The following is a 57,309-nucleotide window of genomic DNA, read 5'->3' on the forward strand; positions in this document are numbered from 1 at the left end:
GGTCGCCGGCGATCCCGGCGGCCACGTTGGTCACGGCGCCCGGGAACAGGATGTAGAGCACGGCGCCCACCAGCAGCATGCCAACGCCGAAGCTGATCATGCCGATGCCGCCGAACCAGGGCATCCAGATGTGCCAGCCGCTGTGGTGGTGGCCCCGGTTGTCGGTGTCGCCGTCCTCGTCGGCCTCCTCATGGTGGCGGCGATGGCGTTCCATGCCGTCGCCCTTGTATTGCACCTTGCCCTCGATATGGGCGCCCGCCGGCACCTCCAGGGCATGGCCGCCGCTGAAGGTGACGTCGCCCATGATGTGGGCGCCCGGCTGCAGGATCAGCTTGCCCGACGTGGCGTCGATGTCGCCCATGACGGTGCCGGCCACGGTCAGCTCACCGCCCTTGACCGCCACGTCGCCCGCCACCGTGCCGTTCAGCGTTACCTCGCCGCCCAGCAGGGTGGCGTCGCCGGACACGACGGACCCCTTCTGCATGTCGATGGAGCCCGCCACCAGCACCACGTCGCCGCCCACCTGGCCCGACAGGGTGGTGCTGCCCGACACCACCACCAGGCTGTCGGCCACCGTGCCGCTGATCGTGGCGGTGGAGCTGATCAGGATGGCGCTGCCGGCCACCGTGCTGTTGAGCTGGACGTTGCGCCCCAAGGCGATGACGGTATCATCGGCCGTCTGATCGACGGTGATGTTGCGCCCCGTGTACCAAGCGGCGTCGGCCGGAGCCGGCGTTACCGCCGTCAACCCGGCCAGCAAGACGGCGGCCAGCGCCGCCCGAATTCCCCGCACCATGATATCCCCGCGTTGACTCAAATCCCTTCGCTCGCGCGACGGGCCTTCTCCCGCGGCCACTTTCCCTGGAACCGCGCCCAGGGGCAAGGGCCGCCCGCGCGGGCGGGCAAGGGGCCATTATGACGGGGTGATGACGGAAGCCGGCGCCGGGGGGACACAAAAATCACCGCGCCGTCAGCAGCCCGCTGCCTTCCTCCGCCAAGGGGCGGTCGCCGGCGATGCTGGTGATGATGGCGCCGGCGGCGGTGTAGCGCTGTTCCGCCCGGGCCCAGACGATGCCGGGGGTGCGGGCGCGGGCGGGGTGGCGGGTGCCGGTGACGGGATCCACCACTTCGGCCACCGTCTGGCCCACGGTGACGGTGTCGCCCAGGGCCACGGTGTAGAGTACCGCGCCGGCCGCGGGTGCCCGCACCCGGTCCACCCCGGCCAGGGGCGTCGCCTGGCAGGCGGGGGCGGGCAGGACGCCCGCGTCGCCGGCCAGAAGGCCGCGCCGGGTCAGGACGCGCACCAGCGCGTCGGCGTCGGCGGCGGCCAGGGCATCGTCCACGTCGCGGCGGCCGCGCAGCTCGATGGTGGTGGCCAGGCAGGCGGCGGGCAGGGGCGGCACCGTGCCCGACAGGCCGGCGGTCAGGCGGTTGCGCAGGCGCCACCACAGGCCGGAACAGGCCTCGTCGAACGGGTTGCCGCCCGACTCCAGCGCCAGGAACACGGCGCGGCAGCCCAGTTCCGCCATCACGTCGCCGGCGTCGGGCCAGGATTCGGTGCCGGTATAGGCGTGGACCAGGGCTTCGCTGTCGCAATGCAGGTCCAGCACCAGGTCGGCGTCGATGGCCAGGCCCATCAGGATCTTGCGCAGGCTGTCGGCCTCGGTCGCCGTCTCCCACGCCGCGATGGCGGCCAGGGCGGCGCGGCGCACCAGCGCGACGTTGGCGGCGGCGTCAGGGCCCAGGCGGCCCAGCACCGCGTCGGCCACGGGGGCGGCCAGGTCGGGGAAATCGCGGTTGAAGTTGACGCCGCTGCTGAGGGCGAAGCGGCCGATGGCCGTGCCCAGCACCGCTTGCGACAGGCCGATGGGGTTGGCGTAGGGCACCAGGACGATGTCGCCCCGCACGCGGCCTTCCGCGTCCGCCGCCTTGAGGCGGGCCAGCAGGTGCTGGGCCACCAGCAGCCCGGGGATCTCGTCGGCGTGCAGGGCCGCCTGGATGTAGGCTTTGGGGCGCGGGGCGCCCGCGTCGACGGTTGCCGGGCCGAAGCGATGGACCATCACGACGCGGTGGGTGCCGGGAAAACCATGGTCCAGGGTGATCTCTTCGGTGGTCAGCGGCATTCCGGCATCCGCAGGGGTGGGGGCCCAAAAGGCGACCGCCGGATGGGGGCCATCCGGCGGTCGGCACTATACCTGAAAGAACGTGACGCTTTCAGGCTTTAGGCGTCCTCGGCTTCCCGAACGTCGCCGCCCAGGGCTTTCAGCAGATCGAAGGCGCGGCGGCGGATGGCGCCGTCCGGCACCCGATAGTAGGCGCGCACCAGCTCCAGCGTTTCACGCCGGGCCATGGTCTCGCCTTCCTCGCTGCCCAGCGCGATGCGCGTGGCCTGTTCGGTGGCCGGCAGGTCTTCGAAGAAGTACCCGACGGGCACGCCCAGCACCTGGGAAAGGTTGAACAGCCGGCTGGCGCTGATGCGGTTCATGCCCCGCTCGTACTTTTGCAGCTGCTGGAACGTGATGCCCACGGCCTCACCCAGGATTTCCTGGCTCAGACCCAGCAAAGTACGGCGCAAGCGCAAGCGATTGCCGACATGGATATCGATAGGATTGGGACCCTCGCCACGCTTGGAAAGTGAGTACGCGGACGCAAGGGCACCGGTCACAGAGCTCTTTTGAGCACCCATTTGTATTGACCTCGATTTAACAACTGCCGCCCCTCATTTATCGCAGAATCGTCCCCGGCAAAAGGATTTATCTGAGGATGCGGCAGTTGAGGCCAATGCATGACAAATTTGTAATCGTTATTGTTGGTTAACGCGCCATTTGCCCACTGAATTGGCAATGATTTGCGGTCAACCCCCGCGTGTGCGTCCATCCAGGGTCAACAGGGGCGCATAAAGCTCCGGCCGCCGATCGCGGAACACCCCCCAGGAGGAGCGGATCCGCGCGATTTCGTCCAAGTCGAAGGTGGCGGTCAGCACCGTCTCCTCCTCGCGATTCGCCTCCGCCACCTTCTCGCCCTTGGGCCCGGCGATGAAGGAGGAACCGTAGAAGGTGATGGCGCGGTCGTCGTCCGGTTCGGTGCCCACGCGGTTGCTGGCCACCAGCGGCACCAGGTTGGCGCCGGCGTGGCCCTGCATCACCCGCTGCCAGTGGTCGCGGCTGTCCAGGGTGGGGTCCTGCGGCTCCGACCCGATGGCGGTGGGGTAGAACAGGATCTCCGCGCCCTGCAGGGCCATGACGCGCGCGGCTTCCGGGAACCACTGGTCCCAGCAGATGGCCGTGCCGATGGTGGCGTAGCGGGTCTTGTAGACCTGGAAGCCGGTGTCGCCGGGGCTGAAGTAGAATTTCTCCTGATAGCCGGGGCCATCGGGGATGTGGCTCTTGCGGTAGATGCCCAGGATGCCGCCGTCGGCGTCGATCATGGCCAGGGAATTGAAGTACGCGTTGCCCGCCCGCTCGAAAAAGCTGGTGGGCAGGACGACCCGCAGCTCCCGCGCCAGGGCCGTGAAGCGTGTCAGCACGGGATGGCCCTCCGCCGGGGCGGCGTGGGCGAAGTGCGCGGCCTTCTGGTTGATGCAGAAGTAGGGCGTCTCAAACAGTTCCTGCGGCAGGATGATCTGGGCGCCTTCGGCCGCGGCGCGGCGCACCAGCGCCTCCACCCGGTCGATGTTGCCCTCCTTGTTCCAGTCGCACCACGTCTGGGTGGCCGCCACCGTCACCTGTCGCATCCCACTTCCTCCCTCAGCAGCCGATCCTGAACCGGGCCCATCATAACCGTCTTCGTGACAGGCACTAGCGCGCCGTCGCGCCATAGATGGTGCGGGATTGACCTGGTTCCAGCGTATGGCCAATTCGCAGACGGGGCGCATGGTCGGCGGGGCGGGGGCCGGGCGCCGCGACGATCGGCCCCGCCCTTCCCGGACTACCGGGATAGGGTGGGCTTATTCGTCGTCGTCGTCGATCTGGGCGGGCATGGCGGCGCCGTCCAGGATGGCGCCTTCCAGCAGGGCGCCGCGCAGATTGGCGTCGATCAGGTTGGCGCCCGACAGATCGGCGCCACGCAGATCGGCGCCCGACAGGTTGGCACTGCGCAGGTTGGCGCGCTGCAGGCTGGCCTTCAGCAGCAGGGCGTCGGCCAGGTTGGCGGGCCACAGCCGGCCGATGGGGCGGCCATCCGGCCCCTTGATGTCGACGGATCCGATCTCCGCCCCGTCCAGTTTGGCGCCCGTCAGGTCGGCGCCGCGCAGGCTGACGCCGTCCAGGGTGGCGCTGGTCAGGTCGGCGCCGCGCAGGTCGGCCCCGGCCAGGTCGGACATGATGAACATGGAATCGCGCAGCTTGGCGCCCACCATCTTGGCGCTCTTCAGGTCGGCGCCGCTGAGGTTCACGCCCTTCAGGTCGATGTGGCTCAGGTCCTCGGCCGCCAGTTCCGCCCGGATGCCCTTGGCGCCGTTGCTGAGGATCCAGGTGCGGTGGTGGCCCAGCGCCTTCTGGATCTTCTCCGAGAAGTTTTCCGAACCGCGGGCCAGGTTGGCGCCGGTGGTGTCCACGCCCGTCAGGTCCACGCCGTCCAGGTTGGCGCCCGTGAGGTCGGCGTTCATGAGGATGGCGCCGGCCAGGGTGGCGCCGGTCAGCCGGCAGTCCCGCAGCACGGCGCCGGTCAGGTTGCTGCCCGACAGGTTGACGCCGCGCATGTCGCAATTGGTGAAGTTGGCGGACTTCAGCACCGACTTGGCCAGGTTGCAGCCCGACAGCTGCGCGCCTGAGCAGTCGGCCCCCACCATGCTGGTCTCGCTGAGGTCCGCGCCGGCGAGGTTGGCGCTGGACAGCAGGGCGTCGTCCATGTCGGCGCCGCGCAGGTCGGACTGCTGCATGCTGACCTGGCCGGGACCCCGGCGGTCCAGCAGCGCGCCGCCGCGTAAATCGGCCTCGCGCAGGATGGCTCCCTTCAGGCGGGCGCCGCGCATGTGGGCGCCGCGCAGGTCGGCGCGGTACAGGTTCGCGTTGATCAGCACGGCGCGGGTCAGCTTGGCGGCGAACAGGTCGGCCATGCTGAGGTTGGCGGTGGTGAAGTCGCAGCCCGTGAGGTTGGCGCCCGACAGCTTGGCCGATTGCAGGTTCATGCCGACGAAGCTGGCGCCCTGCAGGTCGACCAGGGGCAGCATGGCGCGCGCGCCGCCGGTCTTCCGTTTCAGCCAGCGGTCGTGCTTTTCCAGTACGGCGATCAGTTCGTGCGGTGTCATGCCCCGAACGGGCCCCTCAGCAGCGATCACAAATTTGCGGGCAGTCTGTATTTCTTTTGGACTGGTTACAACTAAACATCCTATCCCTTTGCTAAGAAAACATTGACGCTGCCGGCACATTCGACAAGCTAGGACGTGAATCTGCGCCCGGGATGCGGGTAAAGGGGTGGCGGGCCCCGGGCAGAATCGGGGGCCGTGATCCTTTAAGATCATGCGCGGCCCCCTTCCGGAGATGCCGCCGTTTACCGGTTTAAGGAACAAGAGCCAATGTCGACCGGCCATATCGTGGCGTCCTATGATGAGGAACTGGCCCAGCTGCACCGTGCCATCACGGACATGGGACGGTTGGCCTCCAGCCAGCTGGGCCGGGCGCTGAAGGCGACGCTGGAACGTGACGGCGACCTTGCCACCGCCGTCATGGCCGATGACGCCCAGGTTGACGCCCTGGAACAGCGGATCGAGAATCAGACGCTGAAGCTGCTGGCGCTGCGGGCTCCGGTGGGCCGCGACCTGCGCGAGGTGGTGGCGGCGCTGAAAATCGCCAACAACTTGGAACGCATCGGCGACTTCGCCGCCAATGTGGCCAAGCGCTCCCTCGCCCTGAACCAGATGCCGGAGGTGGAGCTGACGCGCTCCCTGCGCCGCATCGGCGACGCCGCCAACGACATGCTCACCCGGGTGGTGACGGCCTATGCGGACGGCGACGCGGCGGCGGCGCTGGCCGTGCGCGAGGCGGACAACGAGGTGGACCTCGCCTACACCGCCCTGTTCCGCGAGTTGCTGACCTATATGATGGAAGCGCCGCAGCGCATCACCGCCTGCACCCACCTGATGTTCGCGGCCAAGAACCTGGAGCGCATCGGCGACCACGCCACCAACATCGCCGAGACGCTTTGCTTCCAGGTGCTGGGGCAGGCCCCCGGCGAGGAACGCGTGAAGGGCGACGACAGCGCGCTGACCATCGTCACGCCTGGGACATGATTCTCGTGGGGCCGCGAAAACCCGGCACGGGGTTTGCTTAGGTTGTGGTGACCGCCGGATGGCGGCCCACGGTCTGAATCGAGCCGCCAGAGATGAACCGCCCCATGTCCCGCGCCGCCCTCCGGTCCCGCCTCTCTTCCCATCTCCGCGCCCTGCCCGTGGCGGCGCTTGGCGGCCTGGCGCTGGCGGGCGGCCTGGTGTCCGGCTGTTCGGAACGCCCGGTGGCGGCGGCCTTCCTGACATCGCCGCAATACAAGATGGAGACGGTGGCCCATTGGGTCATCGTGGCCAACGACGTGGCCTCGGCAGTTTCCGCCTATCTGCAGCAGCAGACGGGGCAAAAACCGCCGGTGCAGATCTATCTGATCCGGCATAGCGACACGACCTTCGCCGACGCTTTCCAGCAGGCGCTGACCACGGCTTTCGTCCAGAACGGCCATGCCGTGGCCATGGAGCCCAAGCCCGACGTGGTGGCGGTGGCCATCGACGCCAACGCCATCGCCCATCCCAAGTTCACCAACGCCAACCATACCGTGCCCGGCCCACTGACGGCGATCGGCGCGGGCGTGGCCGTGGGTAAGGTCATGCTGGACGCCATGCCCTGGGGCATCACGGCCGCCGCGGCCGGCCTGGCCCTGGATGCCGGCCGCGCCACGGTGGACGAGACCTCCACCGAGCTGATGCTGACCGTCTCCATCAGCCGGGACGGCTACTACATCTATCGCTCGCAGGCGGTCTATTACGTGAATGACGACGCGCTGGCCGAATACGTCGGCGGCCCCGGCACCCACTACCGCAGCTTCAACGACGTGCCCGAGGGCAATGTCGGGCTGGACCTGGGCCACAAGCCATACGTGATTCGCTGACGCTGGCCGCCCGGCGCTTGAGGGCGCAAAAACTGGTGCCGGCTGCGAGACTTGAACTCGCGACCTACCGCTTACAAGGCGGTTGCTCTACCAACTGAGCTAAGCCGGCATCCCCAGAGGGCGTCCCGGAAAGGCCGGGGCGCCGAACGCGGGCAGACCTTAGCGTCGCCGCGCGACCTCGTAAAGCGCCACGGCGGCGGCGTTGGACACATTCAGGCTGCCGATGGGCGGCTGGGTCGGCAGATGGGCCAGCGCGTCGCAGCGTTCCATGGTCAGGCGGCGCAGGCCGTCGCCCTCCGAGCCCATGACCATGGCCACGCGGCCGGGGAAGTCCAGCGCGTGCAGGGGCTTGGGGCCCGATTCGGCCAGGCCGACGCAGAAGAAGCCGTCGTCCCGCAGCTCGGTCAGGGCACGGGACAGGTTGGTCACCCGCACCAGCGGCACCACCTCCAGCGCGCCTGAGGCGGTCTTGGCCAGCACGCCCGTCACTTCCGGCGCGTGCCGGTCCTGAACGATGACGGCCTTGGCGCCGAAGGCGGCGGCGGAGCGGAGAATCGCGCCCACGTTGTGCGGGTCGGTCACCTGGTCCAGCACCACCACCATGTCCGCCTCGCCGCAGGCGCGGGCGACGTCGGCGATGTCCAGCTCGGGCAGGGGGGCGGCGTCCAGCACCAGGCCCTGGTGCACGGCGCCGGCCGGCAGCAGGCGGTCCAGCGCCTCCCGCTCCACCACCGTGGGCTCGGGCCGGGTCAGGCCGGCGGCGGCGGCCTGGGCGAAGGCCCCGGTCATCAGCTCCAGGCCCGCCGGCGTGGCCAGCAGGGCCTTGCAGCGCCGCTCGGGATTGGTCCAGGCGGCCACGACCGGATGCTGGCCATAGAGCATCCCGGGCTTGGGCGACGTTTTGGGGGCGGCGGGCTTCCTGCCGCCGCGCGGCTCGCCACGCCCCTCGCCCCGCGCCTCATGCGCGCGGGCGCGCTCGCCATCGGAAGGGGCGGCGCCCCCCCTGGGCGTGCCGGAGGGCGCGCCAGGGCGGCCGCCCTGGCGGGGCGGGCGGGGGGAATTGGGGGAGGAGGGACCGTTGCCGCCGGTGCGGGAAGGGCCCTGGTTTGAAAATCCAGATCGCTTCATGATGCCATCCTTAGCGCCAAGCGGTGCAGGGTTGCCACTGCTTTCCGTGGGGCATGGCACGGTTGCCGCCAAGTCTTTTCGTTCGACCAACATTTCCCCGTTGACAGGAGGGGGTCGAAACGCCTACCCACCTGTCCACCGTTTTCGACCCCGGTCGGACACGCGGCGCACGGAAGGGTGGCCGAGTGGTTAAAGGCAGCAGACTGTAAATCTGCCCGCGTTAGCGTACGTAGGTTCGAATCCTACCCCTTCCACCATCTTGCCGGTAAAACCGCCCCCCAGCAGATGAGGGGTGGGTTTACTGGCTCCCCGCGTGCGCGAAGCAGTTCCGGGGTGTGGGGCGGCAGAGACTTAGGCGGGTGTAGCTCAATGGTAGAGCAGAAGCCTTCCAAGCTTACGACGGGGGTTCGATTCCCCTCACCCGCTCCAGTACGCAGCTCCACGCGAAATCCTAAAGCTTAACTTCAGACTGTCAGGCAAAGGCGGATAAGACCATGGCCAAGGCGAAATTCGAGCGCACCAAGCCGCACTGCAACATCGGCACGATCGGTCACGTTGACCATGGCAAGACGTCGCTGACGGCTGCGATCACGAAGGTGCTGGCTGAGACCGGTGGCGCGACGTTCACCGCGTACGACCAGATTGACAAGGCGCCGGAAGAGAAGGCGCGCGGCATCACGATCTCGACCGCGCACGTCGAGTACGAGACGTCGAACCGTCACTACGCCCACGTCGACTGCCCGGGCCACGCCGACTATGTGAAGAACATGATCACGGGCGCGGCGCAGATGGACGGCGCGATCCTGGTGGTGTCCGCCGCCGACGGCCCGATGCCGCAGACCCGCGAGCACATCCTGCTGGCGCGCCAGGTCGGCGTGCCGGCGCTGGTGGTGTTCATGAACAAGGTCGACATGGTCGACGACCCCGAGCTGCTGGAGCTGGTGGAGCTGGAAGTGCGCGAGCTGCTGAGCAGCTACGACTTCCCTGGCGACGACATTCCGATCGTGAAGGGCTCGGCCCTGTGCGCCCTGGAAGACCGCAGCCCCGAGATCGGCAAGGAAGCCATCCTGGAGCTGATGAAGCAGGTTGACGCCTACATTCCGCAGCCGGAGCGTCCGGTTGACAAGCCCTTCCTGATGCCGATCGAAGACGTGTTCTCGATCTCGGGCCGCGGCACCGTGGTGACCGGCCGTGTCGAGCGCGGCATCGTGAAGGTGGGCGAGGAAATCGAGATCGTCGGCCTGAAGGCGACGGTCAAGACGACCGTGACCGGCGTTGAGATGTTCCGCAAGCTGCTGGACCAGGGCCAGGCTGGCGACAACATCGGCGCGCTGCTGCGCGGCACGAAGCGTGAGGACGTCGAGCGCGGCCAGGTCCTGGCCAAGCCCGGCTCGATCACGCCGCACACCAAGTTCGTGGCCGAGGCCTACATCCTGACGAAGGAAGAAGGCGGCCGTCACACCCCGTTCTTCACCAACTACCGTCCCCAGTTCTACTTCCGCACCACGGACGTGACGGGCATGGTCTCGCTGCCGGAAGGCACCGAGATGGTGATGCCGGGCGACAACGTGCAGGTCACCGTGGAGCTGATCGCCCCGATCGCCATGGACGAAGGCCTGCGCTTCGCCATCCGCGAGGGCGGCCGCACCGTCGGCGCCGGCGTGGTCGCGAAGATCATCGCCTAAGGAACGCTTGGGGCTCGCGGGCTGCCTTTCCGGAAGGCTCCCGTACCCATGTGATTGTGTAAGGGGTGCCGCCGGTTCGCCGGCGGCGCCCCTTCGCCATTAAGTAGGAGGGGGCCGTCGGAGGCCCGATGGCGACGTGCCGGGTTTCCCGGGCGGTGTCCCAACCCCCTGAAAACACCACTCTTTCCGGCCCCCCGGGGCCCATTCGGGAGGGTGTTGCCGGTCCACCGGCCGCTTACAGGAACGCAGGTCTGCTCCGCATACGAGGGGCATGCTGTTTTATCTGGACAAGCGGTTCCGAATGGTGAATAAACCGGCGCTCCGAGACGCGGGAAACTGCGGCCGGTGACGTAGGAGTGTAGCTCAATTGGTAGAGCACCGGTCTCCAAAACCGGGGGTTGGGGGTTCGATCCCCTCCACTCCTGCCACGTCGCCCCGCTGAACATCACGTCCGGACGGCCCCGCGGGCCGGGTGACGGCAGCGATGCCGAAGCAGTATGACGAGTAGCTCTGAACGTGGTGGCGTAGCCCTTATGGCGAAGACCAGTCCTGCCCAGTTTGCGCGCGAAGTGCGCCGTGAGATCGCCAAGGTGACGTGGCCGACCCGCAAGGAAACGGTCATCTCCACCTGGATGGTGTTCCTCATGGTCATCGTCGCGTCTCTGTTCTTCCTGGCGGTCGATCAGATCATCGCGTTCGCTGTCCGCCTCGTTTTCGGTATCGGAGGCTAAGTCATGGCCGCGCGTTGGTACGTTGTTCACGTTTATTCCGGATTCGAAAAGAAGGTCTCTCAGTCGATTCGTGAGAAGGCCGCCCAGAAGGGTCTGGAAGACCAGTTCGAGGAAATCCTGGTCCCGACCGAAGAGGTCGTGGAGGTGCGCCGCGGCGCCAAGGTGAACTCCGAACGGAAGTTCTTTCCCGGCTACGTGCTGGTGAAGATGGAACTGACGGACGAGAGCTGGCACCTGGTTAAGAACGCGCCGAAGGTGACGGGCTTCCTGGGCGGCGGCGGCAAGCCGCAGCCCATCAGCGAGGCGGAAGCCTTGCGCATCATGAACCAGGTGCAGGAAGGGATCGAGCGGCCCAAGCCCTCCATCCACTTCGAGGTGGGCGAGCAGGTGCGTGTCACCGACGGCCCCTTCACCTCGTTCACCGGCCTCATCGAAGAGGTCGACGAGGACAAGGCGCGGGTCAAGGTGGCGGTGTCCATCTTCGGCCGTGCGACCCCCGTCGAACTCGAGTACACGCAGGTCGAAAAGATTTAAGCGGGACGGCGCCCATGCTCTTCGGAGCCTGGGGGTCTTCCCATTCCCCGCGTGGGAGGCGAGCCCGAGGGCCCCTTTGGGGGCTGAAGTCCATGGGGCGGACCGAACCACGCATCCCGCAGATCCGGGTGGCGCCCCTTGACCGGGGTTCCGTCCGGATTGTTGTTGAGGACGTATCATGGCGAAGAAGATCGTCGGTTATATCAAGTTGCAGGTGCCGGCCGGCAAGGCCAACCCGTCGCCGCCCATCGGTCCGGCCCTGGGTCAGCGCGGCCTGAACATCATGGAATTCGTGAAGGCCTTCAACGCGAAGACGGCCGACCTGGAGCAGGGCATGCCCATCCCGGTCGTGATCACCGCCTACGGTGACCGTACCTTCACGTTCGTCACCAAGACCCCGCCGAACACCTACTTCCTGAAGAAGGCCGCCGGCATCACCAAAGGCGCCGTCCAGGTGGGCAAGGGCGCCCCCGTGGGCAAGGTGAAGATGTCGCAGATCCGCGAAATCGCCAAGACGAAGATGCCGGACCTGAACGCGAACGACATCGAGGCGGCCGCCAGCATGCTGGTCGGCTCGGCCCGTTCCATGGGCCTGGAAGTGGTGGAGGATTGATCATGGCCGGCAAGCGTCTCAAGAAGGCTAACGCCACCGTCGACCGGAACAAGTTCTACGCCCTGGACGAGGCCGTCCAGTCGGTGAAGGGCAACGCCACCGCCAAGTTCGACGAGACCGTCGAAATCGCCATGAACCTGGGCATCGACCCGCGTCATGCCGACCAGATGGTCCGCGGCATGGTCCAGCTGCCCAACGGCACCGGCAAGACCGTTCGCGTCGCCGTGTTCGCCCGCGGCGCCAAGGCTGACGAAGCCCTGGCCGCCGGCGCGGAGCTGGTCGGTGCGGAAGACCTGGCCGAGAAGATCCAGGCGGGCGAGATGAACTTCGACCGCTGCATCGCCACCCCGGACTTGATGGCCCTGGTCGGCCGTCTGGGCAAGGTGCTGGGCCCGCGCGGCCTGATGCCGAACCCGAAGCTGGGCACCGTGACGATGAACGTCGGCGAGGCCGTGAAGTCCGCCAAGGGCGGCTCGGTCGAGTTCCGCGCCGAGAAGACCGGTATTGTCCACGCCGGCGTGGGCAAGGCCAGCTTCAGCGAGGAAGCCCTGGCCGAGAACATCAAGGCCTTCGTCGGCGCCATCAACCGCGCCAAGCCGACGGGTGCCAAGGGCACCTACATCGAGAAGGTCAGCCTGAGCTCCTCCATGGGCCCGGGCCTGAAGCTCGACGTGTCGGCGCTGGTCGCTTCGATCACCGCCTAAGGCATCAAGAGTTTCCGCCGCAGCCGCCCATGCCTTCGGGGATGGGCGGCGACCGGCGGCCGGAGGGCCGGAGCGATCCGTCCTTCCAACCCTGTCCAAGACTGCGGGCGCCAAGCCGGGGCCGATCATCCCTTCGGGGAGGTGACGACCGGGGCGGCTTAATGAACGCCGGCATAGACGGGAGTAACAAGCGTTTTGCAGGTGGACGGGTCTCCGGCCGCTTGGAATGGATGGCTTGTCGCTTCTGGGGCAGGTTCACCGGTCTCGGGCGAACCCCCTTCGCGGGGTGGGCACGAGGCTACATTTGGACCGGGAAGATGGGCGTGACCCGCCCACCTGTCCCAGTTGTTAGGAGGCGAACCGTGGATCGCACAGAAAAGCAAGCGACCATCGCTGCTCTGCATCAGGCGCTCTCCGCCACTTCCCTGGTCGTCGTGACCCGCCAGTCGGGCATGACGGTCGCCGAGGTGACGGACCTGCGCCGCAAGATGCGGGCCGCTGGCGCGAGCTTCAAGGTGACCAAGAACCGGCTCGCCCGTATCGCCCTGAAGGGCACCCAGTTCGAAAAGCTGGACGACCTGTTCGTCGGTGTGACCGCCATCGCTTACTCGAGCGATCCGGTCGCGGCGGCCAAGGTTGCGATCGCTTACGCCAAGGCCAATGACAAGTTCAAGATCATTGGCGGCGGCATGGGCGCTACCGTCCTGGACGACAAGGGCATCGAGGCTCTCTCGAAGCTCCCGTCCATCGAAGAACTGCGTGGTCGCCTGCTTGGCATGCTCCAGACGCCCGCCACCCGCATCGCCGGTGTGCTGCAGGCCCCGGGCGGCCAGGTGGCGCGCGTGCTGTCGGCTTATGCCAAGAAGGGCGAGGCGGCCTGAGCCTCGCGTACTTTTCGTAATCTCAAGACAAGACCTGATTTAGGAGAACATCCATGTCCAAGCTGGAAAAGCTGGTTGAAGAGCTGTCCGCTCTGACCGTCATCGAGGCCGCCGAGCTGTCGAAGCTGCTGGAAGAGAAGTGGGGCGTTTCCGCCGCCGCTCCCGTCGCCGTCGCCGCCGCCCCGGCCGCCGGTGGTGGTGAGGCTGCCGCCCCCGCCGAAGAGCAGACCGAATTCACCGTGATCCTCGCCGACGCCGGCGACAAGAAGATCAACGTGATTAAGGAAATCCGCGCCATCACCAACCTGGGCCTGAAGGAAGCCAAGGACCTGGTCGAGGGTGCGCCGAAGACCGTGAAGGAAGGCGCCACGAAGGACGAAGCTGCTAAGATTAAGAAGCAGCTGGAAGACGCCGGCGCGAAGGTCGAGGTGAAGTAAGAAACGATCCCTTGTGGGCGTTTCTGAAAAAAAGATGGCGCTGGACGGTGGCACTCCCCATATGGGGGACCGCCGCCCGGCGCTGTCGCCTTTTTTTGGGGGATGTCGTATGGTGATCCTCCAGTTTCTTCCCGAAGAAGGTTCCGCGATGGAATTTGGGGCGGGAAGGGCAGTGTGAGTGTTTGGCGCCGGACGGCGGCCGCTCCCGGAGGGGGCGGGGCCGGACGCGCCTATTTGTGTTTGTTTCGCTTGCCGTCACATCCAAATCGGCCGGCGCAGTTGACCCGGGCCTAGTTCACGAGAGGCGCATTTCATGGCCAAGTCGTTCACGGGACGTAAGCGTATTCGTAAGAGCTTCGGGCGCATTCCCGAAGTGACCCGCATGCCGAACCTCATCGAGGTTCAACGGAGTTCCTACGACCACTTCCTTCAGATGGACACGGCGCCCGAGAAGCGCGCCAATCTGGGCCTTCAGGAAGTGTTCAAGTCGGTTTTCCCGATCAAGGACTTTTCCGACCGTGCCGTGCTCGACTTCGTTAAGTACGAGCTTGAACAGCCCAAGTACGATGTCGAGGAATGCCAGCAGCGCGGCATGACCTTCGCCGCGCCCCTGAAGGTGACCCTGCGCCTGACCGTCTTCGACATCGATGAAGACACCGGCCTGAAGTCCATCCGCGACATCAAGGAACAGGACGTCTACATGGGCGACATGCCCCTGATGACGGCCAACGGCACCTTCGTCATCAACGGCACCGAGCGCGTCATCGTCAGCCAGATGCACCGGTCGCCGGGCGTGTTCTTCGACCACGACAAGGGCAAGACCCATTCGTCGGGCAAGTACCTGTTCGCCGCCCGCGTGATCCCCTACCGCGGCTCCTGGCTGGACTTCGAGTTCGACGCCAAGGACCTCGTCTACGTCCGCATCGACCGCCGCCGCAAGCTGCCCGCCACCACCCTGCTGTTCGCGCTGGACGGCGCTGAGACGCAGCAGCTACGGGCCCAGCGCGCGAAGGCCGGCCAGGGCCTGGCCCCGTACGAGGCCCAGGGCATGTCGAAGGAGGAGATGCTCTCCGCCTTCTACGACACCATCACCTATTCCCGCGCCGGCGACGGCTGGAAAACCCCCTTCGTCGCCGAGCGCATGAAGGGCGTGAAGCTGGCCTCCGACCTCATCGACGCCCGCACGGGCGAGGTGCTGCTGCAGCGCGAGACCAAGATGACCCCCCGCGTGCTGAAGAAGCTGCAGGAGGGTGGCCTGGAAGAGGTGAAGGTGCCGACCGAGGAGCTGGCTGGCCGCTACCTCGCCATCGACATCATCAACGAGCTGACCGGCGAAGTGATCTTCGAGGCGGGAGACGAGATCACCACCGCCGCCCTGGAGAAGCTGGAGAAGTTCGGCGTGGACCAGGTGCCGGTGCTGGCCATCGACCACCTGAACGTCGGCGCCTACATCCGCAACACCATGGCGGCGAGCCGTAACGCCAGCCGTGAGGACGCGCTGATCGACATCTACCGCGTCATGCGTCCGGGCGAGCCGCCCACGCTGGAAAGCGCCGAAGCCCTGTTCAGCGGCCTGTTCTTCGACAGCGAGCGCTATGACCTGTCGGCCGTTGGCCGCGTGAAGATGAACGCGCGCCTGGGCTTCCAGACCGACGACCAGATGCGCGTCCTGCGCAAGGACGACATCCTGGCCATCCTGAAGCTCCTGGTCGAGCTGAAGGACGGCCGCGGCGAGATCGACGACATCGACCACCTGGGCAATCGCCGCGTCCGCTCCGTCGGCGAGCTGATGGAGAACCAGTACCGCGTCGGCCTGCTGCGCATGGAGCGCGCGATCCGCGAGCGCATGAGCTCGGTCGAGATCGACACGGTCATGCCGCATGACCTGATCAACGCCAAGCCGGCCGCGGCCGCGGTGCGTGAGTTCTTCGGCTCCTCGCAGCTGTCGCAGTTCATGGACCAGACCAACCCGCTGTCGGAAATCACCCACAAGCGCCGTCTCTCGGCCCTGGGGCCGGGCGGTCTGACCCGTGAGCGCGCGGGCTTCGAAGTCCGCGACGTGCACCCGACCCACTACGGCCGCATCTGCCCGATTGAGACCCCTGAAGGTCCGAATATCGGTCTGATCAACTCGCTGGCGACCTACGCCCGCGTGAACCAGTACGGCTTCATCGAGAGCCCCTACCGCAAGGTGGTGGACAAGCGCGTCACCAACGAGGTGGTCTATCTCTCCGCCATGGAGGAAGGCCGCTACATGGTGGCGCAGGCCAACGCCACGCTGGACGCCGACAACCGCTTCGTGGACGAGCTCATCAGCTGCCGCAAGGGCGGCGAGTACATGATGACCCGCTCGGACATGATCGACCTGATCGACGTGTCGCCGAAGCAGCTGGTGTCCGTCGCCGCGGCGCTGATCCCGTTCCTGGAGAACGACGACGCCAACCGCGCGCTGATGGGCTCGAACATGCAGCGCCAGGCCGTGCCGCTGATCAAGGCGGACTCGCCCCTGGTCGGCACGGGCATGGAAGCGACGGTCGCCCGTGACTCGGGCGTGGCCATCGCCGCCCGCCGCGCCGGCGTGATCGACCAGATCGACGCCACCCGCATCGTCGTGCGCGCCACCGGCGACACGGACGCGGCGGCCCCGGGCGTCGACATCTACAACCTGCTGAAGTTCCAGCGCTCCAACCAGAACACCTGCATCAACCAGCGTCCGCTGGTGAAGGTGGGGGACCGGGTGGAGAAGGGCGACATCATCGCCGACGGTCCCTCGACCGACCTGGGCGAGCTGGCCCTGGGCCGCAACGTGCTGGTCGCGTTCATGCCCTGGAACGGCTACAACTTCGAAGACTCGATCCTGATCTCCGAGCGCATCGTGCGCGATGACGTCTTCACCTCGATCCACATCGAGGAGTTCGAGGTCATGGCCCGCGACACCAAGCTGGGCCAGGAGGAAATCACCCGTGACATCCCCAACGTCGGCGAAGAGGCTCTGAAGAACCTCGACGAGGCGGGCATCGTCTACATCGGTGCCGAGGTGAAGCCGGGCGACATCCTGGTCGGCAAGGTGACGCCGAAGGGCGAAAGCCCGATGACCCCGGAAGAGAAGCTGCTGCGCGCCATCTTCGGTGAAAAGGCCTCCGACGTGCGCGACACGTCCATGCGCCTGCCGCCGGGCGTCACCGGCACGGTGGTCGAGGTCCGCGTCTTCTCCCGCCGCGGCGTCGACAAGGACGAGCGCGCGCTGGCGATCGAGCGGGCCGAGATCGAGAAGCTGGCCAAGGACCGCGATGACGAGAAGGCGATCCTGGAGCGCAGCTTCTACACCCGCCTGAAGGAGACGCTGGTCGGCCAGTCCGTCCTGTCCGCCCCGCGCGGCATCAAGTCGGGCGAGGTCATCACGGAAGAGCTGCTGTCCGGCCTGTCGCGCGGCCAGTGGCGCCAGATCGCGGTCGCCAACGACCAGATCATGGAAAACGTGGAGGCCTACGGCCGGGTGTTCGACGAGAGCATCCAGAAGCTGCAGGAGCGGTTCGAGAACAAGGTCGAGAAGCTGCAGCGCGGCGACGAGCTGCCGCCCGGCGTCATGAAGATGGTCAAGGTCTTCGTGGCGGTGAAGCGCAAGCTGCAGCCCGGCGACAAGATGGCCGGCCGTCACGGCAACAAGGGTGTGATCAGCCGCATCCTGCCCATCGAGGACATGCCCTATCTGGCCGACGGCCAGGCGGTCGACATCGTTCTGAACCCGTTGGGCGTGCCCTCGCGCATGAACGTCGGTCAGATCCTGGAGACCCACCTGGGCTGGGCCTCGGCCAACCTCGGCAAGCAGATCGGCCAGATGCTGGACCAGATGCGCCACGCCGAGCCGGAGGCCAAGGCCCCCGTCCTTGAGAACATCAAGGGCCGCATGAAGCACATCTACGGCGAGGCCGCCTACACCGAGGAGGTGAGCGACCTGACCGATGGCGAGGTGCTGGAGCTGGCCGGCAACCTGCGGCGCGGCATTCCGTTCGCCACGCCCGTCTTCGACGGCGCGCGGGAGGACGACATCGTCCGCATGCTGACGGAAGCCGGCATCGACAGCTCGGGCCAGATGGTGTTGACCGACGGCCGCACGGGCGAGGCGTTCGATCGCCGCGTCACCGTGGGCTACATCTACATGCTGAAGCTGCACCACCTGGTGGACGACAAGATCCACGCCCGCTCCATCGGCCCGTACAGCCTGGTCACCCAGCAGCCGCTGGGCGGCAAGGCCCAGTTCGGTGGCCAGCGCTTCGGCGAAATGGAGGTCTGGGCGCTGGAAGCTTACGGCGCCGCCTACACGCTGCAGGAAATGCTGACGGTGAAGTCGGACGACGTGTCCGGCCGCACCAAGGTCTACGAGGCCATCGTCCGTGGCGACGACAACTTCGAGGCCGGCATTCCGGAAAGCTTCAACGTGCTGGTCAAGGAACTGCGGTCCCTGGGCCTGAACGTCGAGCTGAACGAGCGGTCCTACTGATCACCGGTTGAGCTTGGGCGGCGCCCTCGGGGGGAATCCCCCGGGGGCGCTCGTCCGTCCCGGTTCGCAGCCAATTGAATTCCCAGCCCTTCCCAGGGGAGACGGCTTATGAATGAGTTGATGAACATTATCGGCCAGGTGCAGGGGCCGCAGAGCTTCGATCAGATCCGCATCTCGATCGCCAGCCCGGAACGCATCCGGTCGTGGTCGTTTGGCGAGATCAAGAAGCCCGAGACCATCAACTACCGTACCTTCAAGCCGGAGCGCGACGGCCTGTTCTGCGCCCGCATCTTCGGCCCGATCAAGGACTACGAGTGCTTGTGCGGCAAGTACAAGCGCATGAAGTACCGTGGCATCATCTGCGAGAAGTGCGGCGTCGAAGTGACGCTGGCCAAGGTCCGGCGCGAGCGCATGGGCCATATCGAGCTGGCCTCGCCCGTCGCCCACATCTGGTTCCTGAAAAGTCTGCCGAGCCGCATCGGCCTGCTCATGGACATGACGCTGAAGGATCTGGAACGGGTCCTGTACTTCGAGAACTACGTCGTCACCGAGCCCGGCCTGACCCCGCTGAAGCTGCACCAGCTTCTGTCGGAGGAGGAGTACATCCAGGCCCAGGACGAGTACGGCGAGGACGCCTTCACCGCGTCCATCGGCGCCGAGGCCATCAAGGTCCTTCTCTCCGCCATCGACATGGAAGAGGAGATGAAGACCGTCCGCGAGGAGCTGAAGGAGACTTCCAGCGAGGCCAAGCGCAAGAAGCTGGTCAAGCGCCTGAAGCTGATCGAGGCCTTCCTGGAGTCCGGCTCGCGTCCGGAGTGGATGATCCTGGACGTCGTCCCGGTCATCCCGCCGGAGCTGCGCCCGCTGGTCCCGCTGGACGGCGGCCGTTTCGCCACGTCCGACCTGAACGACCTGTACCGCCGCGTCATCAACCGTAACAACCGCCTGAAGCGACTGATCGAGCTGCGCGCGCCGGACATCATCGTGCGCAACGAGAAGCGCATGCTGCAGGAGGCCGTCGACGCCCTGTTCGACAACGGCCGCCGCGGCCGCGTCATCACCGGCGCCAACAAGCGCCCGCTGAAGTCCATCAGCGACATGCTGAAGGGCAAGCAGGGCCGCTTCCGTCAGAACCTGCTGGGCAAGCGCGTCGACTACTCCGGCCGTTCGGTCATCGTGGTGGGCCCGGAGCTGAAACTGCACCAGTGCGGCCTGCCCAAGAAGATGGCGCTGGAGCTGTTCAAGCCCTTCATCTACGCCAAGCTGGAACTGTACGGCATGGCCTCCACCATCAAGGCGGCCAAGCGCATGGTGGAGAAGGAGCGTCCCGAGGTCTGGGACATCCTGGAAGAGGTCATCCGCGAGCATCCGGTCATGCTGAACCGGGCGCCGACGCTGCACCGTCTGGGCATCCAGGCCTTCGAGCCGACCCTGATCGAAGGCAAGGCCATCCAGCTGCACCCGCTGGTCTGCACCGCCTTCAACGCCGACTTCGACGGCGACCAGATGGCCGTGCACGTCCCGCTGAGCCTCGAGGCCCAGCTCGAAGCGCGCGTCCTGATGATGTCGACCAACAACATCCTGTCGCCCGCCAACGGCAAGCCCATCATCGTCCCCAGCCAGGACATCGTCCTGGGCCTGTACTACATCACGATGGAACTGCCGGGCTCCGTGGGCGAGGGCATGGCCTTCACCGACATCGGCGAGATCGAGCAGGCGCTCGCGGCCAAGGTCGTCACCCTGCACTCCAAGGTGAAGGCCCGCTATCACACCGTGGACCAGGATGGTAACCCCATCGTGACCCGCGTGGAGAGCACCCCCGGCCGCATGCTGCTGTCGGAGATCCTGCCGCGCCACCCGGCGATCAGCTTCCAGATGATCAACCGGCTGCTGACCAAGAAGGACGTGGGCAACATCATCGACGCCGTCTACCGCCATTGCGGTCAGAAGGAGACGGTGATTTTCGCCGACCGCCTGATGAAGCTGGGCTTCAGCCACGCCTGCCGCGCCGGCATTTCCTTCGGCAAGGACGACATGGTCATCCCGGCCGAGAAGGAGACGCTGATCCATGAGGCGCAGGAGCGCGTCAAGGAGTATGAGCAGCAGTACCTGGACGGCCTGATCACCCAGGGCGAAAAGTACAACAAGGTGGTCGACGTCTGGTCGGAAACGACCGAAAAGGTCGCCGGCGCCATGATGAAGGTCATCGAGCAGCCGCGCCCCGGCGTCGGCGTCAACTCGGTGTACATGATGGCGCACTCTGGTGCCCGTGGCTCCGCCGCTCAGATCAAGCAGCTGGCCGGCATGCGCGGCCTGATGGCCAAGCCCTCGGGCGAGATCATCGAGACGCCCATCATCTCCAACTTCAAGGAAGGCCTGACCGTGCTGGAGTACTTCAACTCCACCCACGGCGCCCGTAAGGGCCTGGCCGACACCGCCTTGAAGACGGCGAACTCCGGTTACCTGACGCGCCGTCTGGTCGACGTCGCCCAGGACGCCATCGTCGTGGAAAACGACTGCGGCACCACCAAGGGCCTGAGCATGCGCGCCGTCATCGACGGCGGCGAGGTGATCTCGCCCCTGTCGGAGCGCATCCTGGGCCGTTGCGCCTCGGTCGACGTGGTCGATCCGCTGAGCGGCAAGGTTCTCGTTCCGGCCGCCGGCCTGATCGACGAGCAGGCCGTGGAGCTGATCGAGCGCGCCGGCATCGACACCGTGCTGATCCGCTCGGTACTGACCTGCGAGACCCGCGAGGGTGTCTGCGGTTGCTGCTATGGCCGCGACCTGGCCCGCGGCACCACCGTGAACATCGGTGAGGCCGTCGGCGTCATCGCCGCCCAGTCGATCGGTGAGCCCGGCACGCAGCTGACGATGCGTACCTTCCACATCGGCGGCGCGGCCCAGCGTGGCGCCGAGCAGTCGTCCGTGGACAGCAGCATCGACGCCAAGGTCGTCGTGAAGAACCGCAACATGGTTCTGAACGGCGAGGGCGTGCCCGTCATCATGGGCCGCAACGTGGAACTGGCGCTGTTCGACAGCCAGGGCCGCGAGCGCGCCCGTCACCGCGTCCCCTACGGCGCCAAGCTGAACAAGCTGCTGGTCGAGGACGGCGTTCTGGTGAAGAAGGGCGATCGCCTGGCGGAGTGGGACCCCTACACCCTGCCGATCATCACCGAGCGGGAGGGTGTCGCCAACTACGTCGACCTGGTCGAGGGTGTGTCCATGCGCGAGGTGGTCGACGAGGCCACCGGCATCTCGTCCAAGGTCGTGGTCGACTGGCGCCAGCAGCCGCGCGGTGCGGATCTCCGCCCCCGCGTGACCCTGCGCGACGCCAACGGCGATGTCATAAAGCTGCCGAACGGCGTGGAAGCCCGCTACTACATGAGCGTGGACGCCATCCTGTCGGTGGAGAACGGCGCGCATGTGAAGGCCGGTGACGTGCTGGCCCGTATCCCGCGCGAAAGCTCCAAGACGCGTGACATCACCGGCGGTCTGCCGCGTGTGGCCGAGCTGTTCGAGGCCCGTCGTCCCAAGGACTTCGCCATCATCTCGGACATCGATGGCCGGGTTGAGTTCGGCAAGGACTACAAGACGAAGCGCCGCATCGTCGTCGTCCCCAACGACGAGAACGAGACGCCGCGTGAGTACCTGATCCCGAAGGGCAAGCACATCTCCGTGCAGGAGGGCGACTATGTCCAGAAGGGCGACCTGCTGATGGACGGCAACCCCGTCCCGCACGACATCCTGGCCGTCATGGGCGTGGAGGCTCTTGCCTCCTACCTCACCAACGAAATCCAGGACGTCTATCGTCTGCAGGGCGTGAAGATCAACGACAAGCACATTGAGGTGATCGTTCGCCAGATGCTGCAGAAGGTCGAGATCGACGAGCCGGGTGACACCACGCTGCTGATCGCCGAACAGGTCGACCGCGCCGAGTTCGAGGCTGAGAACCGCAAGGTCCAGGCCCGCATGGACGAAGGCGAGGGTGGCCTGCGGTTCGCCCGTGGCCGTCCGGTGCTGCAGGGCATCACCAAGGCCAGCCTGCAGACGCGTTCCTTCATCTCGGCCGCCTCGTTCCAGGAAACGACCCGCGTCCTGACGGAAGCCGCCGTCCAGGGCAAGTCGGACAACCTGGAAGGCCTGAAGGAAAACGTCATTGTCGGCCGTCTGATCCCGGCCGGTACCGGCAGTGTCGTGAACCGCCTGAAGCAGATCGCCGCCGAGCGCGACCGCGAACTCTCCGCCTTGCAGGCGGGCGAGGATCCGGCCTTGCCGGCGGACGTCTCGACGGAACAGCCGGCCGCCTGAGGCGACCGACTGTCTGAATAAAGCGAAGGGCCGCATCCCTGCCGGGGTGCGGCCCTTTTCTCATTCCGGCGCCGTGTGTCGCGACGTCACAGGGGATGTACGGCACCTCTGGTCTGATCCGCCGTGGGCAAAGGCTGGCCCAGATGCCAGGCGGCAGCCAGCTCATGGGCGCGTTGCTGGACGTTGGCCGGCAGTTGCTGTTCCAGCGCGGTCCGCATCTTGGCAATGTCGGCGTCATCGCTTGGGCCCAACAGCGTCAGGATGTAGGCCCGGGTCGGATCGCGCGGTCCGTCCTCGCCGGCCAAGGCTTGGGCGGCCAGGAAGCGCAGGGCTTCGGGATCGCCTTGAGTGGCGGCGCGCTCGCACCACATCAGCGCCGCCTGGGTGTTCTTCGCCACGCCCACGCCGTTGTAGTAGATCATGGCCAGGTTGTCCTGGGCCTGCAGGTCACCCCGGGCCGCCGCCTGCTGGAACAAGGTGATACCCCTTGCCTGGTCTTCCGGCACGCCGCGCCCCAGGAAATAGAGCGAACCCAGGTTGTTCAGGGCATGGGCCTGGCCTTGTGCCGCAGCCTTTTCGTACCACATCCGCGCCTTGGCATTATCAGGGACGAAGGCCGGCGTTTCGCCGATGGCTGTGATGGTCACCAGCGGCTCTTCATAGATCCAGCCCAGATAGGTTTGCGCATCGGCGTTCCCTTGCTCCGCCAGGGGCGTCAGCTGGGCCAAGGCCCCCGCATAGCGCTTGGCCTTGAAGGCGGCCATGCCCTGCTCAAGGCGGGTGCCGATGTCCGGCTGGAGCCGGGCCGCACCGGTGACGGGTGGGCTGTCGGTCTGTACGGCGACGGCCGGCCCGGCAAGGGCAATGAGCCCCAAGGCAGCCAACACCGCCACGGCAAGCCGCCGCGATTTAAGCAAAGGTCCCGCAGGCCTGTTCCCCATCTTGCGCTCCCATTCGTCTGCCCGCCTTTCGGCGTGTAGTGGGACGATGACGAGCAACTAGGGCGGGACGATGGCGCTGACACCCCACATCCTGGACGTCCGCAAACCCAGGCAGCGATATATCAACCTTTACAGTGGGTTGTCCGCTCAGCTCTCGCCGGGCACATACCATTTTTTCGGAATGTTGGGGAAGAAGCCCCATTGGGCCCAGCGCACGTCATTGCGGTTCGAGGGGCGGGATGCCAAGCCCCATTCCGGGGGATCGGGGAACCCGTGCCAGGTATTCTGAACCAGAATCAAGCTTTCGCCATCCATCGTGGAAAAGAAGGCGATGTCGTTGGTGATGAACCAGTCCCGTTCATGGCCAAAAAGGCCTTCCTGGGGGAATGCGTTGAAGGGCACCGCCTGCCAGGTGATGGCTTTGGCGGCCCGTATGTCGTAGCCCTTCCGTTGTTCGGCGGCTGCGTCCGCAGGCAAGTCCCAAGGCCAAGACTCCCAACCCAGTCCCAAAGCGCCCAGGATGCTCAAGTCTCATCCCCACAACGATGCCTTTCAAAGGGACTTTATCACTCGGCGAGGCGCTGGAGCCGGTTAAATTTCCTACGTCCGCGTCGCCGTCGGCAGCGGCTGGCCGGGGCGCCATGTCTTGGCCAGGGTTTGCGCCTCCGCCTTCTGGGCGGTCGTCAGTTCGCCGTCCAGGCGGGTGCGCAGGGCCTGGGCGTCGGGGTTGTTGCCGGACAGCATGGTCAGGGTGTAGGCCAGCACCGGGTTGCGCGGCAGGCCGGCGCCGGTGTCGTACAGGCGGGCCAGTAGGATCTGGGCGTGCGGGTTGCCCTGGCGGGCGGCGGCGCGGGCCCAGTGGGCGGCCTCCGCGTCATCCTTGGGCGCGTCATGACCAAGATAATAGATCATCGCCAGGTTCATCTGGGCCTGGGCGTCGCCCTTCTTGGCAGCCTTGCGGAACAGGCTGATGCCCTTGGGCGCGTCCTTGGGCACGCCGTTGCCCAGATAGTAGAGCGAGCCCAAATTGTTCAGGGCGTGGGCATGGCCCTTGTTGGCGGCCTTGGTGTACCAAGCCTGGGCGCGGGCGTAGTCCACCGGCACGCCCAGCCCCTTCTCGTACATCCAGCCCAGGTAGGTCTGCGCCTCGGCGTCGCCCTTGTCGGCCGCGGGCGTGAGGTCGGCCAGGGCGGCGGGGTAATCCTTGCGCTCGAACGCGCCCACGCCCTTCTGCGTGTTGGCCAGGGCCATGCCGCCGGCCGCGACGGCGCATAGGGGCAGCAGGGTGGCCGCCAGCAGGGCGGATTTGCGCCAGGAACGATGTTGCATGCCCAAACCCTCCAATCGCCGCGGCCTTCAGGCCCACGCGGTCGTCCAAGGTCAGCGTGCGCAGCCATTGGGGCGGGAAAGGGGCGGGGGAAGGGATGTCCTGTGACTAGGCTGTGACAGGCGGCCGGGTGCCGCGTCCGTCACGGCGTGGAGCTTATTTGCCCATCTTCCTGACGGCGTTCACCGCCTGGTCCAGCGCCTGCAGGAACTGCGACTTGTCGCGCTTGGCCATGGGGGCGTTGCCGCCCTGGACCACGCCCATGGCGCGCAGGTCGCTCATGAGGGCGCGGGTGGCGATGGCGGTGCCGATGGACTGGGGGGTGAAAGGGCGGCCGGTGGGGCCGATGACCCGGCTGCCGGCCTTCAGGCTGCGGTCGGCCAGGGGGATGTCGGCGGTGATGACGATGTCGCCCACGCCGCAATGGGTGGCGATCCAATCGTCGGCGGCATCGAATCCGTCGCTGACCACCACCAGCTGCACCAGGCCCCCCGGCGGCACCCGCAGCGGGCCGTTGGACACCAGGTAGGTCTTCAGCTGATAGCGCTCCGCCACCTTGAACACCTCCTCCTTCACGGGGCAGGCGTCGGCGTCGACATAGATCTCCAGCATGGGGTTTAAGGCTTTCGAATGCTTGCCACCCGCGTTGCGCGCGGGTGGGATGGTGGGGTAAAAGGCGTCGCCGGCTGGGTTCAGACCCTGCCCTTGTTGCCACCCTTTGTGAAGAGACAGCCCATGGCGTCGTACCAATATGTTTATGTGATGAAGGGTGTGACCAAGGTCTACCCCGGCGGCCGCAAGGTTTTCGAGAACATCTGGCTGAGCTTCTACCCCGGCGCCAAGATCGGCGTGCTGGGCGTGAACGGCTCGGGTAAGTCCACCCTGCTGAAGATCATGGCCGGTCTGGACAAGGACTACAACGGCGAGGCCTGGGCCGCCGACGGCGTGTCCGTCGGCTACCTGCCGCAGGAACCGCAGCTGGACCCCAACAAGAACGTCCAGGAAAACGTCATGGACGCCCTGGCCGCCACCAAGGGCTTGCTGGACCGGTTCAACGAGGTCAGCAACGCCATGGCGGACCCGGACGCCGACTTCGACGCGCTGATCGCCGAGCAGGCGGAGCTGCAGGAGAAGATCGACGCCGCCGACGCCTGGGACATCGAGCGCACCGTGGACATCGCCATGGACGCTCTGCGCTGCCCTCCGGGTGACGCCGACGTGACCAAGCTGTCGGGCGGTGAGAAGCGCCGCGTGGCGCTGTGCAAGCTGCTGCTGTCCAAGCCCGACATGCTGCTGCTGGACGAACCGACCAACCATCTGGACGCCGAAAGCGTCGCCTGGCTGCAGCGCTTCCTGGCCGACTACAAGGGCACGGTGGTGATGGTCACCCACGACCGTTACTTCCTGGACAACGTCACCGGCTGGATCCTGGAACTGGACCGCGGCTCGGGCATCCCTTACGAGGGCAACTACTCCAGCTGGCTGGAGCAGAAGGAAAAGCGCCTGGCCCAGGAAGGCCGCACCGAGGACGCCCGCCAGAAGCAGCTGGCCCAGGAGCTGGAGTGGGTGCGGCAGAGCCCGCGCGCGCGCCAGGCCAAGTCCAAGGCCCGTATCCAGGCTTACGAGGAATTGCTGGCCCAGAGCACGAAGGAGGCGATCACCGACACCCAGATCGTCATCCCCGTGCCGCCCCGCCTGGGCAATGTGGTCATCGAGGCCGAGCACCTGAAGAAGGGCTTCGGCGACCGCCTGCTGATCGACGACCTGTCCTTCCGCCTGCCGCCGGGCGGCATCGTGGGCATCATCGGCCCCAACGGCGCCGGCAAGACCACCCTGTTCCGCATGATCACCAACCAGGAGACGCCGGACGCGGGCACCTTCAAGGTGGGTGAGACGGTCAAGCTGGGCTACGTCGACCAGAGCCGCGACGCCCTCAACCCGAACAAGACGGTGTGGGAAGAGATCTCCGGCGGCCTGGACATCATCGAGCTGGGCAAGAAGTCCATGCCCAGCCGCGCCTACGTTTCCGCCTTCAACTTCCGCGGCTCCGACCAGCAGAAGAAGGTGGGCCAGCTGTCGGGCGGTGAGCGCAACCGCGTGCACCTGGCCATGATGCTGAAGTCCGGCGCCAATGTCCTACTGCTGGACGAACCGACCAACGACCTGGATGTGGAAACCCTGCGCGCCTTGGAAGAGGCGCTGGTCGGCTTTGCCGGCTGCGCCGTGGTCATCAGCCACGATCGCTGGTTCCTGGACCGCATCGCCACCCACATCCTGGCCTTCGAGGGTGAGAGCCAGGTGGTCTGGTTCGAGGGCAACTACCAGGACTACGAAGCCGACCGCAAGCGCCGCCTGGGCTCGGCCGCCGACCAGCCGCACCGCATCAAGTACCGCCCGCTGGTTCGCAACTAAGCGGCCACGGCCTGATGGGGGATCGGACGGGGAGCGGTGCCAAGCCGCTCCCCGTTTTCATTGGGTTTGGCCTTAAGGCTGAGGGGGCGGCGGCAACAGGTGGGCGGCCACGGTGGTCTCAAAGCCCTTGCCGGGGGCGATTTCACCGGCCGGCGCCACGGCCCATGGCCATGTGGCCAGGCGATCCCCCGGCAGGGCCAGGCCGAACAAAGGGTCCTCAACCGACTGGACGCGGCCCTGGCCGTCCAGCCATCGCCGCTCCACATCCGTCAGGATCAGGCAGGGCGCGGCCAGGCGCGCGAGATGGTCCAGGTGCGACCGCACGATGTCCGCCGCCAGTGCGTCGGCGGTGGCGGCGCCCGCCTGCGCCGCCACCAGGCGATGCGCCGTCAGCGGCAGCTGCGAGGCCAGGTTCAGGGAAAGGACCAGATCCGGGGTGGTGCCAACGTAGGCGTCGCAATGGGGCGTCAGCGGCCGGCCGGCGGCGATGTCGGCCGCCGTGCCCGTCAGGTCAACCAGGTCCAGGACGATTTTCGGATCACGCCAGGCACGCCAGCGGGGGCCAGGCCCATGGGCGATGTCGGCCAGGACGATGCGGTTGAACCGGGGCGACAGGGCGTCCAGCGGCAGGTCCAGCAGGGGGCCGGATCCCAACACCAGCAGGGTGCCGCCCCTCCCGAACCGCTCGGCCATCACCGCCACCAAGCGGCGGCTGCTGGCCAAGTGTGGCGCCCAGGCGGCTTGGTGGCGCCGTGCCCGCGCCGCGATGGCGGCGGGTTCACGGTGCAGGCCCAGCCGCCGGGCGGCGGGCGGGCAAGCCGTCGCCACGCTGGTGATCCATTCCCTAAGCATGGGGGCAGGCTAAAGCCCCGCGCTTAAAAAAGAAATGGCGTCCCAGGGTCGTTGCCCCGGGGCGCCATTCCAACCGCCAATTCTCTCGGGTGCCGGCCTTTACTGGGCCACGCCGGCGTTGGCCTTCTGGATCCGGTCGCGCAGAGCATCCAGGAGGGCGTTGAAGTCGCCACCGTGGCTTTCGATCACGGACGCGAACTCCGACCGTTGGGTCAGGCTCATGCTCACGTTCTCCACCACCACGTCGATGATGCGGAAGCTGCCGTCCTTGGAGCGAAGGCGCCAGTCGACGTTCACGGCCGGGCCGTTGGACCGGACGACCTGGCTGTTGACGATGGCATCCTTTTCGCCGTCCGGCTGGGCGGCGCCGACCTTGAAGGTTTCACCCGTGTACTGGCTGAAGCGCTCGGAATAAACCGAGACGATCATGGTCTGGAACAGCTTCATGTATTCCTGGCGCTGAGCGTCGTTGGCGACGTTCCAGTAACGGCCCAGGACGAAGCGGCCGATGGTCTGCAGGTCGAAGTTCTGCTGCAGCAACTGGTTGAAGGTGGACTGGACTTCCCCCTTCGAGGCGCCGGGCTTGGACAGGACGCCAATGGCCTTGTCGCCCAGGCCCTGGACGAACTTCACGGCGGCGCCGGTGTCGGCGGCGGCCAGGGCGGGAGTGGCGAACGGCAGCCCCAGGGACAGGGCAAGGCCCATCGTGGCGGTGCCGAGCAAAAGGGTGCGGCGCGTCAGCATGTTGGTCATGGCCTTGTTGATCTCTTCGTGTGTCAGGACTGTCCTTCGGGGACAGGGGCGGATGCAGTGATGGGGGTCACGGCGGGTCAGTACAGTTTGGATCCGGACTCGGTGTCGGCGGCCCCCTGCCACCCGGGTGCCTTTCTATTACGGGTCAGGGTTCTGGGAGTAGTCGGGAATGCTGGGATATTGGCGCGGATCTGCCTTGCCGTTCAGGACATAGCCATCACGCTGCTGCCGATAGGCGGCGCGCATGGCGGCGTAATAATCGACGCTGTTCTTGCGCAAATCGTCCAGCGCTTCGAAATAGGTCGACCGTGCGTCCAGCACCGTCAAGCCCACGCGGGTGTAGTTGGCCCAATCGTTGTCGGTGTTGCCGGCCACGCGGGTGACCGGGTCACCCCATGCTTCCAGGCCGAAGCCCACCGCGTCGCGGACGGAGGACGCGCCCAGGAAGGGCAGCACCAGATAGGGCCCCTCATCGACGCCCCAGACGGCGAAGGTCTGGCTCAGACTCTCATAGTGGTAAGGGATGCCGTTGGCGGCGGCCACGTCGACCAGGCCGCCGATGCCCACCGTGGAGTTGATGATGAAGCGTTCCACCGTCACGCCCGCGCCTTCGAAGTCGCCCTGCAGCAGGTTGTTGGCCAGGGTGAGGGGGGACCGCACATTGTTCAGCACGTTGGACACGGCGTCGCGCAGCGCCGGCGGAATGGCCCAGCGGTAGGCCTGGGCCACGGGACGCAGCACGGCCTGGTCCACCTGGTCGTTGAACCAGAAGACGCCGCGGTTCATACCCTCCAGCGGGTCGTTCGCCTCAGGCCCCGCCAGGGCTGGGTGCTGGGGCGTGCCATCGGGATTGTGGGCGCAGGCCGAAACCCCCAGCAGGGTCGTCAGCGCCAGTATTGCGGGGGCCAATCGCCGCCGCCGATGCGCCAGGAGCCATGCCGGCATGAAAGAAACCAAGGGCCCGCCCTGCGGGATCGGCGACATCAGGCGCATGCGTCAACCCACGGTTAAATTGGTTATTGATGAATGATTGGCATACTTTGTGGCCAAATCCAGGCGCCACTAAGAGGTGGGCCAAGGTGGGGCCATTTTCTATCTGACCTTCGATATAGGGGCTGCCATCGGACGAGTGGGGCGGGTGCGACCGCGCTTGGGGCCGGCGCTGGGACTTAGACCATTATATCGCCTTGCCCATCGCCCGTGGGGCGCGTTTGTCGTCTCGTGTCGTTGTCATTATTCTCTCGCATAAAGACATCTTTATATGTACAAATGACCTCATAGACTGCGGTGGCATGGGGATCGCTGGACCATGGATTTTCTGCTGGGGGCCCTGAAGGCGGCGGCTGAGCCGACGCGCCTGCGTCTGCTGGCCCTGTGCGCCCATGGCGAACTGACGGTCAGCGAGCTGACGCAGATCCTGGGGCAGAGCCAGCCGCGCGTATCGCGGCATCTGAAGCTGCTGTGCGACGCCGGCCTGCTGGACCGTTTCCGCGAAGGCATCTGGGCCTATTATCGCCTGGCGGAGCGGGGGGCGGTGGCGGAACTGGCGCGGACCCTGGTGGACGCCATCCCGGCGGACGACCCCGGCCTGGCGCTGGACCTGGAGCGCTTGGACCAGATCAAGCGCGCGCGGCAGGAAACGGCGGCCCAATATTTCCGCGACAACGCCGCCCGCTGGCACGAGGTGCGCAGCCTGCACGTGCCCGAGCGCGAGGTGGAACAGGCGCTGCTGGCCCTGGTGCCGGGCGGTGGCATCGGCGACCTGCTGGACGTCGGCACGGGCACCGGCCGCATGCTGGAGCTGTTCGCCCCCCACGTCACCCGGGCCCTGGGCATCGACGCCTCGCGTGAGATGCTGGCGGTGGCGCGGGCCAATCTGGAAAAGGCGGGCCTGCGCCACGTGCAGGTGCGGCTGGCCGACATGTACCAGGTCCCCGTTCCCAGCGGCAGCCAGGACATGGTGATCATCCACCAGGTGCTGCACTACGCCGAGGATCCGCAGGAGGTGCTGGTGGAGGCCGCGCGCGTGCTGCGTCCCGGTGGCCGCGTGGTGGTGGTCGACTTCGCCAGCCACGACCTGGAGAATCTGCGCACCGACCACGCCCACCGCCGCCTGGGATTCACTGACGCCGAGATGGCGCAGTGGTTCGGTCATGCCGGCCTGGTGGCCGTTCCCCCCGTGCACCTGCCCGGCACGCCCCTGACCGTGACCCTGTGGTCCGGCCAGCGCCCCGCCTGATCGCCCTGAAGACGCTGAGAAAAACCATGACCATCGTGAATGAGAGCGCCGCCGGTACACCCCTGGCCAGCCAGTTGGGCGGCGGAGAGCCGCTGGTGACAGTGCCGCGGGACCTGCGCGTCAGCTTCGAATTCTTTCCGCCCAAGACGGAGAAGATGGAACAGACGCTGTGGCAGGCCATCCGCCGCCTGGCGCCGCTGTCGCCGGCTTTCGTCTCGGTCACCTATGGCGCCGGCGGCTCCACGCGCGAGCGCACCCACGCCACCGTCACCGCCATCCAGCAGCAGACGGGCATTCCGGCCGCCGCCCATTTGACCTGCGTCGCGGCCACCAAGGAAGAGATCGACACCATCGCGCGCGCCTATTGGGACGCCGGCATCCGTCACATCGTGGCGCTGCGTGGTGACCCGCCCCAGGCGGCGGACGGCAGCGGCGGCCTGGGCGGCAGCGGCTACCAGCCCCATCCCGGCGGCTACGCCTACGCCACCGACCTGGTGGCCGGGCTGAAGCGGGTGGCGGATTTCGAGATCTCGGTGGCTTGCTTCCCCGAAACCCATCCGGAGGCCGCCAGTGCCGCCGCCGACATCGACAATCTGCGGCGCAAGGTGGACGCCGGCGCCACCCGCGCCATCAGCCAGTTCTTTTTCGACACCGACCGGTTCCTGCGCTTCCGCGACACGGTCGCGGCGGCCGGCATCGACATCCCCATCGTGCCGGGCATCCTGCCCATCACCAACTTCGGCCGCGCCGTGGAACTGGGGGCCAAATGCAACTGCGTCGTGCCCGCCTGGATGGAAGATCTGTTCGGCGGCCTGGACGCGGAACCGGAGACCCGCCAACTGGTGGCCGCCACCGTGGCGGTGCAGCAGTGCCTGCGGCTGGAGCGGGAAGGGGTGCGGGATTTCCATTTCTACACCCTCAACCGCGCCGACCTGACAGTCGCCATCTGCCATATGCTGGGGGTGCGGGCGCCCAAGGCCTCCTGACCAGCCTCCCTGGCAAATCCCGAAATCCGGATGATGCCACCGCGCCGCCACGGGCTCGCCATTCTCGTGGCTTTAGGTTAAATCCGCCGGTAGGCATTCCTGCAAACGATGATTGCAAGGAATTGGACCGGTACTGACTTGATCCGGTGGGCGCGCCCGCCGGGCCGGACGACAGGGTGGACCGTCATGACACGATTGATGCACCGAGTGATGGGGGCGGCCGTGCTGGTCGGTACCCTGATGACCGCTGGCGGTGCGCTGGCGGGGGAAATCACCCTGTACTCCGAAGCCTTCTTCCGGGGTGACGCGCTGACCATCCGCGATGGTGTGGAAAACCTGGCCGACATGGGGCGCTGGAATGACCGCGCCAAATCCATGATCGTGCGCTCGGGCGAGTGGGAGGTGTGCAAGGACTCCGGCTTCCGCAACTGCAAGCGCGTGGGGCGCGGCACCCGGATCGGCGATTTGGGCGAGATCGGCCTGTACAACGCCGTTTCCTCCGCCCGGCAGATCGATGGCCGCTACTACCAGCCGGAACCGCCTCCGCCGCCCGTCTACGACCCGCCGCCGCCCCCGCCCTCATACGGCCCACCGCCCGGTTATGGCGGCGGCATCACCTGGAACAATGCTCCCTCGGCCCCGCCGGCCTATGACCAGCCACCACCCCCACCGCCCAGTTATGGTGGCGGCGTCACCTGGAATGACGACCGGCGGGACGGCCCCCCGCCCATGGGCGATTGCCGTCGCCGCATCTATGACGCCTTCGTCCAGCGCTTCGGCCCGCCGGGCGACGTCAATTTCCGGGGTGAGGAGTGGGAAGGCCGCATTTTCTGGAATGGGGATCGCTGGCACTACCGCTGCACGCCGGAGCAGATCAACATCTGGCAGTGATGATGGGGGTGGGAATGGCAGGTGTCCCCGCGCGGCTGCTGATTTCCGCTGGCCTGATGTTGGCTGCCGCCCTGCCCGGGACCGCATGGGCGTACGACGCCATGGTCATCCTGTATTCTGGACAGGACCGGGGCGGAAGCACCCTCGATATTGAGGAGGATACCGAGAACCTGGCCGACAGCGGTTGGAACGACCGGGCGCGGTCCCTGACGGTCACGGGGGGAACGTGGGAGGTGTGCCGCCACGCCGGCTATCGTGACTGCGAGGCGGTCAGCGCTTGGGATGTCATCAACGACCTGTCCCGCATCGACCTGGACCAGGCCATTTCCTCCGTACGCCGGATTGACCGGCCGGCGCCGGCACCGGCGGCGACCACCGGCACCGGTTCACCCATCGTTTGGAACACCCGGAGGCCGGCGACGCTATGGTCCCTCACCAGCGTGGGCGACTGCCGGCCCGATATCCGCGCGGCCTTCGCCCAACGCTTCGGCTCCGCCAGTGAGGGCGAGTTCGACGGCGGACCAAGCGAAGGGCGCCTCACCTGGGACGGCAAGGTGTGGGGCTATAACTGCGCTTACCGCCAAACCGACATTTGGCCGGAGGATTAGGCGGGCAAGAGCCGCAGCCTCACGCCGCCGCCGCGTCCCCGGTGGCGGACGGCTCATAATTCAGGTTGGGGGCCAGCCAGCGTTCCATGGTGGCCATGTCCATGCCCTTGCGCGCGGCGTAATCCGCCACCTGGTCGCGCTCCACCTTGCCCAGGCCGAAGTATTTGGCGTCCGGATGGGCGAAATACAGGCCGCTGACGGCGGCGGTGGGGGTCATGGCGTAGCTTTCGGTCAGCGTGACGCCGGCGTTCTTTTCCGCGTCCAGCAGCTGCCACAGGATGCCCTTCTCCGTATGGTCGGGGCAGGCGGGATAGCCCGGGGCCGGGCGGATGCCGCGGTACTTCTCCGCGATCAGGTCCTCATTGCTCAACGCTTCGCCGGCGGCGTAGCCCCACAGTTCGGTGCGCACGCGCTCGTGCATGCGTTCCGACAGGGCTTCGGCCAGGCGGTCACCCAGGGCCTTCAGCAGGATGGCGCTGTAATCGTCATGCGCCGCCTCGAAGGCCTTGGCGCGTTCCTCCAGCCCGATGCCGGCGGTGACGGCGAAGCCGCCGATCCAGTCGGCCACGCCCGTTTCCTTGGGCGCGACGAAGTCGGCCAGGGCCAGGTGCGGCCGGTCGCGGCCAGCTTCGCGCGCCATCTGCTGGCGCAGGGTGTGCAGCGTCGCCTGGACTGACGTGCGGCCAGCGTCGGCATAGACCTCGATGTCGTCGCCCACGGTGTTGGCGGGCCACAGACCCACCACGGCGCGGGCCGTCAGCCACTTCTCGCCCACGATCCGCTGCAGCATGGCCTGGGCGTCGGCGTAGAGGTTGCGCGCGGCCTCGCCCACCACGGCATCCTCCAGGATGGCGGGGAAGGTGCCGGCCAGTTCCCAGGCCTGGAAGAAGGGGCGCCAGTCGATGCGCGACACCAGTTCCGCCAGGTCGTAATCCTCGAACACCGTCAGGCCGGGCTTCAGCGGCTGCGGCGCCTCATACGCGGCCCAGTCCAGCTTGGCGCGGTTGGCGCGGGCGTCGGCGATGGGAAGCCGCGCGCGGCCGGCCTGGGCACGGGCGTGGGCCTCGCGCATGCGGGCGTAATCGCCCTTCACGCCCTGGGCATAGTCGCCCCGGGCCGCCAGGCTGATCAGGTTGCCGGCCACGCCCACCGCACGGCTGGCATCGATGACATGGACGACGGGGCCCTGGTAGGCCGGGTCGATCTTCACGGCGGTGTGCACCTTGCTGGTGGTGGCGCCGCCGATCAGCAGCGGCAGGTCGAAGCCCTCGCGCTGCATCTCCTTGGCCACGAACACCATCTCGTCCAAGGACGGGGTGATCAGGCCGGACAGGCCGATGATGTCGGCCTTTTCCTTGCGCGCCGTCTCTAGAATCTGGGCGCAGGGCACCATGACGCCCAGGTCCACGACCTCGTAATTGTTACATTGCAGGACGACGCCGACGATGTTCTTGCCGATGTCGTGCACGTCGCCCTTCACCGTGGCCAGCAGCACCTTGCCGTTGCTGCGGCTGGCGGCCCCGTCCTTCTCCGCCTCGATGTAGGGCAGCAGGTAGGCCACGGCCTTTTTCATGACGCGGGCGGACTTCACCACCTGGGGCAGGAACATCTTGCCGGCGCCGAACAGGTCGCCCACCACGTTCATGCCGTCCATCAGCGGGCCTTCAATGACCGACAGCGGGCGGTCGGCGGCCCGGCGCGCCTCCTCCACATCGTCGTCGATCCAGTCGGTCAGGCCGTGGACCAAGGCGTGGGTCAGGCGCTGGTTCACCGGCGCCTGGCGCCAGCTGAGGTCCGCCTCCTTCCTGGCGGCGCCGCCCTTGTACTTCTCCGCCACCTCCAGCAGGCGGTCGGTGGCGTCCTCGCGGCGGTTGAGGATGACGTCCTCCACCCGCTCGCGCAGCTCGGCCGGGATGTCCTCGTATACCGGCAACTCGCCGGCGTTGACGATGCCCATGTCCATGCCGGCGGCGATGGCGTGGTACAGGAACACGGCGTGCATCGCCTGGCGCACCGTCTCATTGCCGCGGAAGCTGAACGAGACGTTGGACAGGCCGCCGGAGACGTGGGCGCCCGGCAGCTCGCTGCGGATGCGGCGCGTGGCGTTGATGAAGTCGACGGCGTAGTTGTTGTGTTCCTCGATGCCCGTGGCCACGGCGAAGATGTTGGGGTCGAAGATGATGTCTTCCGGCGGGAAGCCCACCTTGTTCACCAGCACGTCATAGCTGCGGCGGCAGATCTCCACCTTGCGCGCCTCGGTGTCGGCCTGGCCCTTCTCGTCGAAGGCCATGACCACCACGGCGGCGCCATAGCGGCGCACCTTCCTGGCCTGGGCGATGAAGGCGTCCTCGCCTTCCTTCAAGCTGATGGAATTGACGATGGCCTTGCCCTGGACGTTCTTCAGTCCGGCCTCGATCACGCTCCACTTGGAGCTGTCGATCATGACCGGCACGCGGGCGATGTCAGGCTCCGACGCGATCAGGCGCAGGAAGCGGACCATGGCGGCCTCGCTATCCAGCATGGCCTCGTCCATGTTCACGTCGATGATCTGGGCGCCACCCTCCACCTGCTGGCGGGCGACGGCCAGCGCCGCCTCGTAGTCGCCATTCAGGATCAGCTTCTTGAACTTGGCCGATCCGGTGACGTTGGTGCGCTCACCCACATTGATGAAGACGGCGGTGCGGGGCTGGGTCATGGCGGCTGATTCCGGAAGCGAAACGAGGGACGGGACGCTGAACTAGGCAAGGCGGATCAGAAGGCCGGCATCTCGAACGGCTCCAGTCCGGCCAGGCGCATGCGCGCCGGCCGGTCGGCGGGCGGGCGGGGCGTGATGCCCTTCACCGCCTCCGCGATGGCGCGGATATGGACGGGGGAGGTGCCGCAGCAGCCGCCCACGATGTTCACCAGGCCGTCACCGGCCCAATGGCGCAGGGCGTCGGCCATCTGCTCCGGCGTCTCGTCATAGCCGCCGAATTCGTTGGGCAGGCCAGCGTTGGGATGGGCGCTGACGTAAGTGTCGGCGATGCGGCTCAGTTCCTGGACGTAGGGGCGCATCAGGTCGGCGCCCAGCGCGCAGTTCAGGCCGATGCTCAGCGGCTTCACATGGCGCAGGCTGTTCCAGAAGGCCTCCGTCGTCTGGCCGGACAGGGTGCGGCCGGAGCGGTCGGTGATGGTGCCGGAGATCATGACCGGCAGCTCCAGTCCCTTTTCCTCCAGCACCTCATCGATGGCGAACAGGGCGGCCTTGGCGTTCAGGGTGTCGAAGATGGTTTCGACCAGCAGCATGTCCACGCCGCCGTCGATCAGCCCCTCGGTCTGGGTGCGGTAGGCCAGGCGCAGCTCATCGAAGTCGACATTGCGGAAGCCGGGGTCGGTCACCACCGGGCTGATGGAGGCGGTGCGGTTGGTGGGGCCGATGGCGCCGGCGACATAGCGCGGGCGCGAGGGGTCGGCGTCTTCCAAGGTGTCGCCGGCGGCGCGGGCCAGGGCGGCGCCGGCCTTGTTGAACTCGTACGCCAGATCCTCCATGCCGTAATCGGCCAGGCTGATGCTGGTGGAATTGAAGGTGTTGGTCTCGACGATGTCGGCGCCGGCGTCGAAATACTGCTGGTGGATTTCGCGCACGATCTGCGGCTGCGTCAGGTTCAGCAGGTCGTTGTTGCCGCGCACGTCGCGGTGCCAGTCCTTGAACCGCTCCCCGCGATAGCCGGCCTCATCCAGCTTGTAGCCTTGGATCATGGTGCCCATGGCGCCATCCAGCACCAGGATGCGCTGCTTCAGCAGCTCCGGCAGGCGGGCCAGGCGTTCGGAACGGGTCAGGGCCATGATCGCGTACTCCGCCGGCGGGCCTTCGGGCATCGAAGCAGCCGGTTGTCAGGTAACAATGTTCGCCACCCTAGTGATGTGGAGATACAGATGCAAACATAAAGATGTCTTTATGTGATGCGCTAGGTGCAGGCGCCGCCCGCCTTTCAGCGGCCCCTGTTGGGGCCCATGCCGGGTCGGGCGCATTGACGGCGACGCATCGCCATGCCTAGAAGCGGCCAAGAGCGTTGAGAAAGGGTTGAGCGGTGCCGCAAACGGCGGAAAAAGCGGGGCGGGGGCGCCCATCTGTCGCCATCATCGGGGCGGGGCCTGCCGGCCTCATGGCGGCGGAGGCGCTGGCCGGGAAGGGCATCGCCGCCACGGTGTTCGATGCCATGCCCTCGCCGGCGCGCAAGTTCCTGATGGCCGGGCGCGGCGGTCTGAACATCACCCATTCCGAGCCGCTGGATCGCTTCCTTACCCGCTATGGCGCGGCGGCGCCGGTGGTGGCGCCGTGGATCAGGCGCTTCACGCCGGATGACCTGCGCGCCTGGGTGCATGGCCTGGGTATCGAGACTTTCGTCGGCAGCAGCGGCCGCGTCTTCCCCGTGGGCCTCAAGGCCTCCCCCCTGCTGCGCGCCTGGCTGCGCCGGCTGGACGGGCTGGGCGTGACGCTGAAGGCCCGTCACCGCTGGACGGGTTGGGACGCCCACGGCGCCCTGACCTTCGACACGCCGGAAGGCCCGCTGGCGATGACGCCAGACGCCACCCTGCTGGCCCTGGGCGGCGCCAGTTGGCCACGCCTGGGCTCCGACGGCGGCTGGGCGGCCTTGCTGGCGGCGAGGGGCGTTGAACTCGCCCCCTTCCGCGCCGCCAATGCCGGCTTCGACATCGCCTGGTCCCCCGCCTTCATCGAGCGGGCGGAGGGCCAGCCCCTGAAGCGCATCGCCCTGTCCTTCGCCGGCCAGACCAGCCGGGGGGAGGCGGTGGTGACCCGCACGGGCCTGGAGGGCGGCGCCCTTTACGCCCTGGGGGCGCCGCTGCGGGAGGCCATCGCCCGCGACGGCCAGGCGGTGCTGCACATCGACCTCAAGCCCGACCTGGACCTTGCCGCCATTGCGGGGCGTCTGGCCAAGGCGCCACCGTCCGAAAGCCTGAAGAACCGTCTGCGCAAGGCCCTGGGGCTGGAGGGTGTCATCCCCGCCCTGCTGCGCGAGGGCGTCCCGCCCGCCGACCTCGCCACCCCGGCGGCGCTGGCCGCCCGCCTCAAGGCCCTGCCCGTCACTCTGGCGGCCATCCGCCCCATGGACCGCGCCATCTCCACCGCCGGCGGCATCACGCTGACCGAGCTGGACGAGCACCTGATGCTGCGCCGCCTGCCGGGCGTCTTCGCCGTGGGCGAGATGCTGGACTGGGAGGCGCCCACCGGTGGCTATCTGCTGCAGGCTTGTTTCAGCGGGGCGCTGGCGGCGGCAGAGGGTATCGCCGCGTTTCTGGAGCGGGACTCGGGCCGGTCACGGCACGTGGGCCGGCCCGATGCCAGTGATTAGAACTTCGCCCGCACCCCGGCCGTGTAGCGGCGACCGTAGTAGTAGATTTCGCGCGCCTGGGTGGGGGTGTTGCCATAATTGTACAGGGCGGCGCCGGTCAGGTTGGTGCCCTCCAGGGTCAGCGTGATGTTGTCCGTTAGGGCATAGCTGAGGCTGGCGTCCAGCGTGCCGTAGGCGTCGACGTTGGTGTCCGAGCTGACCTCGTTGCCGAACCCGCTCATGTACGCGCTGCGCCAGGAATAGCTCAGGCGGGCGCCGAAGGGACCGTAGTCGTAGAAGCCCACCAGGTTGTAGCTGTTGTTGGACAGGCCGGGCAGCTGGTCCCGGACGGTGCGGGTGCCGGTGACGAACAGGGTCGTCACATCGGCATGGGTGAAGTTCGCCTGCAGCCCCAGGCCGTCGAAGGGGGCGGGCAGGAAGGTCATGACCTGCTGATAGGCGAGTTCGAACCCCCTGACCTCGGCGTTGCCACCGTTGGCCAGGGTGGTGACGCGGATGTCGCCGCGGCCGGGGATATTGATCTCCGTGTTCTTGGCGGTGATGTAGCTGTCCAGCTGCTTGTAGAACACGCCGCCGGTCAGCGACGCGTCCTTGCGGAAGTACCATTCCAACGTGGCGTCGTACTGGGTCGCCATGTAGGGGGACAGGTTGGGGTTGCCGCCGCTGCCGGTCGGCGCGTCGTTGGAAATGCTGAGGCGCGGCGCGATGTCGCCCAGGTTCGGCCGGGTCAGCACCCGGGCCACGCTGAAGCGTGAGACCAGGTCGTCGGTCAGGTCCGCCTTAAGGTTCAGGCTGGGCAGCAGGTCGGTGTAGTTCTTCTCATAGCGCACCGGCGTGGCGGTGACGCCATTGGTGGCGTAGCCGCTGGAGATCTGCTTGGTGTCCACCACGCGCAGGCCGGCGTTGCCGGTCAGCGGAATGCCCGCCAGGGACGTCTTCATGTTCAGCCGGCCATAGCCCGCCACGGTCTCTTCCGTCACCTTGAAGCCGTTGGCCAGGTCGGCGGCGGTCAGCGGCGCGTTCAGCAGCGCGTTGTCGAAGTAGTTGGCGAAGAAGGCGCGGCCGTTGGGCACCAGCCAGGTGCGCGGGAAGTTGCCACTGAACCCGCTCATGAAGTCGGAATAGGGAAAGGATTCGAACAGGGAGGAGGGGAAGGCCCCGCCGGGAACACCCTTGACCCCCGCCTCGCTCACCAGGTCGCGGCGGAAATAGTCACGCTCCCGCTCGCGATACTCACCGCCCAGCACCAGGCTGGACAGGGGGCCGACGTTCAGGTCGCGGGTGACATCCAGCCGCCCGCCCCAATCGTAATCCTTGCTGTCCTCATCGCGGTATTCAAGGCGGCGCCCGACGTAGCTGCCGGGGCTGTTGAGGTTGACCGGGGTGATCAGGTCATAGGCGGCCTCGTACCCCCGGGTGAAATCCATGGTCAGCGGCAGGTAGACCTGCAGCCGGCTGCGATGGATGGGGTCGTCGGTGACGCTGTGCGCGGAGGAATAGGAGAAATCGCCGTCGACGGTCCACGGGCCGTCGGTCCATTTCTGGTTCAGGCCGGCGACGAACAGGTCGTGGCGCTGGCCGGACGTCTCGCGCGACGCCATGGTGAAGACGTTGTTGAAGGTACCGCGCACCATGGTGCCGTCGCCGACGGTGAAGGTGCCCGCCGCCGGCTTCACCGCGCTGTCGCCGGGATAGAAGTCGATACCGTATTCGTCGTAATTGTCCTTCAGGCGGGAGAACAGCACGTCGACATTGGTTTCCCAATGCTCATTAGGCTGCCACTGCAGGGCGCCGTCCACCGTGTAGCGGCGGCGATCCTCCTGCTCGATGGTGGGGCGGATGCGGGTGGGCGTCCAGGTGTCGCCGCCGAAATAGGGGTCCCAGGCCTTGGTGATCTGCCAGCCCGTGCTGTACTCGCGATCCTGCCGCACCGACCGTTCCATGTAGGAGGCGGCGATCAGGACACCCAGGTCCCGGTTGGCGTTCACCCAGGAGGCGATGCCGGACACGGAGGGATCGACACGGTCGCGCAGATCGGAATAGCTGCCCTGGGCGTTGACGCTGGCCGTGGTTCCCAGGTCGAAGGGATGGAAGGTCAGGACGTTGATGTTGCCGCCGATGGCGCCCTCGTTCATGTCGGCGGTGGGCGACTTCTGCACGTCGATGCGCGACACCAGCTCGGACGGCAGGACGTCATAGCGGAACTGCCGGCCGTTCACGCCGCCGTTTTCAACGTTTTCGTTCACCGCGATGCTGCGGCCGTTCAACTGCGTGGTCTGGAAGTTGGACGCGAAGCCCCGGACGGCGATGTCCAGCCCCTCGCTGCGGCTGCGGGTCATGGTGATGCCGGTGACCAGTTGCAGCGCTTCCGCCACGTTCTGGTTCGGAAACTTGCCGATGTCCTCGGCCGAGACGGAGTCGACCACTTGGTCGGCCGCCCGCTTCACGTCGCTGGCGGTTTGCAGGCTATGGCCATAGCCGGTGACGACCACTTCCTGGATCTGATCTGATGGCGGCGCTTCGTCCGCGCGGCCAATGAGCGGGACGAGGCAAAGGATCAGCGGCACGGCGGTGCGGTGCAGCAACATGCTCCGGGACATGGTAAATTTATCCTGTGACGAGAAGGGGCCGACGCGGCGACCTGATAACAGCCTCCGTCACATAAATTATTTAAATTTGATTAAATAATTGCGACCTTAGCAGTTTTGTCGGCCGGTTCGGCGAATGCCGGGCGCCGCCATGCCTTATGGTGGCCATCCTCGCGCGGGCTACCGCACCGGCACCGGAATGGCCGCCGTCGACTTCACCTCTTCCATCACCATGTAGGTGTGGGTCTGGGCGACGCCGGGAATGCTGGACAGCTTGTCGCCCAGGAAGGCGCGATAGGCGGCCATGTCGGCCACCCGCACCTTGATCAGATAGTCGAAGCCACCGGCCACCATGTGGCATTCCTGGATCTCGTCCATGGGGGCGATGGCGTCGGCGAAGATTTTGAAGACGTCGGGGCTGGTGCGGTCCAGCCGCACCTCGATGAAGGCCATCAGGCTGCGGCCCAGCCGTTCCGGGTCCAGCCGCGCCGCGTAGCCCTGGATGTAGCCGTCGCGTTCCAGGCGCCGCACCCGCTCCAGGCAGGGGGTGGGGGACAGGTTCACGCGGCGGGACAGCTCCACATTCGACAGGCGCCCATCCTCCTGCAGGATGCGCAGGATGTTCAGGTCGATGCGGTCCAACTGGTCGGCGGTTTGGCGGGTCATATTTTCATCGTCCGAAAGGCCCCATGGCCGGATGATATACTGAAAAATTGCGCAAATCGGCGGGAAATATGCCGGTAATCACGCCATAATCCGCGACATTATCGCCCCACCCCAGCCCCAGGCAGTGTCATGTACCAGGCGACCGCCCCGTCCAGCTCTCCCTCCCCGGCCACGCCCGACCTTGACGGCCCGCGCGCGGCCCTGCGCCGGGCCAAGCACCTGAATGAGGAAACGGCGGTGCGCGCCCTGCTGGCGGCGCACGGCCTGACGGCGGAGGAGCGGCGGGCCATCGACGCCCAAGCGGTGGACGTGGTGAACGCCGCCCGCGCCCGCCGGTCGGAGCTGGGCCCCCTGGACGCCTTCATGCAGGAGTTCGGCCTGTCCAACCAGGAGGGCATCGCCCTCATGTGCATCGCCGAGTGCCTGCTGCGCATCGCCGACCCGGCCACGGCCGACCGGCTGATCGCCGAGAAGATCATGAAGGGGCAGTGGGACCAGCATCTGGGCCAGTCCGACAGCGCTTTCGTCAACGCCGCCGCCTGGGGCCTGATGCTGACCGGCCGGGTGGTGGAGGTCGACACCGCCAAGCAGGGTGACGCCCCCGGCCTGCTGCGCCGCCTGGTCCAGCGCTCGGGCGAGCCGGTCATCCGCGCCGCCATGATGAAGGCCATGCGCGTGATGGGCGAGCACTTCGTCATGGGCCGCACCATCGCCGAGGCGGTGTCCGAGGCCAAAAAGGCCAAGCCCGAAGGCACCGTCCATTCCTATGACATGCTGGGCGAGGGTGCCCGCACCTGGGAACAGGCGAACCGCTACCAAGCCTCCTACCTCAACGCCATCGACACCGTGGGCAAGGCGGCGGCCGGCCGCGGCCCTTACGCCGCCCCCGGCGTCTCCATCAAGCTGTCGGCCCTGCACCCGCGCTACGTCTTCGCCAAGCGCGCCGATGTCATGGCCCAGTTGCTGCCCCGGGTGAAGGATCTGTGCCTGGCGGCCAAGCGCTGGGACATCAACCTGACCATTGACGCCGAGGAGGCCGACCGCCTGGACATCTCGCTGGACCTGCTGGAGGCGCTGGCGCGTGATGGCGACCTCGCCGGCTGGAACGGCCTGGGCCTGGCCATCCAGGCCTATCAGAAGCGCACCGCCCATCTGGTGGATTGGCTGGCGGCGCTGGCCCGCTCCGCCGGGCGCCGGCTGATGGTGCGCCTGGTCAAGGGCGCCTATTGGGACACGGAGATCAAGTTCTCCCAGACCCAGGGTCATACCGACTATCCCGTCTACACCAAGAAGGCGGCGACGGACCTCAGCTATCTGGTGTGCGCGCGGCGGATGCTGGCGGCCAAGGACGCGATATACCCGCAGTTCGCCACCCACAACGCCTACACCATCGCCGCCATCCTGCACCTGGCCGGAGACAACCGCGACCTGGAGTTCCAGCGCCTGCACGGCATGGGCGACCTGCTGTACGCCGCCGCCCGCGACCGCCTGAAGAATGTGCCGCGCGTGCGCATCTACGCGCCCGTCGGCACGCATGAGGACCTGCTGCCCTATCTCGTCCGCCGTCTCCTGGAGAACGGCGCCAACAGCAACTTCGTCAACGCCTACATGGACCCGGCCATTCCGGTGGGCCAGGTGGTTGCCGATCCGATCGCCCTTTTGGAGGCTTTGCCCGTGCTGCGCCATGCCGGTATCCCCACCCCCGACAAGCTCTATGGTGACGACCGCGCCAACTCCCACGGCGTCGACCTGACGGACGAGGCCACGGTGCGGACCCTGCGCGCCGGCATCGACGCCGCCCTGGCCCAGGCCTGGATGGCCGGCCCCATCGTCGGCGGCCAGGACCTTGCTGGCCAGAAGGCGCGGCCGGTACTGGACCCGTCCGACCGCACCCGCACGGTGGGCACCACCGCCGATGCCACGGCAGAGCATATCGACCGCGCCCTGGCGCTGGCCGCCCAGGCCCAGCCCGGCTGGGACGCGTTGGGTGGCGAGGGGCGTGCCCGTATCCTGGATGCCATGGGCGACGCGCTCGAGGCCGACACCCCGGCCCTGCTGGGCATCCTGATCCGCGAAGCGGGCAAGACCTGGGGCGACGCCGTCGCCGAGGTGCGCGAGGCGGTGGACTTCTGCCGGTATTACGCCGACCTCGCCCGCAAGCAGTTCGGCGCGCCCACCCGCCTGCCGGGCCCGACGGGTGAGAGCAACGAGCTGTCCCTGCATGGCCGCGGCACCTTCGTCTGCATCAGCCCGTGGAACTTCCCCCTGGCCATCTTCACCGGCCAGGTGGCGGCGGCGCTGGCCGCCGGCAACGCCGTGGTGGCCAAGCCGGCCGAGCAGACCACCCTGGTCGGCGCCCGCGCCGTGCGCCTGTTCCACAAGGCCGGCGTGCCGGGCGACGTCCTGCACCTGCTGCCGGGCGATGGTGAGACGGTGGGCGCCGGCCTGGTGGCCGACGCCCGCATCGGCGGCGTGGCCTTCACCGGGTCCACCGAAACCGCCCGCCTGATCAACAGGGCGCTGGCCGCCCGCGACGGCGCCATTGTTCCCCTGATCGCCGAGACCGGCGGCCAGAACGCCATGATCGTCGACAGCACCGCCCTGCTGGAGCAGGTGGTGGACGACTGCGTCACCTCCGCCTTCCAGTCGGCGGGCCAGCGCTGCTCCGCCATGCGGGTGCTGTTTGTGCAGGACGACGTGGCCGACCAGATGGCCCACCTGCTGAAGGGCGCCATGCAACTGATCACCTTGGGTGACCCGCTGGACTTGGCCACCGACGTCGGCCCCATCATCGATGAGGACGCCCGCAAGATTCTGGTGGCCCATGCCGAGCGCATGGACCGCGAGGCCAAGCTGGTCCATGCCTCCGATCCGGGCGCGGCCCTGGCCGACGGCACCTTCTTCGGTCCCCGCCTCTATGAGATCGACAGCCTGAAGCGCCTGCCGCGCGAGGTGTTCGGCCCCATCCTGCACCTGGTGCGTTGGAAGGCCGACAGCCTGGACCAGGTGCTGGCCGACATCGACGCCACCGGCTACGGCCTGACCCTGGGCGTCCACAGCCGGCTGGAGGGCAGGGCGCGGGAGATCTTCCAGCGCCTGAACTGCGGCAACACCTACATCAACCGCAACATGGTGGGCGCGGTCGTGGGTGTGCAGCCTTTCGGCGGCCACGGCCTGTCCGGCACAGGCCCCAAGGCCGGCGGCCCGCACTACCTGCTGCGCTTCGCCACCGAAAAGACGCTGACCGTGAACATCACCGCCTTCGGCGGCAACGCCGATCTCCTGGGCCTGGGCGGCTGAGCAGTCACGGTGCCTTATCGTCAAGACTCGGGCCAGACTCGGGGCCTGACCACCCCTAGGCGACGGGGTCCGAACCGGGGCGGGCACTTGTGGCGACTGGCCATGAGTGTCCGCCTCGCTCTTTTGGGGGAGGTTTCTCCAATTCCGCCCTGACCTTTTTCCCTATAGGAAGGCCGCACAGCCTTGGTTCGCCAGGGACTTGCGTTGGCGGCCCGTGAGGGACATTCTGTCGCCAACGTCCGGCGGTGCATTTGGGGCAATGGCCGGCAGGGGGGTTGGAAAAGTCATGACGGAGAGTGTGGAAGCGCCGCTGGTCCTGATCGTTGAGGACGAGCCGGCGACCAGGGCCTTGCTGGCGGGATACTTTCATCAGGCCGGGTTCATGATCGCCGAGGCGGCCAACGGCAAGCAGACGCGGGAAGCCATCATCCGGCAGCCCCCCGATCTGGTGCTGCTGGACATCGAGCTGCCGGACGAGGACGGTTTCTCCATCGCCCGCGACATACGCGAGATTTCCAACGTCGGCATCATCATCGTCACCCGGCGCGCCAACGAGGACGACCGTGTCTTCGGCCTGGAGACTGGCGGCGACGATTACGTGACCAAGCCGCCCAACCCGCGTGAGCTGCTGGCGCGGGCGCGCAACCTGCTGCGCCGCACCCACCCCAGCAAGATGCGCCGGGCCGAGGGCACGGTGCGCCGCTTCGGCGGCTGGACCATCGACCTGGCCCGCCGCCGCCTGATCGACACCCAGGGTGTCGAGGTGCGGGTGACCCGCGGCGAGTTCGAGCTGCTGGCCCTGCTGGTCCGTTCCGGTGGCCGGGTGGTGACGCGCGACCAGTTGATCGACGCCGTCAGCGGCACCGACCGCAACCCCAGCGACCGCACCATCGACGTGCTGGTCAGCCGCCTGCGCCGCAAGATGAACGATGGCGGTGCCCAGCCGCGCCTGATCCTGACGGAGAAGGGCCTGGGCTATCGCCTGGGTGCCGACGTCACCGGCCCGGCGTAAGGCGCGGTATTCTTCGAACGCGGAACGGGCCCGATCCGACCGGATCGGGCCCGTTTACTTTGGCGGCGGATGGGAGGGCGTCAGTCCTTGAGGCCGGCGCGGAATTCATCCAGCACGGCAAGGTCGCTGCCGACCCGGGCCAGCATACGGGTGGCCTCGCGGATGCCTTCGTCGTTGTGCCCTTGGCGCAGCGCGTGCTCCGCCTTGCGGGCCTGGGCCGACAGGGCGGCCAGGCCCACGGTCTGCGCGCCGCCGCCCAGGCGGTGGATCAGCTTCTGCAGCAGGGGCAGGTCCTGCGCCTCCAAGGCCGCGCGCACCGCCGCCACGCTGGACGGCGCGTCGTCCAGGTATTTCTCCGCGATCTGGCGCACCAGGTCCGCCCCCAAGTCGTTGACGTGGGCGGTCAGCACGCCACGGTCCAGGGTGGGCGTGTCTTCAAGGGGCCAGCTCTCGGCCTCGGGGTGCGCAGTCATCGGCGTTTTCCGTTTGTTGGCTTGGTTCGTTGTCTTGTCTGGCTTCCGGCCAGGGACGTCGTGGCCCCGGCGCCTTTATTTTCACACAATGACGGATGATTTTGGGGCGGTTGTCGCCAAGCGCCTCCAACGTCGCCGTCAGAGATACCTACTTCGTTTGGACGCAATGCAGCATGCACGGGGGCCGGCGGCTAAAATGCGCATGGCAAAGTGGCGCGAATTGTAACACGCTGACCCGAGGTTGCCCCGCCGCGACGTGACCAGGAAAGAGGATAGTTCCACGATGTTCGATGCCCGCCGGCCCTTGTTCGCCTCCGCCATCGCGGCGGTGATGCTGACCACGGCGGGCGCCGGCTTGGCGCTGGCCGCCCCTGGGGACACCAATGGTGGCGAGCCCAACAGCGCCACCATCCAGTGGGCCCAGAACATCCTGAAGGAGAAAGAGCTGTATGAGGGCCGCGCCTCGTCCCGCATGGACCCGCCCACCATCGCGGCGCTGCGCCAGTACCAGAAGGCTGAAGGCCTGAAGGTCACCGGCAAGCTGGACCAGGACACCATCGCGCGCATGATGGAAGGCCGTCCGGTGGACAAGACGGTCGGCAATCTGGCCGATCCCGGCAGCCGCGCCAAGGCTTCGCAGCCTCGACTGAAGGAAGAGGACGTGCAGCCCAAGGCCGCCCGCTCCGCCGTGGGGGTGGAGAAAGGCGGCCAGGCCCAGGAAAGCACGGTGCTGAGCGTGTCGCGCAACCCGGGCCCCGGGGCGGCGCCGGGCACGCCGGCCGATCTGCCCCCACCGTCCGTGACCCAGCGCCCCGGTGGGGCGCCGAACGCCCAGCCGGCCCCGGGCCAGGACGCAACCAGCACCACCGGCGCCGGCCGCGTCGCGGTGGAAACGCAGTCCACTGGCGACACGCCGGAGCAGGCGCCGACCGAGATCACCGCGCCGGACTGGGCGCGTAACGCCCTGCTGGGCTTCGTCGGCGCCCTTTTCGCCGTGATGGCCGGCATCTGGTGGTGGAGCGGCCGCCGTCCCAGCCGCAAGGCGCCCAAGCGCGGCCGGCCGGGCGACGTCCGGCGCGAACCTTCATTGGGGGGGAGGACGCCCGCCTGCCCGATGGCCGCGTCATGCCCCGCCTGGGGGAGGAGACCACGGCCCGCCCCAGCCGCCCGCCGGGCTTGCGCGTCGGCCGCTGACCAGGCGAACTTTCCGCCGACGGCGGACCCGCCGGGACCCGATTCCGGGGGAATTCCGGTCGCGGCATCGGCTGCGCGACAGGACATTACACGGTGGGCGCCCGAGGGTTCGCCAAAGCTGCGCCGCGCAATAAAACAACGAAATCGACCGGGCCCCAGGCCGCCCCTAAGCTTCGTCCTGCAGACAGTTCCGCCCCCGCCGCATGAGGAATGGGGACCGGATCACCGGCCCGGCGCCTTGATTCCGGGTCCCAGGCAGGAGAATGCCCCCATGCTGTTCGACGCTCCGGATTTCGACAATCACGAGCTGGTCCTGTTCGGCCGTGACCCGGAGAGTGGCCTTAAAGCCATCATCGCCGTTCATGACACCACCATGGGCCCCGCCTGCGGCGGCTGCCGCATGTGGCCGTACGCGACCGAGGCTGACGCGGTGAAGGACGTTCTGCGCCTGTCACGCGGCATGAGCTACAAGAACGTCATGGCGGGCCTGCCGCTGGGCGGCGGCAAGTCGGTGCTGATCGGCGACCCCAAGACCGCCAAGTCCGACGCGCTGTTCCGTGCCTTCGGGCGCATGGTGGAAAGCCTGGGTGGCCGCTACATCGCGGCGGAAGACGTGGGCATCACCGTGGCCGACGTGCAGGTCATGGGCCGTGAGACCAAGCATGTGGCCGGCCTGAACCATGGCGCGGCCGCCAGCGGCGACCCGTCCCCCTTCACCGCCTACGGCGTCTATCTGGGCATCAAGGCCGCTGTGAAGCACCGCCTGGGCGCCGACAGCCTGAAGGGTGTGCGGGTGGCCGTGCAGGGCTTGGGCAATGTGGGTGGCCACCTGTGCCAGCGCCTGGCCGATGACGGCGCCCTGCTGACCGTCAGCGACATCTTCGCCGACCAGGTGAAGCGCGTGGTCGACCGCCATGGCGCCGTCGCCGTGGACCCGTCCGCCATCCATGCCCAGGACGTCGACGTGTTCGCCCCCTGCGCCCTGGGCGGCGTGCTGAACGAGCAGTCGCTGCCCCGGCTGAAGGCCAAGGTGGTGGCCGGCGGCGCCAACAACCAGCTGTCGGTGGACGCCGTCGGCCGGCAATTGCGCACCATGGGCGTGCTGTACGCGCCGGACTACGTCATCAACGGCGGCGGCATCATCAACGTCGCGGGCGAGGTTGGCGGCGCCTACAGCAAGGACGCCATCCTGGCGAAGGTGGAGGCCATCCACGGCACGCTGACGGACATCTTCCGCCGCGCCGACGCCGAGGACCGCCCCACCAACGAGGTGGCGGACCAGATGGCGCGGGAGCGCTTGGCCGCCGGGCGCACCGAGGGCATGGCCAAGGTCGCCTGAAATCCCGGGAACGGGTGACGCGAAAGGCTGGCGCCCTGACGGGGCGGCCGGCCTTTTTCGTTGTGAATCAGGGCGATTATGACCCTTACGGTGGGGTGACTTAGGCCGCGGGCCACCTATATGATGCCCCTGCCCAAATCAGGGCGGGCGTATCCGAGGGGACGGGGCATGCAGGAGCTGCGCGCGATCAGCTTCACCGAGCGGGAGCTGATGACGGCGATCGTGGAATTCACGGGCCGCCTCAATCGCAAGCTGCCCGTGGGCATGGTCAAGGACCCCGTCATCGTCGAGGGGCCCCCCATCACTGTGCAACTGCCCATCGAGGATGATTACGGCAAGATGCACGAAGCCAGTTTCGCCGAGATGGAGGTGGCCGCCGCGCTGGTGAATTACTGCATGACGCGCAAGATCCGCATGCCCGCCAAGGCGGAGAAGGTGCTGCAGATCATCTCTGGCGCCGCCACCCTGGTCATCTGGCTGGGGGAGCAGGAGGCGGGCCCTCAGCGCAGGAAAGCCACCCTGCGCAATCGTTGAACCGTCGGCGCCGGCTCGGGCGTGTCACATATCGTCACGCGTCCAAGGCATGGCTGGGTCGCGGGCCTGTTGACTCGCGCATACAATTCCGGCACTCCAGAGCCCATCCTGTCGGGGGAAAGGGCGCGCACGTCAGAAGTCCGATTCCCGGTCAGTCTTAATTTAACCGGTAAACCAGGACCTTTTGCCATGACCGACGCCGCCGCCGCCAATACCGAAGCCGGCCAGATGCCTCCGTTCTACCGGGAGCCCGTTCCCGTCGACATCAGCCGTCACGGGGACTGGAAGCTGAAGCAGCAGCGGACGTTTTCCTACGCCGCCAACGCCAACGCCATTCCGATCGTGGGCGAGGAGTTCATCTCCCTCAACGGCCACTACCCCATCGTCTTCACCCTGGGCAACAGCCCGGCCGCCGTGGTGCTGACCGGCGTGCGCCCGGATGAGAACCTGTTCGTGGACGGAGAAGGCACCTGGCGCAAGAATACGCCGATCCCGGCCTACGTTCGCCGCTATCCCTTCCTGATGATGGAGACCCCGGACCGCGAGCGTCTGGTGCTGTGCCTGGAAGAGGACGCCAACCTGGTGGGTCCGGACGGCGACGTTCCCCTGTTCGAGGGTGACAAGGCCGGCGCCGCCGGCAACGACGCCCTGAACTTTTGCGCCACCTTCAACCAGTCCGCCGTCGCCACCAGCGCCTTCTGCAAGGAGCTGTTCGACCGCGGCCTGCTGGTGGAACAGCGCCTGGATCTGACCCTGTCCCACGACAACAGCCGCATGACGCTGACGGGGTTCACCATCATCGATGAGAAGAAGTTCAACGAGTTGCCGGACGACGTGTTCCTGGACTGGCGCAAGCGCGGCTACCTGGGCCTGGTCTACTCCCACTTCATCTCGCTGTCCCGCTGGAGCGTCCTGGCGGAACTGGCGTCCGAGCGGGTATTGGCCAAGAAGGCCTAAGACCGTTCCGGTCCCGTAAGAATGCCAAGGGCGCCGGCGGATCGACCGCCGGCGCCCTTTGTCTTGGTCCAGGGCCTGTTCAGCCCCGGCGCAGCAGCGTCAGGCGCAGGCCATCCAGCTGGGGCTTGAAGTCGATCTGGCAAGACAGGCGCGAGCGGCCGGGCTGGTAGGTCGGCTCCTCCTCCAGCAACGCCAGCTCATCCAGGCTGGGGTCGGGTAGACGCGCGGCCCAGTCGGCGTCCACCAGGACATGGCAGGTGGCGCAAGCGCAGGAACCGCCACAATCGGCGTCCAGCGGCAGGTCGTGATCGCACAGGTTTTCCATCACGGAGGCCTTCACATCCCCCTCGATGACGTGCTCCGCGCCATCGGCATCGATAACGTGGATCGTGGGCATGGGTCGTTTTCCTTGGGCTGCGGCGGCGGAATGGGACCGTCCACCGGGGCTCGGGCCATGCGGGACCCGTCGGCCGGCGAACGATCGGGCTGGTGATAGTGAAATCCGCAAGCGCGCGCGAGGCGAAAATCCGCAAGCCCACCTCGAAAAACCATCGCGGTGGCGCCTCAGCCCCCTGTCAACCGCCCCTGCCTCGGTTATATTGCCACTATCCACGGAAGTGGCCCGCCGGCCCGGTGCCGGACGGACCATCCGGCTTCTCTGACCGGGACAGCGCATGACCTTGGAAATCCGCACCTTCTCCATCCGTGACGCCACGCATGATGAGGACGAGACCCGCCTGGCCTCGTTCCTGCGCACGGTGGAGGTTTCGCGCATCGACACCGCCTATGCCGATGGGGCCTGGCGGGTGCTGGTCCAGTACCGCGACCTTCGCCGCAAGGAGGAAACCGCCCAGATCGAATTGGCCATCATCTCCGCCATCAACAGCTGGCGGACCGAGGTCGCCAAGTCGCTGGGCGTCGACAGGGAGGAGGTCCTGTCCAACGTCGTGGTGGCCGAGATCGCCCGCTACGCCCCGACGACGGAGATCGAGCTGTCGGTCATCAGCAGCGCCGCCGGCTTCGACGTGGCCGGCCGCGGCGGGCAGATCGTCCAGATCGTCCGCCAGACCATGGAAGAGTTGACCAATTGAGGCGCCCGCTGCTCGCCGCCGCCCTGACGCTCGCCGGCATCGCCGGAGGCTTGGCGGCGGCGACGGCCCGCGCCGACGAGGTGGGGTCGTTCAGCAACGATTGGACGGGCAACGAACTGACGGTGGAGGCGGTGCCCGATCCGGACATCCAGGGCGTCACCTGCCACATCGTCAGCTTTTCGCGCAGCGTCATCGACCGGCTGCGCAAGGGCAACTGGTTCGAGGATCCGTCCAACACCTCCATCGCCTGCCGGCAGACGGGGCCCATCGTCATCGGCAAGATCGACACCTCCAAGCACGGGGAGGAGGTGTTCTCCGAACGCAAGAGCCTGATCTTCAAATCCATCGCCGTCCGGCGAATTTATGACCGGGCCAACGACACCCTGATCTATGTCGTCTACAGCCGCCAGGTGAAGGACGCCTCGGCCAAGATGGCCATTTCCACGGTGCCGCTGTTCAACGCCAACCCCACCTGGACCAAGGGCAAGCCAGAGCGTTAATCCCCTGTTCAACCGGGATAAAAAAGCGCGCGGATCATCCGCCCGGCATACATCATTCGGTTGACTACCTGATTGGGCGGCGTCACCCTTTGGACAGCATCCATACATCGGTGGTGCGTTCGGCTTAGCGGCGGGGCTGCCAATGGGCCGGAAGATGGCCTGGGGTGGGCGGGGAAGGGCTTCCCCGTCCCCTGGGCGCTATTGCCGGTCGGGGCGGGCGATGGTTTTCGGGTTGCTGCAGGACAAGGCGAACCGGCCGCCACCGTTGAGTGAGCCTCGCGGCGTCTCCTTCGAGGTGCAATACCTGAAGGACGACCATTGGATCACCGAGCAGATCTGCCGCAAGGAGGAGGATGCCCGGGCGCTGGCCGCGCGCGTCCTGCCCAATCGCGCCGCCGTGCGCATCATCCGTGAATTCATCCGTCCCGGCCGGGGCGGTGAAACCGTCGACACCATCATCCACACCGAATACCGGCAGGAGCCCAAGCGCGCCATCGCGCCGGTGCCGGTGGAGGAGGCGCACTATTGCAAGGTGCCGCAGGAGTATCTGGCCTTCGACAGCCGGGTGCTGATCTCGCGCGTGCTGCGCCAGTACCTGGATGAAAAGGGCGTGACGGCGTCGGAGCTGCTGCACAACGCCGGCGAGGCCAAGCGCGTCCTGAATTTCGAGGCGCTGGTGCCCAACGCCGTCAGCCGCATCGCCACCCTGCAAAGCAAGGAGACGGGGGAGGACAGCCGGGCCCGCCGCGACGTCATCCTGGGCGTGCTGGAGGAACTGCGCCAGCGGGCGGAGAAGGCGGTGGCCAACCGGGCCCTGCCATATCCCAAGGAAATCGGCTTCGCCGCCACCATGCGCCAGGTGGACGAGATCCTGGGCACGGCCACGGCCGCGAGCCCCGACGTGGCGGCGGAAGAGGCGGCCTACCTGGGCAAGGTCATCGTCTGCCGCGACCTGGTGAATATCCGCGGCCTGCTGGGCAAGGCGGAACTGCTGATCGACCTGGCGTCGGACGACAGCCTCCCGGCCGACGACGCGGCCCTGCTGGACCAGCTGCTGGCCGACGTGCTGGGCGCGCCCGACATGGTGCGCGACATGCTGGGCCGCCAGCCGGACCTGATGACCGCCCTGAACCGTATGATCGACCTGGTCAGCGGCACGTTCGAGCCCCAGGCGGTCGAGATGTCGCCGTCCTGCACAACGGCCATCAGCCGCTGGGTGGCGGGCCCCCATGGCAAGGAGACCCGCGCGGTGCTGCTGGACTTCCTGCGCCGCCAGGTGCGGGGGACGCAGCGCCTGTCGCATGGCGAACCGTCGCAGCTGATCGCCAAGTACCGCACCCTGGTCGCCCGCCTGATGCGCCCGGATGGCCTGCTGGGCGGGCCGGCCATGGCCGAGGCGGTGCTGATGGGCTATCACCGCTTCATCGAGCAGGGCGGGGCCGAGGGGCGGCGCCTGGCGCTGGAGTCGGTGCTGCAGCTGCTGCCCACGGGGGCGGAGCGTCTGGTGTACCTGGCCTGCCTGGCGCGGTCGGACGTGGGCGCCAAGGACGGCGCCGCCATCGCCGCCCAGGCCATGGAGATCGCCAACCGCGTGGGCGGCCTGAACGATCTGGTGGACCGCACCCTGCCGCTGAAGCCGAAGATGGAGGCGAGCGCCGCCCTCTATCGCCTGGTGACGGAGGGGGACGCCCTGCCGGGCGACATGAGGGAAAAGCTGGGCGCGCGGCTGGACGACCTGGTGGCGACCTACATCGTCGACGGCCGGGTGATCGAGCGGCTGGACGACCCGTCGGCCACGCTGCGGGTGCGCGCCACGCGCCTGGTGCAGTTCGCGGGGGCGGAGGTTCTGGCCAGCCCCAAGGCCCGGCGCATCGTGCGGGACCAGATCATCAGCCATCTGCGCCAGCCCAACTTCGACACCAAGTTCGTCGAGGGCCTGGCGACGGAGGCCGAGCAGGCCGCCGTGCTGCGCAATTTCTACGATCTGCTGAACCGCGCCCAGTTCATGTGAGGGCCGGCTCCATGGCGTCGAAAGGCAAGCCCGTCGCTGCCCGCGCGCCGCTGACGAATGAGCAGCTTGAGCGCATAATGGCCGACGATTTCATTCGGCTGAAGCTGACGGATGATGAAAAGGCTCGGCTGCGAGAAATCAACGAGATGAAGCGGCAGCGTGCGGAAGAGCGGACCACACGGCTGAAGCTGGAGCAGGGGCCCTTGCTGGCGGACCTACACGCCGTGGGCTGGCCGATGGGGTCGGTCTGGGACCTCATCAACATGCACACCAGGGTCCGCTATCCCGAAGCCATCCCGGTTTTGCTGCGGCATCTGATGCTGCCTTATTCAGACCGGATACGAGATGGCATCGCCCGCGCGCGGGCGGTGCCGGAGCCCGAAGCCCGCGCGGCGTGGCCCTTGCTGGTCGCCGAATACCGCAAGGCGCCGATGGGCCAGGGCATCGTCGCGCTCGGCGACACCAGCGAATACCGCCTGGGAGCCAAGGACGGCCTTGCGTGCGCGTTGTCGATCCTGGTGACGGAAGCCACCCTGCCGGATTTGATCGAGCTGACCCGGGACCGCAGCCTGGGGGAGAGCCGTGTCCTGCTGCTGTCGGCGCTGAAGAAGCGGCGGAACAAGAATCCTCTGGTGGCGCAGGTGATCGCGGAACTGGCGGACGATCCCGACCTGAGGAAGGAAATCGCCGCCTGGCGCAAGCGGTGACAGCCGGTCGCTATAGGATGCGTCCCAGTCGCACCGTGGTCTGCCCCCGGCGCGGGGTGCGCGTGGGCATGACCAGGACACAGTCGTCGTAGGGCGTGTGGACGGCGCGCTTGCCATCCAGGGCCAGCAGGGTGCCGCCGGCGGCGATGCGCTCCAGCCCCTGGAACTGCCTCACGAAGGCGAACTCCTCCGTTTCCGCCTGGATGACGTGGGTCACGTCCACCACGACGGGCCTGGGCGGCGTGGCGGGGGCGTTGGCCTCTGTCAGCAGGGTGCGGGCGGTGGCCGCGTCCAGAGTTTCCGACAGCGCCAGGAAACGGATCAGCCCGCGCCAGGCCTGGACGCCGGCGGCGGGGGCCGTATGCCGCCCGCACTCCATCAGAATGGCGGCGCTGGTGCCCCCGGGGGCGGAGAAGCGGGGGTGGTCGATCAGGCGCAGGCCGTCGGCATGGCCGTCATCCGCCACCACCCAGCCGGGATCGGCCAGCGCCACGGCCAGGGCGCGGGCGCGGGGCGAGCGACCGCACAGGGTCAGCGCGGGGGAAGGCACCTGCATGGAATGCAGGTCCAGCAGCAGGTCGGCCGTCAGGATCCAGGGGGCGATGGCCGCCACGCGCGCCTGTTCCCGCCCATGGCGATAGACCGGCGGCGGGCCGCCGGGCGGCACGTCGGCCCGGACGCCGGCCCACAGGCGGTTCATGTCGCGATCCAGGTAGCGCGCCGGCGGGCCCGCCGGGCCGAACAGGCGGCCGCCGGCCGCGGCGTCGGTGTTGGCGAAGGCCAGGGTCCAGGTGCCGCGCGCCGGCCGCAGGCCCCGGCGCAGCAGCCGGTCCAGGGCGACGGCGCCACAGGGTTCGTTGCCATGCATCAGGGCGATGACGACGACGTGGGGGCCCTCGGCCCTGGCCTCGAACCGCCAGACATAGGGGACGCCGGTGTTGCCGGCGCGATGGGCGCGCAAGTCGGGCATCGCCAGCGGCGGTTCGGGCGTGGTGGGACCCGGGGGCTGGCTGAACCGCTCCCACATCACGAGCCCCCATCCCTGACACTCGGGTCCGCCCCCCTTGGAACCATGGCCGCCTTTTCCGTATTGGGCTGATTGGGGAATAGTGCCGGGTCCGACGCGACATGGAAAGGGACGGGATGACCCAGGCTGCGCTATGGTAAAAGCTTATGACGGCTGGCTTTGTCGCCGCCGTCATCGGCGGTTGCGAGGTTGGCATGAAATTCATCATAGATGATGTGCTGGTGCGCCATGACCCGGAAGGCACGCCCGTTCCCGTCGTCTATGACTCGCCCCACAGCGGTTCCGCCTACCCCTTGGGCTTCACCCCGCGATGCCCCCTGCTGCTGCTGCGCCAGTCGGAGGACGCCCATGTGGATGAGCTGTTCGCCCGCGCGCCGGCCCTGGGCGCCACGCTGTTGCAGGCCCTATTCCCGCGCAGCTACATCGACGTGAACCGGGCGGAGGATGACATCGATCCCGCCTGCCTGGCCGATCCCTGGCCCGGCCCCCTGAACCCGTCGGAGAAAAGCCGCCACGGCATGGGCCTGGTGCGTACCGTCAGCCGCCCCGGGGAGGCGCTGTACGCCGCCAAGCTGACGGTGAGGGAGGTGCAGGCCCGTATCGAGCGTTACTGGCGGCCCTACCATGCCCAACTGAAGGCGGCGCTGGACGGGCTGCACGCCCGCTTCGGCCAGGTCTGGCACATCAACTGCCATTCCATGCCCACGCTGGGTACGGGCGATGCCGGCGCCGACTTCGTGCTGGGCGACCGCGACGGCGCCTGCTGTGATCCGTCCTTCACCCGCTTCGTCGCCGCCACCCTGCGCGGCATGGGCTATCGCGTGCGCCACAACGACCCCTACAAGGGGGTGGAACTGGTGCGCCGCTACGGAGTCCCCACCCGGGGCCGCAACAGCCTGCAGCTGGAGATCGACCGGCGCCTGTACATGG

The 57,309-nt window shown here is 67.4% G+C and carries 47 protein-coding genes and 4 tRNA genes (2 of these 51 only partly in view); 30 read left to right on the forward strand and 21 right to left on the reverse strand.

Translation table 11 applies throughout. From position 1 onward, the window contains the following. From UAA55_RS20560 to UAA55_RS20580, 5 genes are all read right to left on the reverse strand, one after another. A protein-coding gene (locus UAA55_RS20560; protein ID WP_322955039.1) for a bactofilin family protein crosses the window boundary here: on the reverse strand, window positions 1–796 show its 5' portion. Its footprint begins 362 nt before the window's first position; the window shows 796 of its 1,158 coding nt (coding positions 1–796); it begins with the start codon at window positions 794–796; its stop codon lies off the left edge, out of view. A gap of 163 nt (window positions 797–959) precedes the next feature. Further along, window positions 960–2,123, reverse strand: coding sequence for a succinylglutamate desuccinylase/aspartoacylase family protein (locus UAA55_RS20565; protein WP_322955041.1), 1,164 nt, complete (start codon window positions 2,121–2,123; stop codon window positions 960–962). Window positions 2,124–2,221: 98 nt separating this feature from the next. Further along, on the reverse strand, window positions 2,222–2,686 hold the full coding sequence (locus UAA55_RS20570; RefSeq protein WP_322955043.1) for a helix-turn-helix domain-containing protein: 465 nt from the start codon (window positions 2,684–2,686) through the stop codon (window positions 2,222–2,224). 168 nt (window positions 2,687–2,854) lie between these two features. Further along, window positions 2,855–3,733, reverse strand: a complete 879-nt coding sequence (gene aguB, locus UAA55_RS20575; protein WP_322955044.1) for an N-carbamoylputrescine amidase — start codon at window positions 3,731–3,733, stop codon at window positions 2,855–2,857. A gap of 213 nt (window positions 3,734–3,946) precedes the next feature. Beyond that, a complete protein-coding gene (locus tag UAA55_RS20580; RefSeq protein WP_322955046.1) occupies window positions 3,947–5,248 on the reverse strand; it encodes a pentapeptide repeat-containing protein in 1,302 nt (433 codons plus the stop codon). A gap of 267 nt (window positions 5,249–5,515) precedes the next feature. Between UAA55_RS20580 and phoU the strand changes: the two genes are divergently transcribed. Both phoU and UAA55_RS20590 read left to right on the forward strand, forming a co-directional pair. Next, the gene (phoU, locus tag UAA55_RS20585; protein WP_322955047.1) at window positions 5,516–6,229 is read left to right on the forward strand and encodes a phosphate signaling complex protein PhoU; all 714 of its coding nucleotides are present in this window, start codon (window positions 5,516–5,518) and stop codon (window positions 6,227–6,229) included. 104 nt (window positions 6,230–6,333) lie between these two features. Beyond that, complete coding sequence (locus UAA55_RS20590; RefSeq protein ID WP_322955048.1) at window positions 6,334–7,095, forward strand: hypothetical protein; 762 nt, start codon at window positions 6,334–6,336, stop codon at window positions 7,093–7,095. Between the two features lie 33 nt (window positions 7,096–7,128). Here the strand turns inward: UAA55_RS20590 and UAA55_RS20595 are convergent. Both UAA55_RS20595 and rlmB read right to left on the reverse strand, forming a co-directional pair. Beyond that, window positions 7,129–7,204: transfer RNA gene (locus UAA55_RS20595), tRNA-Thr, on the reverse strand. A gap of 50 nt (window positions 7,205–7,254) precedes the next feature. Beyond that, window positions 7,255–8,223, reverse strand: a complete 969-nt coding sequence (rlmB, locus tag UAA55_RS20600; protein ID WP_322955049.1) for a 23S rRNA (guanosine(2251)-2'-O)-methyltransferase RlmB — start codon at window positions 8,221–8,223, stop codon at window positions 7,255–7,257. 171 nt (window positions 8,224–8,394) lie between these two features. Between rlmB and UAA55_RS20605 the strand changes: the two genes are divergently transcribed. From UAA55_RS20605 to rpoC, 12 genes are all read left to right on the forward strand, one after another. Further along, window positions 8,395–8,480 (forward strand) — tRNA-Tyr (locus UAA55_RS20605). 98 nt (window positions 8,481–8,578) lie between these two features. Then, window positions 8,579–8,652 (forward strand) — tRNA-Gly (locus tag UAA55_RS20610). A 65-nt stretch (window positions 8,653–8,717) separates the two neighbouring features. Beyond that, window positions 8,718–9,908 carry an elongation factor Tu gene (gene tuf / locus UAA55_RS20615; RefSeq protein ID WP_277907214.1) on the forward strand — a complete coding sequence of 397 codons (1,191 nt, stop codon included), beginning with the start codon at window positions 8,718–8,720 and terminating at the stop codon, window positions 9,906–9,908. Window positions 9,909–10,260: 352 nt separating this feature from the next. Beyond that, window positions 10,261–10,336: transfer RNA gene (locus UAA55_RS20620), tRNA-Trp, on the forward strand. Window positions 10,337–10,441: 105 nt separating this feature from the next. Then, the gene (gene secE, locus UAA55_RS20625) at window positions 10,442–10,639 is read left to right on the forward strand and encodes a preprotein translocase subunit SecE (RefSeq protein ID WP_040842369.1); all 198 of its coding nucleotides are present in this window, start codon (window positions 10,442–10,444) and stop codon (window positions 10,637–10,639) included. A gap of 3 nt (window positions 10,640–10,642) precedes the next feature. Beyond that, window positions 10,643–11,173 carry a transcription termination/antitermination protein NusG gene (nusG, locus tag UAA55_RS20630; protein WP_322955051.1) on the forward strand — a complete coding sequence of 177 codons (531 nt, stop codon included), beginning with the start codon at window positions 10,643–10,645 and terminating at the stop codon, window positions 11,171–11,173. 178 nt (window positions 11,174–11,351) lie between these two features. Next, complete coding sequence (gene rplK / locus UAA55_RS20635) at window positions 11,352–11,786, forward strand: 50S ribosomal protein L11 (protein WP_044562769.1); 435 nt, start codon at window positions 11,352–11,354, stop codon at window positions 11,784–11,786. Next, window positions 11,783–12,490 carry a 50S ribosomal protein L1 gene (rplA, locus tag UAA55_RS20640; RefSeq protein ID WP_416235214.1) on the forward strand — a complete coding sequence of 236 codons (708 nt, stop codon included), beginning with the start codon at window positions 11,783–11,785 and terminating at the stop codon, window positions 12,488–12,490. The genes rplK and rplA overlap by 4 nt, the downstream gene beginning before the upstream one ends. A 362-nt stretch (window positions 12,491–12,852) precedes the next feature. Next, window positions 12,853–13,371, forward strand: a complete 519-nt coding sequence (rplJ, locus tag UAA55_RS20645; RefSeq protein ID WP_088871001.1) for a 50S ribosomal protein L10 — start codon at window positions 12,853–12,855, stop codon at window positions 13,369–13,371. A gap of 53 nt (window positions 13,372–13,424) precedes the next feature. Then, the gene (rplL, locus tag UAA55_RS20650; RefSeq protein ID WP_322955053.1) at window positions 13,425–13,808 is read left to right on the forward strand and encodes a 50S ribosomal protein L7/L12; all 384 of its coding nucleotides are present in this window, start codon (window positions 13,425–13,427) and stop codon (window positions 13,806–13,808) included. Window positions 13,809–14,121: 313 nt separating this feature from the next. Next, window positions 14,122–18,309 (forward strand): DNA-directed RNA polymerase subunit beta, encoded by a 4,188-nt coding sequence (gene rpoB, locus UAA55_RS20655; protein ID WP_322955054.1) that lies wholly within the window; start codon window positions 14,122–14,124, stop codon window positions 18,307–18,309. 108 nt (window positions 18,310–18,417) lie between these two features. Further along, on the forward strand, window positions 18,418–22,617 hold the full coding sequence (gene rpoC / locus UAA55_RS20660; RefSeq protein WP_322955055.1) for a DNA-directed RNA polymerase subunit beta': 4,200 nt from the start codon (window positions 18,418–18,420) through the stop codon (window positions 22,615–22,617). A gap of 86 nt (window positions 22,618–22,703) precedes the next feature. Here rpoC and UAA55_RS20665 read toward each other — a convergent pair whose 3' ends face one another. The 4 genes from UAA55_RS20665 to UAA55_RS20680 all read right to left on the reverse strand — a co-directional run bounded on the left by UAA55_RS20665 (window position 22,704) and on the right by UAA55_RS20680 (window position 25,494). Then, on the reverse strand, window positions 22,704–23,492 hold the full coding sequence (locus tag UAA55_RS20665; RefSeq protein WP_322955056.1) for a tetratricopeptide repeat protein: 789 nt from the start codon (window positions 23,490–23,492) through the stop codon (window positions 22,704–22,706). A gap of 213 nt (window positions 23,493–23,705) precedes the next feature. Further along, on the reverse strand, window positions 23,706–24,086 hold the full coding sequence (locus tag UAA55_RS20670) for a hypothetical protein (protein WP_322955057.1): 381 nt from the start codon (window positions 24,084–24,086) through the stop codon (window positions 23,706–23,708). 72 nt (window positions 24,087–24,158) lie between these two features. After that, window positions 24,159–24,887, reverse strand: coding sequence for a tetratricopeptide repeat protein (locus tag UAA55_RS20675; RefSeq protein ID WP_322955058.1), 729 nt, complete (start codon window positions 24,885–24,887; stop codon window positions 24,159–24,161). A gap of 154 nt (window positions 24,888–25,041) precedes the next feature. Then, on the reverse strand, window positions 25,042–25,494 hold the full coding sequence (locus UAA55_RS20680) for a YaiI/YqxD family protein (RefSeq protein ID WP_322957730.1): 453 nt from the start codon (window positions 25,492–25,494) through the stop codon (window positions 25,042–25,044). A gap of 126 nt (window positions 25,495–25,620) precedes the next feature. Between UAA55_RS20680 and ettA the strand changes: the two genes are divergently transcribed. Further along, window positions 25,621–27,297, forward strand: a complete 1,677-nt coding sequence (ettA, locus tag UAA55_RS20685) for an energy-dependent translational throttle protein EttA (protein WP_322955059.1) — start codon at window positions 25,621–25,623, stop codon at window positions 27,295–27,297. 72 nt (window positions 27,298–27,369) lie between these two features. On the opposite strand, the gene UAA55_RS20690 is transcribed toward ettA, so the two are convergent. The 3 genes from UAA55_RS20690 to UAA55_RS20700 form a co-directional block, all read right to left on the reverse strand. Next, window positions 27,370–28,149 carry a hypothetical protein gene (locus UAA55_RS20690; protein ID WP_322955060.1) on the reverse strand — a complete coding sequence of 260 codons (780 nt, stop codon included), beginning with the start codon at window positions 28,147–28,149 and terminating at the stop codon, window positions 27,370–27,372. 99 nt (window positions 28,150–28,248) lie between these two features. After that, window positions 28,249–28,902, reverse strand: a complete 654-nt coding sequence (locus UAA55_RS20695; protein WP_322955062.1) for an MlaC/ttg2D family ABC transporter substrate-binding protein — start codon at window positions 28,900–28,902, stop codon at window positions 28,249–28,251. Between the two features lie 138 nt (window positions 28,903–29,040). Then, window positions 29,041–29,847, reverse strand: coding sequence for an MlaA family lipoprotein (locus UAA55_RS20700; protein WP_322955063.1), 807 nt, complete (start codon window positions 29,845–29,847; stop codon window positions 29,041–29,043). A 364-nt stretch (window positions 29,848–30,211) separates the two neighbouring features. On the opposite strand from UAA55_RS20700, the gene UAA55_RS20705 reads away from it, so the two are divergent. The 4 genes from UAA55_RS20705 to UAA55_RS20720 all read left to right on the forward strand — a co-directional run bounded on the left by UAA55_RS20705 (window position 30,212) and on the right by UAA55_RS20720 (window position 33,626). Next, the gene (locus tag UAA55_RS20705) at window positions 30,212–31,141 is read left to right on the forward strand and encodes an ArsR/SmtB family transcription factor (protein WP_322955064.1); all 930 of its coding nucleotides are present in this window, start codon (window positions 30,212–30,214) and stop codon (window positions 31,139–31,141) included. Between the two features lie 26 nt (window positions 31,142–31,167). Then, complete coding sequence (gene metF, locus UAA55_RS20710) at window positions 31,168–32,127, forward strand: methylenetetrahydrofolate reductase (RefSeq protein WP_322955066.1); 960 nt, start codon at window positions 31,168–31,170, stop codon at window positions 32,125–32,127. Between the two features lie 186 nt (window positions 32,128–32,313). Further along, window positions 32,314–33,018, forward strand: coding sequence for a beta/gamma crystallin-related protein (locus UAA55_RS20715; protein WP_322955067.1), 705 nt, complete (start codon window positions 32,314–32,316; stop codon window positions 33,016–33,018). 14 nt (window positions 33,019–33,032) lie between these two features. Next, window positions 33,033–33,626, forward strand: coding sequence for a beta/gamma crystallin-related protein (locus tag UAA55_RS20720; protein ID WP_322955068.1), 594 nt, complete (start codon window positions 33,033–33,035; stop codon window positions 33,624–33,626). Between the two features lie 19 nt (window positions 33,627–33,645). Here UAA55_RS20720 and metH read toward each other — a convergent pair whose 3' ends face one another. Together metH and UAA55_RS20730 are read right to left on the reverse strand one after the other, a co-directional pair. Then, window positions 33,646–36,321 (reverse strand): methionine synthase, encoded by a 2,676-nt coding sequence (gene metH, locus UAA55_RS20725; RefSeq protein WP_322955069.1) that lies wholly within the window; start codon window positions 36,319–36,321, stop codon window positions 33,646–33,648. A 56-nt stretch (window positions 36,322–36,377) separates the two neighbouring features. Then, window positions 36,378–37,451, reverse strand: coding sequence for a homocysteine S-methyltransferase family protein (locus UAA55_RS20730; RefSeq protein ID WP_322955070.1), 1,074 nt, complete (start codon window positions 37,449–37,451; stop codon window positions 36,378–36,380). 245 nt (window positions 37,452–37,696) lie between these two features. Here UAA55_RS20730 and UAA55_RS20735 point away from each other — a divergent pair, with 245 nt between their 5' ends. After that, window positions 37,697–38,980 (forward strand): TIGR03862 family flavoprotein, encoded by a 1,284-nt coding sequence (locus UAA55_RS20735; RefSeq protein WP_322955071.1) that lies wholly within the window; start codon window positions 37,697–37,699, stop codon window positions 38,978–38,980. Here the strand turns inward: UAA55_RS20735 and UAA55_RS20740 are convergent. Then, window positions 38,977–41,580, reverse strand: coding sequence for a TonB-dependent receptor (locus UAA55_RS20740; protein WP_322955072.1), 2,604 nt, complete (start codon window positions 41,578–41,580; stop codon window positions 38,977–38,979). The genes UAA55_RS20735 and UAA55_RS20740 overlap by 4 nt on opposite strands. A 168-nt stretch (window positions 41,581–41,748) precedes the next feature. After that, window positions 41,749–42,234 (reverse strand): Lrp/AsnC ligand binding domain-containing protein, encoded by a 486-nt coding sequence (locus tag UAA55_RS20745; protein WP_040843736.1) that lies wholly within the window; start codon window positions 42,232–42,234, stop codon window positions 41,749–41,751. Between the two features lie 129 nt (window positions 42,235–42,363). Here UAA55_RS20745 and putA point away from each other — a divergent pair, with 129 nt between their 5' ends. Together putA and UAA55_RS20755 are read left to right on the forward strand one after the other, a co-directional pair. Next, entirely contained in the window at window positions 42,364–45,534 is a 3,171-nt protein-coding gene (putA, locus tag UAA55_RS20750; protein WP_322955075.1) for a bifunctional proline dehydrogenase/L-glutamate gamma-semialdehyde dehydrogenase PutA, read from the forward strand. Window positions 45,535–45,820: 286 nt separating this feature from the next. Then, window positions 45,821–46,546, forward strand: coding sequence for a response regulator transcription factor (locus UAA55_RS20755; protein ID WP_004273058.1), 726 nt, complete (start codon window positions 45,821–45,823; stop codon window positions 46,544–46,546). An 80-nt stretch (window positions 46,547–46,626) separates the two neighbouring features. Here UAA55_RS20755 and UAA55_RS20760 read toward each other — a convergent pair whose 3' ends face one another. Further along, window positions 46,627–47,019, reverse strand: a complete 393-nt coding sequence (locus UAA55_RS20760; RefSeq protein ID WP_322955077.1) for an Hpt domain-containing protein — start codon at window positions 47,017–47,019, stop codon at window positions 46,627–46,629. Between the two features lie 283 nt (window positions 47,020–47,302). Between UAA55_RS20760 and UAA55_RS20765 the strand changes: the two genes are divergently transcribed. From UAA55_RS20765 to UAA55_RS20775, 3 genes are all read left to right on the forward strand, one after another. Then, a complete protein-coding gene (locus tag UAA55_RS20765) occupies window positions 47,303–49,552 on the forward strand; it encodes a Glu/Leu/Phe/Val dehydrogenase dimerization domain-containing protein (RefSeq protein WP_322955079.1) in 2,250 nt (749 codons plus the stop codon). A gap of 168 nt (window positions 49,553–49,720) precedes the next feature. Then, entirely contained in the window at window positions 49,721–50,086 is a 366-nt protein-coding gene (locus UAA55_RS20770; protein WP_322955080.1) for a hypothetical protein, read from the forward strand. Window positions 50,087–50,275: 189 nt separating this feature from the next. Next, on the forward strand, window positions 50,276–51,043 hold the full coding sequence (locus UAA55_RS20775) for a SapC family protein (protein ID WP_322955081.1): 768 nt from the start codon (window positions 50,276–50,278) through the stop codon (window positions 51,041–51,043). A 79-nt stretch (window positions 51,044–51,122) separates the two neighbouring features. On the opposite strand, the gene UAA55_RS20780 is transcribed toward UAA55_RS20775, so the two are convergent. After that, a complete protein-coding gene (locus tag UAA55_RS20780) occupies window positions 51,123–51,440 on the reverse strand; it encodes a 2Fe-2S iron-sulfur cluster-binding protein (RefSeq protein ID WP_322955083.1) in 318 nt (105 codons plus the stop codon). A 277-nt stretch (window positions 51,441–51,717) separates the two neighbouring features. Between UAA55_RS20780 and UAA55_RS20785 the strand changes: the two genes are divergently transcribed. The 4 genes from UAA55_RS20785 to UAA55_RS20800 all read left to right on the forward strand — a co-directional run bounded on the left by UAA55_RS20785 (window position 51,718) and on the right by UAA55_RS20800 (window position 55,352). Further along, window positions 51,718–52,134: an HRDC domain-containing protein gene (locus UAA55_RS20785; protein WP_322955085.1), complete on the forward strand. Its 417-nt coding sequence runs from the start codon at window positions 51,718–51,720 to the stop codon at window positions 52,132–52,134. Then, a complete protein-coding gene (locus tag UAA55_RS20790) occupies window positions 52,131–52,634 on the forward strand; it encodes a CreA family protein (protein WP_322955086.1) in 504 nt (167 codons plus the stop codon). The genes UAA55_RS20785 and UAA55_RS20790 overlap by 4 nt, the downstream gene beginning before the upstream one ends. A gap of 220 nt (window positions 52,635–52,854) precedes the next feature. Then, a complete protein-coding gene (locus tag UAA55_RS20795; protein ID WP_322955087.1) occupies window positions 52,855–54,645 on the forward strand; it encodes a hypothetical protein in 1,791 nt (596 codons plus the stop codon). An 11-nt stretch (window positions 54,646–54,656) separates the two neighbouring features. Continuing rightward, a complete protein-coding gene (locus UAA55_RS20800) occupies window positions 54,657–55,352 on the forward strand; it encodes a hypothetical protein (protein ID WP_322955088.1) in 696 nt (231 codons plus the stop codon). A 10-nt stretch (window positions 55,353–55,362) separates the two neighbouring features. Here UAA55_RS20800 and UAA55_RS20805 read toward each other — a convergent pair whose 3' ends face one another. Continuing rightward, a complete protein-coding gene (locus UAA55_RS20805; protein ID WP_322955089.1) occupies window positions 55,363–56,379 on the reverse strand; it encodes a M14 family metallopeptidase in 1,017 nt (338 codons plus the stop codon). 194 nt (window positions 56,380–56,573) lie between these two features. Here UAA55_RS20805 and UAA55_RS20810 point away from each other — a divergent pair, with 194 nt between their 5' ends. Further along, window positions 56,574–57,309, forward strand: partial view of an N-formylglutamate amidohydrolase gene (locus UAA55_RS20810; protein ID WP_322955090.1) — the 5' portion only. The gene runs 125 nt beyond the window's last position; only the first 736 of its 861 coding nucleotides appear in the window; its start codon is at window positions 56,574–56,576; its stop codon lies off the right edge, out of view.

This window comes from Nitrospirillum guanabarense (assembly GCF_034653355.1).
Classification (GTDB): Bacteria; Pseudomonadota; Alphaproteobacteria; order Azospirillales; family Azospirillaceae; genus Nitrospirillum.

What these genes read in the sequence shown, in the direction of transcription:
- UAA55_RS20565 (WP_322955041.1), bottom strand. Translation starts at nt 2,123, where the DNA reads ATGCCGCTGACCACCGAAGAGATCACCCTGGACCATGGTTTTCCCGGC.
- UAA55_RS20570 (WP_322955043.1), bottom strand. Translation starts at nt 2,686, where the DNA reads ATGGGTGCTCAAAAGAGCTCTGTGACCGGTGCCCTTGCGTCCGCGTAC.
- aguB (WP_322955044.1), bottom strand. Translation starts at nt 3,733, where the DNA reads ATGCGACAGGTGACGGTGGCGGCCACCCAGACGTGGTGCGACTGGAAC.
- UAA55_RS20580 (WP_322955046.1), bottom strand. Translation starts at nt 5,248, where the DNA reads ATGACACCGCACGAACTGATCGCCGTACTGGAAAAGCACGACCGCTGG.
- phoU (WP_322955047.1), top strand. Translation starts at nt 5,516, where the DNA reads ATGTCGACCGGCCATATCGTGGCGTCCTATGATGAGGAACTGGCCCAG.
- UAA55_RS20590 (WP_322955048.1), top strand. Translation starts at nt 6,334, where the DNA reads ATGTCCCGCGCCGCCCTCCGGTCCCGCCTCTCTTCCCATCTCCGCGCC.
- rlmB (WP_322955049.1), bottom strand. Translation starts at nt 8,223, where the DNA reads ATGAAGCGATCTGGATTTTCAAACCAGGGCCCTTCCCGCACCGGCGGC.
- tuf (WP_277907214.1), top strand. Translation starts at nt 8,718, where the DNA reads ATGGCCAAGGCGAAATTCGAGCGCACCAAGCCGCACTGCAACATCGGC.
- secE (WP_040842369.1), top strand. Translation starts at nt 10,442, where the DNA reads ATGGCGAAGACCAGTCCTGCCCAGTTTGCGCGCGAAGTGCGCCGTGAG.
- nusG (WP_322955051.1), top strand. Translation starts at nt 10,643, where the DNA reads ATGGCCGCGCGTTGGTACGTTGTTCACGTTTATTCCGGATTCGAAAAG.
- rplK (WP_044562769.1), top strand. Translation starts at nt 11,352, where the DNA reads ATGGCGAAGAAGATCGTCGGTTATATCAAGTTGCAGGTGCCGGCCGGC.
- rplL (WP_322955053.1), top strand. Translation starts at nt 13,425, where the DNA reads ATGTCCAAGCTGGAAAAGCTGGTTGAAGAGCTGTCCGCTCTGACCGTC.
- rpoB (WP_322955054.1), top strand. Translation starts at nt 14,122, where the DNA reads ATGGCCAAGTCGTTCACGGGACGTAAGCGTATTCGTAAGAGCTTCGGG.
- rpoC (WP_322955055.1), top strand. Translation starts at nt 18,418, where the DNA reads ATGAATGAGTTGATGAACATTATCGGCCAGGTGCAGGGGCCGCAGAGC.
- UAA55_RS20675 (WP_322955058.1), bottom strand. Translation starts at nt 24,887, where the DNA reads ATGCAACATCGTTCCTGGCGCAAATCCGCCCTGCTGGCGGCCACCCTG.
- ettA (WP_322955059.1), top strand. Translation starts at nt 25,621, where the DNA reads ATGGCGTCGTACCAATATGTTTATGTGATGAAGGGTGTGACCAAGGTC.
- UAA55_RS20690 (WP_322955060.1), bottom strand. Translation starts at nt 28,149, where the DNA reads ATGCTTAGGGAATGGATCACCAGCGTGGCGACGGCTTGCCCGCCCGCC.
- UAA55_RS20695 (WP_322955062.1), bottom strand. Translation starts at nt 28,902, where the DNA reads ATGACCAACATGCTGACGCGCCGCACCCTTTTGCTCGGCACCGCCACG.
- UAA55_RS20700 (WP_322955063.1), bottom strand. Translation starts at nt 29,847, where the DNA reads ATGCCGGCATGGCTCCTGGCGCATCGGCGGCGGCGATTGGCCCCCGCA.
- UAA55_RS20705 (WP_322955064.1), top strand. Translation starts at nt 30,212, where the DNA reads ATGGATTTTCTGCTGGGGGCCCTGAAGGCGGCGGCTGAGCCGACGCGC.
- metF (WP_322955066.1), top strand. Translation starts at nt 31,168, where the DNA reads ATGACCATCGTGAATGAGAGCGCCGCCGGTACACCCCTGGCCAGCCAG.
- UAA55_RS20715 (WP_322955067.1), top strand. Translation starts at nt 32,314, where the DNA reads ATGACACGATTGATGCACCGAGTGATGGGGGCGGCCGTGCTGGTCGGT.
- UAA55_RS20720 (WP_322955068.1), top strand. Translation starts at nt 33,033, where the DNA reads ATGGCAGGTGTCCCCGCGCGGCTGCTGATTTCCGCTGGCCTGATGTTG.
- metH (WP_322955069.1), bottom strand. Translation starts at nt 36,321, where the DNA reads ATGACCCAGCCCCGCACCGCCGTCTTCATCAATGTGGGTGAGCGCACC.
- UAA55_RS20730 (WP_322955070.1), bottom strand. Translation starts at nt 37,451, where the DNA reads ATGGCCCTGACCCGTTCCGAACGCCTGGCCCGCCTGCCGGAGCTGCTG.
- UAA55_RS20740 (WP_322955072.1), bottom strand. Translation starts at nt 41,580, where the DNA reads ATGTCCCGGAGCATGTTGCTGCACCGCACCGCCGTGCCGCTGATCCTT.
- UAA55_RS20745 (WP_040843736.1), bottom strand. Translation starts at nt 42,234, where the DNA reads ATGACCCGCCAAACCGCCGACCAGTTGGACCGCATCGACCTGAACATC.
- putA (WP_322955075.1), top strand. Translation starts at nt 42,364, where the DNA reads ATGTACCAGGCGACCGCCCCGTCCAGCTCTCCCTCCCCGGCCACGCCC.
- UAA55_RS20755 (WP_004273058.1), top strand. Translation starts at nt 45,821, where the DNA reads ATGACGGAGAGTGTGGAAGCGCCGCTGGTCCTGATCGTTGAGGACGAG.
- UAA55_RS20760 (WP_322955077.1), bottom strand. Translation starts at nt 47,019, where the DNA reads ATGACTGCGCACCCCGAGGCCGAGAGCTGGCCCCTTGAAGACACGCCC.
- UAA55_RS20765 (WP_322955079.1), top strand. Translation starts at nt 47,303, where the DNA reads ATGTTCGATGCCCGCCGGCCCTTGTTCGCCTCCGCCATCGCGGCGGTG.
- UAA55_RS20770 (WP_322955080.1), top strand. Translation starts at nt 49,721, where the DNA reads ATGCAGGAGCTGCGCGCGATCAGCTTCACCGAGCGGGAGCTGATGACG.
- UAA55_RS20775 (WP_322955081.1), top strand. Translation starts at nt 50,276, where the DNA reads ATGACCGACGCCGCCGCCGCCAATACCGAAGCCGGCCAGATGCCTCCG.
- UAA55_RS20780 (WP_322955083.1), bottom strand. Translation starts at nt 51,440, where the DNA reads ATGCCCACGATCCACGTTATCGATGCCGATGGCGCGGAGCACGTCATC.
- UAA55_RS20785 (WP_322955085.1), top strand. Translation starts at nt 51,718, where the DNA reads ATGACCTTGGAAATCCGCACCTTCTCCATCCGTGACGCCACGCATGAT.
- UAA55_RS20795 (WP_322955087.1), top strand. Translation starts at nt 52,855, where the DNA reads ATGGTTTTCGGGTTGCTGCAGGACAAGGCGAACCGGCCGCCACCGTTG.
- UAA55_RS20800 (WP_322955088.1), top strand. Translation starts at nt 54,657, where the DNA reads ATGGCGTCGAAAGGCAAGCCCGTCGCTGCCCGCGCGCCGCTGACGAAT.
- UAA55_RS20805 (WP_322955089.1), bottom strand. Translation starts at nt 56,379, where the DNA reads ATGTGGGAGCGGTTCAGCCAGCCCCCGGGTCCCACCACGCCCGAACCG.